The organism is Leptolyngbya sp. GGD (genome assembly GCF_026735145.1).
GTDB lineage: Bacteria > Cyanobacteriota > Cyanobacteriia > Leptolyngbyales > Leptolyngbyaceae > Leptolyngbya > Leptolyngbya boryana.
In genome coordinates, this window is record NZ_JAPQKE010000014.1 from 1 (window position 1) to 56,886 (window position 56,886).

Consider the following 56,886-nt stretch of genomic DNA (forward strand, 5'->3'; position numbering starts at 1 on the left):
GTCATTAGAAAGAAAGCTCTCTAACGTTTTGTTTAGAGAGCTTTTTGACTTAAGTCTTCAAAAAAATTCTTTTTTCTTCAATATGCATTCATTTGAGTGCGATCGAAAAATCGTTAAGTCGCACTCAAATTATTTTTTGGATAGCTAGTGTGTTGCGAAGTTGTTAGTCGATACTGGTTTCGAGATCGTCCTCTAGCTTCACGCGAATCGTATGGGAGAAATTATCGCCTCTTGGATCACCGAAGTAAAACTCTAGTGAATCACTTGAGAGCCGTTCTAAAGATTTCAACATTGCTCTTAGATGGGGGGTGCTAGCGCCTGTATCTTCGTAGAGCTTCCCAGATAGAGAATTAACTCGTTTCCAAGTTGTGTAGAGTTTGACGATCGCAGTTTCTAATTGTGCAGCTTGATTTACGAGTTCTGCGGCAGAATTCAAACAACCGAGTCGCATTGCTTCATCTAAAGCATTTTCAATGTCGATCGATTCGTCGTTTAATGCTTGAACTTGTGGGGCTGCTTCAAGATAGCGAGACAAAGATCTGGCTTCTCCAGTGGCTTGCTTTAAGGTGTCGAGATCTGGCTGTTCCGCGATCGCTTGGCGGATTGATGATTGATGGGCTTCGGGAAGCTTTTCTAAATGTTTTACTAAAGGTGCAACATACCGAGTCGGGATAGTTTGATCGACAACTTTTTCGCGAATCTCTTCAGGTAATAAGTCTGAACTCATCGCTGTCCAGTCATCTGAGAGTTGTCGGACTTCTCGACGAGTAATGCGATCTCCCCGTTTGACGGCATCGCCTACAAGCTGCTGAACTTCTGGTTCTGCTTGCGCTGTTTCTACAAAGGCTTGTTTGCTGAAGTGATTGATGTCTTCAGGTTCAATATGTCCGCCTTCTAAGAGAGTATCTGCACTATCTGCAAGCTCGATGAGCCTGTAGGCTTGAGTTTTACTAATTTCGCGATCGCTTAACCAGTTTAAAAAGCTGCGTCCAGGTTTTTGTTGTTCAGATGAGCTTCGCTGTACGTAGTGTTCGCGAACGGCTCTGAGAATTCGTCCACGCCAAATATCAGTTTGCAAATCGAAGCGATCGCAAACGAGCCAGGCTTGATCAATTTTTTGCTGAAATTCAAGTTCTTCAATGTGATCATTCGTTGGATCGGGAAGATCAAACTTGAATTCAGTGGGTTCTAATGCATCAAGCGTGAGAGGTCTGGGTGAGCGTGGCATTGGGACAATCTAAAAACAGCCGCATCATTATTGCACCTTTATCGGAAGATAGCATTCCAAATTGATCCGATCAGAAAGATTGTTAAACCGCTGAGTGCAAGCACGATCGATAAAAAGACGACAACTAATAGAGCAACAAATAGATAGTCTGCTTTTTCTTGCTGTCTGGATTGAGCTAAATGGGCTTCAATCAAAGCCAAATTTTTAGAATTCGCTTTCCAAGCAAGATCAACAAAATCGCCTGCCATCGGAATGATACCTAAAAGAGCATCTAAAATCAAATTCCACATCATTCGTGCAAGAGAAGCACGGGGAATGCCCAAACGCGCCGCTTCTACAACGATATAAACTGAGACGAGTGACATTGCGACATCTCCTCCGCCTGGAAGTAATCCAATCAAAGGATCGATGCCGACGCGATACTTCGTTCCAGGAATTGGTAGGGCATTATCTAGGAGATGCGTTAGCGATCGTAATCGTGCGATCGTGCTTTCGCGATGTTGAGTTTGCATAAATTATAAACAAATTACCTCTAAAATCTTAATCGCGAAAGATCTCGCTAAGATCAAGATTCTAATTGGGTAAAAGTTGTGAAAGTCGTTGTAATTGGCGGTGGGGCTGCAGGATTTTTTGGGGCGATTTGTGCAGCACAGGCAGGAGTAGAGGTGACCTTGCTCGAAGCTGGGCAGAATTGTTTGTCAAAAGTTCTCATCTCTGGAGGTGGTCGCTGTAATGTGACGCATTCCTGCTTTGAGCCAGCATTACTTGTGCAGCATTATCCAAGAGGAGGGAAGGCGCTGCGAGGTGCATTTTCGCAGTTTCAGCCGAAACATACGATCGAATGGTTTACAGATCGCAATGTGAAGCTCAAAACAGAAGCAGATGGGCGGATTTTCCCGATTACGGATGATGCTCGAACGATCGCAGATTGTTTGTTGAATCAAGCCGCAGATTTGGGAGTAAAAATCTATACGCAGTCTCCTGTTAAGGCAGTTGCTAAAGTAGAAGATCAGTTCCTCGTTACGCTACGGTCTGAGCAAGTGTTGACGGCTGATCGGGTGCTGATTGCCACTGGAAGTAATCCAAATGGATATCAGTTTGCGCGATCGCTTGGACATTCCGTGATTGATCCAGTTCCGTCACTGTTCACGTTTAATATTCGAGACGATCGCTTGACGGATCTCGCGGGTGTTTCAGTTGACCCGGTGCGGTTGCGATTACAGGTTGGAGAAGCAAAGTTTGAACAGACTGGAGCATTGCTGATCACGCATTGGGGAGTGAGTGGGCCTGCTGTGCTCAAACTATCGGCTTGGGCAGCGCGGGAACTGCATGATGCGCGCTATCAGGCAAGATTGTCGATCAATTGGTTACCCAAGCAGAATCCAGAGCAGCTACGCCAAGAGTTGACAGCCGTTAAAAATCAGATTCCCCAGAAAACGATCGCGGCAAATTGTCCGGTCATGTTGCCACGGCGATTGTGGGAAAGGCTGACTGAGGCAGTGGGTATTCAGAAAGAGCGACGATGGGCAGAACTCTCGAATAAGACTTTGAATCAATTGATTCAAGAACTGATGCAGGGTAGCTATCAAATTTCGGGCAAAGGGGTCTTTAAGGACGAATTTGTGACCTGCGGGGGAGTGAATTTGAAAGAGATTAACTTTAAAACAATGGAGAGTCGTTGCTGCCCAGGGCTTTATTTTGCGGGTGAAGTATTGGATATTGATGGGGTAACAGGTGGCTTTAATTTTCAGAGCGCTTGGACGACGGGTTGGATCGCGGGAAATGCGAGCGCAAAAGTTTCAGTTTCGGTGCATCGACCTCAATAAACTCTACATTTGGTTGGTGATGTCATGTTTAGACTGATTTCTGGATTGGTTGCTGGTGCAATTTTGCTGGCAATATCGGAACCAGCACGTGCTGATTTTGGAATTCGCTCTTCTGGTTTTGGAGTGACCATTGGGAGACCTTCCTCGGTTAGGCAACATCCCCGAGGAGTCCGTCGCAGCTACTATCCTTATGGGGGGAGTGGAATTGTAATTCGGAGTACGATCGACAATTCTTACTACAACTATGGACAACCTGAATATTATTCGCCAGGGTTCCCAACTCGGACGGTGATTGTGGCTCCGAGAGTTCGGACGGTGATTCTGAATCCGGTGTATCCAAATAATTACTATCGCCAGAATTGCGGTAGCGTCATTTATGGTAGCCCGATTGCGTCTCCGATCCCGGTTGATCCGTATACGGGAAGCGCTTGTCGTTAAGCGCGCCCTGTGCAGGAAAGTCCTTCAACGATCGCAGATGGAGTATGACACGAGCCATTCCATTCTGCATCGTTGCCGAGTTCAACCAGGTTCTTGAGTGCTGTATAGACGCTTCCGGCAACCATTGTGTCTTTGACGCGTCCAACAATTTGTCCATTTTCAATCCGATATCCTAAGTCTACGTTGACCGAGAATTCACCCGAAATTCCGGCTCCTCCACCCAGCATTTGATCGAGAATCAAGCCGTGATCGATTGAAGCAATCAGTTCGTCTAAAGATTTTTTTCCTGGTTCTACGAGCAAGTTAAATAAGCCGGGAGTTGGATAGCTCCCTAATCCTGAGCGAAAGCCATTTCCAGTAGTTCCACTGCCTAAGCTTTTTCCGGTTGTGAGGTCGGTATAAAACAGTTGCAATTCGCCGCGATCGATAAAAGTAATCGAGCGCGTCGGGGTTCCTTCGTCGTCAAATGGACAGCTAAATGGGCCTGCTTTCGGCTGTTGAGAGAGGGTGATGTGTTCTGACGTGACGAGGCTACCGATGCGATCGCTCCAAGGGGATGCGCCTTCGATCACTTGTTTTCCATTCAAGGCGGCTTGGACTGTGCCCCAAAGCATGTCGATCGCTTTTGAGGTAAAGAGAATCGGAACGCGCCCAGTTGGAGGGGTGGTGTTTTCTTTCGCCCACTCTAAGCGTTGTAAAATTTGTTGCGCGATCGCGATGGGATCGAGGTGATTGCGTTCGGTTTGTCCGTCTGAGACATTGAGAAAGTCGTCGCCTCTGATCCATTCCACTTCTAGAAAGCCGCTGAGGGTGGTGTCGGTGTAGCCGCAGTCTAAGCCGTTGGAGTTGATCAGGCGTGTGGTTTCTGCTTCACAGTCCCAGCCGCTGGAACAGAGTACGTCGGGATAGCGATCGCGAATTTGTGCGATCGCGAGGTTGCCCCATTCGACTAATTGTTCAATGGGAACGGATTGACCGACATCCGGGTAAGACAAGTGTGAGTCTGAGGCGAGTTCGACTTCTTCGGGGTCGTTGAGTTGGCTGATGGCGATCGCGCGATCGACGAGGGCTTGAGGTTCAACGGCTCCGTAAGCGACGGCTAAGCCGGGTCGCCCGTCTTTCCAGAGTCGCAGGGCGGTTCCTTCGGCTTGGGTGCTTTCGAGTTGTTTGAGGCGATTGGCTTCAAAAAAGACGGGACGAGAGAGAGATTGGGATTGGAAGACTTCGGCGCACTCGGCTCCGGAGCGTTTGGCGCAGTCTAGGAGTTGTTCGGGTAGGGAATCGATCGACATAGAAATCTAGGGACAAGGGAGGGGGATCTGAACCCTTGATCACTGTACGCTAAATTGATTTCCTGTTGGCGATCGCGTTGAAATTTGATCAGTCGGGGCGATCATCGGTGAATTGGTTAATTGCTTCTACGATGCCTTCTGAGTAGGGTTCTAAGATGGTGGCGGCAACATGCAGGTTTGCGAGGGCTTGGCTGAATTCTTCCGAGTTTGGGTCGGTGGATTCAAGTTGTTTGATGGCAACGATCGCGCTTTCAAGTTGAGGAAGATACTCGCCGATATGGCGTTTCAGGCTGATGAAGGATTTTTCTAAAGCAGTAGTCATCATGGCTTGAGTCTCTCTAGTTTGGCAATTTGTTGACGACAATTTGCGACGGTCTTTTCCCAGTGAATAATCAGTCCTTGATCTTGCTCGTCGAATGGATTTCTCTGTTCAATCTCTATTTTCTCTAAATGTTCTGCAAGTGCTCGACGTTGCCCTTCGAGTTGCTTGCGATAGTCTTTATTCTTGGTCATCTTACGGTATCGCTTTCTCGGTCAATTGATTGAGGAGGTGTGTCGGCAGAAACTTGGGCAAATAGAAATAGCCGAATAGAATTCGGGGCTATACCCTAACTCCCTGGCTTCAAATAATCCAACAATCGATCGCCCGAATCTGCCCGTACTAATCCCACTGCAATATCGGGCAGCATTCTCCGACTTGGAAATACTAAATACCGAGGCTCCCAACGCGGACGAAATTTCTCTTTAAACTGATGCAGTCCCTTAAAGTTATAAAACTGATTCAAATGCTCAAAAAAGTAATGCAATCCCTTCTCCACTCGCTGAGCATCCGAAGCCTCTCCCACTCCCGCTAAAGGCGACAAACTAAAATTAAAACTGTCATACCCTTCCTGCTGAAAATGCTTGAGCATCTCCGCAAATAGAAAATCCATCGTGCCTTTCTCAGCTCGATTCAAATGGCGCATCAAATCCACAGTGACTTCTTTGCGATTGTAGCCAGAGAGTAAGTTAGAAAACGCGATCGCTTCCCCATTCCCATCTTCAACTACCGCAATATGGCACTCTTTCAAATAGTCGGGATTAAACCAGCCGATCGAGAACTGCTTTTCTGACCCTTGCTTGGATTTTAACCATTCATCACTCACAGGTTTTAATCGCGTAATTAATGAATCCGCGATCGGCGGATGATAGACCTGAAGGCGATAACCCGATTTTGAGAGTTTATTGATTGCTGTTCTAAAGTCCTGATTTGCTTTGCCTTTGAGATTAAACGTATGCAAATCAATAATTGCCTCTTCCCCAATCTGCACCCAGCGATATCCTAAAGATTGATAAATGGGCAACGTCTCAGGTAGCACCTCGTAAAACGTGGGAAACCAATCATTCTGATTGCAAAATTCTCGGAAACTCACGATCGCTTCTTGCAAGTCTTCAGGATGCCCAATCGGATCTCCTAACGTAATGGCAGCCCGCCCCTTTGCCACGTAAGCAATCACACTCTTACCAGACGGACTGAAGTAATACGATTTATCAGGCAGCAACGATAACCGAGCGAGTGAAGTCTGACCATACTCATCAATGATTTGACGCGCTTTTTTACGATCGTGCAACGTTGCGGGATCGCCTCGAAGTAACACAGGACGCAACAACATTAATAACGCATACGTCATCGTGACGAGACCCACGGCATAGATCGAATTCGCAAAGAAATCGCCATAGCGTCTCCTCGGTTCCAATCCTGCATTATCTGCTGTAAAGAACATCGCTAGCGTCTGTAAAATCGATTCCCGAAAACTGAAGTTAATCGGCTGTCCATTGACATTGAAGTAACCATCGAGAATATAAAACCCGATCGTTCCATAAGCCAAAGTAAATAAAATCGCAATAATGAGCGCGCGAATTCCTTGCGCGATCGACGGAGGATCGGACTTCGCAGTATAAGCTTTGCGTAATACAAATAGCTGAATCAATAGAACCGTTGCCAGAATCCCTTCTTCAATATCAAAGCCCTTGATCAAATGGCTCAGAATCGACAAAATCAGCAAACCAACCGTGAGATACCACGCAACTTTTTTGCGTCGCAACAGATTTGCAGCTAGGGTCAACAAAACAAACCCCGCCAAAGCCGCAAACAAATGTCCTCCAGCCCGCACCGAAAACGGAAGAAAATGCTTTAACCAAGCGGTTCGCTCTGGATAGCTCGGCACGATCGCAGACCATAAATTCACCAATCCCATCACACCCGTCAAAATCCCGGCTGACCAAATGCCGATGCGCGTCTTACGATCGACATTGCTGGAGTAGGCTGTATAGCCTGAAGAAGTCTGCTGCATGAGATTAAAAGTGTTGATGTTTTTTTTGCGTATGGATGTGCTGAAACTGTCGTCCAACAAAACTGAGTGAATCGGTGAGATGCTTTCTCCAATAGTTCCAACCGACATCTTGTCCAACAATTCCATGTCCACCAGGAAATACACGAAACTCGTTATAGATTCCTAAGCGATCGAGAACTTTGTGAAAATCGCGAGTGGCATCTAGATACTTCTCATCCCCTTCACCTGCATCTAGATAAGCTCGAATTCTCCGACGCTCAGCTTGAGAAATCTGTGTAACGAACAGTTGAGGACTATTTTCAGCACCACTTTTGTCAATAAAGTATCCGGTATGGCTAAAGAAAATCGTAAATTTGTCTAAGTGTCTTAACCCAATATTAAACGCGCCCCAAGCTCCCGAAGAAAGTCCACCCATTGCCCAATAGTGCGAATCCTCGATCGTCCGAAACTGCACTTTCACTTCTTTCACTAAATCCTCGGCAATATAAGTTGCCACCTTCCCATTCGCGCCATCAAAATAATCCGAATCCCAAAATGGACTTGTTCCCCGCTGATCATTCCCATCCGGCATAATCATTAAAGCCGCAGGGAGCTTCTGCTTTTGGTACAAATTTTTGAGTGTTGCAGTGATCCCGGCTTTGATGTAGTAATCTCGTTCGTCTCCATGTCCGCCATGCAGCAGAAAAATCACAGGATACCGTCGTTTCGGGTGCTTCTCATAACCCGGAGGTAAAACAACTCCGTACTGTCGCTGTTCTGCCATGGCGTTACTATAAAAACTTTTGACCTGAAAATTTATCCCGGCAACTTCTTCAGGTGGAGGCGTATCTAACTGGGGCGCACCTGCGATAAATACATACCAATATCCGACTGCCGCCAGGATCAAAAGCGCGATCGCGCTGATCATCACAGCCGAGATTCGATTTTTTTTGCGTTTGGGCTTGAAGGTTAGCGGCATGGGTAAAAGCAAACACTCACTTTTTGAGCACTGTACTGCGAACGAAACAGGATGAGGCGTATTTGAAATTGCTTTGGCAGGATATAGATGATCCTCTTCCTTCCTCCTGATTTTAATCAGAGCGATTGCGTTATAACACACGGTAGGAGATTGGGGGAAACTCATGTGTGCTACAACTTATCGCGAACGAGCAGATGCCGGAATGGCGACGTTACAGACGTTCTACAATCCTGCAACCGGATTATGGAAGACCACAGGGTGGTGGAATGCTGCCAATGTTTTAGAAACAACAATCGATTACTGCACCTTTACAGATTCGCTAACTTACCGCACAAACATTTTTAATACATTTGAAAAAAACAAACGCAATCGTTTCTTAAATGAGTTCTATGATGATCAGGGCTGGTGGGCGCTGACTTGGATAAAAGCTTTTGACCTAACTGGGGAAGTCCGCTATCTAGAGGCAGCGCGCGTGATCTTTACAGACATGACGAAAGGATGGGATAACACCTGCGGTGGCGGAATTTGGTGGAATAAAGAACATAAATATAAGAATGCGATTTCCAACGAATTATTCCTATCGATCGCGGCTCGATTGTTCCTGAGAACGCGCGACCAAAGATATCTCGACTGGGCACAGCGCACTTGGACTTGGTTTAGTAAAACGGGCATGATCAACGCTCGCCACTTGATTAATGATGGGCTGAATGCTCAGTGTCAGAACAATGGTCAGCCGACTTGGACTTATAACCAAGGTGTAATCTTAGGCGGGTTGATTGATTTATATCAATGTACGAACAATCGAGCATTACTAAAAACTGCGGAAGTGATCGCGGATGCTGCGATTCAAAACCTTGCACCAAATGGCGTACTTAAAGAACCTTGTGAACCCAATTGTGGATTAGATGGACCTCAATTCAAAGGTATCTTCATTCGCAATCTTTCTGATCTGTATCGAACCATTCACAAGCTGACTTATCGCGATTTCATTCTGCGCAATGCCGATTCAATCTGGGCAGAAGCGCGCAATCCTAGGAATCAATTTGGCTTATGTTGGGCACAGAAATTTGATCAAGCCGATGCGGCTCGGCAAAGTGCAGCCATGGATGCTTTGAATGCGTCGATCGTCGCAAGTCGCACCCCGATTGTCTTGCAAGCCGAAACGGCTACCTTGCACGATTTGGCGCTAGAAGCAGTGTATGCAGGCTATGAAGCAGGAGGTTATGTCGCAGGCTGGAATCGAGATGGACAATGGGTGGATTTCAATTTCACCTTGCCGAGCGCTGGACGATTCGATTTGATTTTTCGCTATGCCGCAGCAGCAGGAAATGCCGCGCGATTCATCTTTGTCAATGGCAGAGCGATCGTAAATACTCAACTCTTTCCGGGAACTGGAGATTGGGCAGTTTGGAGTACAGTCACGCTTCCTAATGTCGCGCTGCAAACAGGAAACAATACAGTTTCTCTGATTTTTAATCAATCAAAAGGAAGTCGAAACTGGCTTAACCTCGATCAGCTTATAATCCTTTGATTGATACTGTTCTAGCGAGCTATGAAATCTCGAACTCGACGCTCTCATCAAGTCAAAATCCATGTTGAAAATGGGCGGTTTCAAATTGAGGGCATGAATACCTGGTTCTCCTATTGGCGTGATCCTTATCATTTGGTCTTAACGCTACCTTGGACTGGAGTTGCTGCCTTCATTTTCGTGATCTATCTGGGTATTAATGTTGGATTCGCTCTACTCTATATGCTCGGCGGAGATAGCGTTGCCAATGCGACACCGGGAGCATTTTGGGATTACTTCTTCTTCAGTGTGCAAACCTTTGCTTCCATTGGGTATGGAGCAATGTATCCCCAAACGTTTTACTCGAATACGTTAGTCACGATCGAAGCAATCAGCGGTCTGCTTGCGATCGCCATTCTCGCTGGACTTGCTTTTGCTCGCTTTTCTCGCTCTACGGCACGAGTTGTGTTTAGCAAGATTGCGGTGATTACACCGCATGAAGGTGTTCCAACTTTAAGCTTTCGCGCTGCTAATAAACGGCGCAATCTGATCTTAGAAGCCCAGATGCGGGCCTATCTTTTCCGAGATGAAGAGACCGCAGAGGGACAACATATCCGGCGAATTCATGACTTAGCGTTAGTACGAAGTCAAACGCCCGGATTTGCGCTGACTTGGCTTGTGCTGCATCCTATTGATCAATTCAGCCCGCTTTATGGCATAACGCCTGAAGAGATGATTGAAAGCAATTGTGTCATCCAAGTTAACTTAAGCGGCATTGATGAAACAGTGACTCAAGTGCTGCACGATCGACATAGCTACGTGCCCCAAGAGATTCTATGGAATCATCGGTTTGTTGATATTGTCCATAAAACACCGGATGGACATCGGGTTATCGATTACGCGCACTTTCATGATTCCGAACCGCTTTAATCTGTGGGTCGGATTGAGTCCTGCGGTGGCTCAATCGGGCGCACCACAACACGACCGTTTTCAATGGTTGTACAAAGTTTCTGTTGCTTGGGAGCGACGGAAGCACAACCATGCTCGGGTGATTCTTGATGCTGAATCACAGATTGTTGATCATTGAGAACCTTAACACAGCCAGTACAGGCTGGAACTGAAGCGGGAGACATAGATTTAAGTGACTCTACTTCGATTATGATGCATCTCTGTAGAAAATCAAGTTCGGGTACTACATCAAGTTCGGGCGCTTTGATCGACAATTTCACGTTGCACTTGCTCAAATGCTAAAGCTCCAAGTACTTTATGTGCGGTAGCAGTCGGATGGATTCCGTCCCAAAATAGAAAGCGATCGCAGGTTGTCGCAGTCTCTAAACAGGCATTCGTCACATTCGTAAAGCCATACTGGTTTGGATCGTTCAATGCAGTTTGATAGATATGAAATACATCGAGTTCGGAGATGGCTAAACCTGGTTGTTCGAGCTTTTCAAGCGTTACTTTGAGTGCTTGATTATATGCGATCGCAAAGTTGGTCAACTTCTGAGCGTTCTCTTGCTGGCGTGTTGCAGGCAGCTTTCCTAGATCTGGTAAATTCGCAACCAATAATCGTTTTGCACCTTGGTTTAAAAGTAATTGCAGCGATTCGTTGAGATTATCAATCGAAACAGTCGGCGTTTCTGTACTAAAGAGATAATCATTTGAACCTGCCCAAACGACAAACAAAGCTTGCGGGTTAAGTCTGGGCTGGTTTTTGAGAAAAGCTTGAACTTGAGCGAGTATGCCTGGAACCTGATTCATCCCCACTTCTCCGGTGGTTGCTCCGCCCCAAGCAAAATTGCCAACACGATCGGCACTTAAATTTAACTTGTCGGCTAGCTCTTCAACCCAAACCTTTCCGTTAGAATGCCGACCCTGATAGTACGGTGGGGCTGGCACTGCACCGTTCGTTGCCCGAAACACATTCCCGACATCTGAAAGACTATCGCCAAATACATAAAGTCGATCAATGGGCTGAACGGCGCGTTGGAATTGAGGCAGCATTACTGGAAGCGTAACCGCGATCGCGGATAAGAAAAAAGCAAGGATCAGCCACATTGCTTTCTTCGAGTTCAAAATAGTTCGTCTCATTTCCAGGATTTCCAAGCACTAGTGATAAACCTAGCAAATGAATCAAAAATCCACTTTAACGATAGAGAGAAATCGCTGCAAATTAATCTCTCTTTGGACTAATGTAATACCACCGTACTCTTACATACAGTGTAGAAGAACAATATGGGTCAGTAATCGGGGGTGCTACATTGCTACACCCCTTTTGTATGTCTTTTGTATATTGTGCCGTGTGAATTAAGTCGCAACCTGAACTCGATCGCTCACCTCATCGCGCTGAATCAAAGGCTTAATCTTAGCAAGATCGACATAGCGATCGGCAATATTGACCAAACTATCGCTCGTCATCGACTGCAAACTCACAACTTCAACCTGCACACCCCGATACGAAACACTATTCACAACGTAGGTTAGATCTCCATCTCCACTGAGCAAAACCATTGTGTTGCAGTACTGCGCCAACTCCAGCATATCGACTGCGATTTCAACATCTAAATTGGCATGTTTCGATCCATCTGGGTGTTGAATCAAGTCTTTTGTCACCACTCGATACCCGTGGCGACGCATCCACAACAGAAAGCCTTGCTGCTTCTCATTCCCCGGATCGACTCCCGTGTAAAAATAAGCGCGTAACAGCCTTCTCCCGCCTGCTAGATATTTCAATAACTTCGAGTAATCGATCTCTAATCCAAGCTGCATTGCAGCATAAAAAAGATTCGAGCCATCAATAAAAATTCCAACCCGATCGCTGCTGAGCGAATCCTTTGAACCAGACGGCGAGAATAAATCGCCTGAGTCGTAACCATCTTCCGGTTTGGGTGAAGATGCCCGACGGTTTGCACGTGGCACAAGTTGCATAAAAATTATGGTGAATTGTATAAACTAAGCTCGAATTCCAGCTTCCATATCACAATCAGTTTCGGTGAGGAGCGTGGGGTATTTTGGCTTCGACCTAGCCAGTGTGCGAATCAGGAGCAATACCCTACGCTGCGTCACCTGCTGGAAAATTCAAGACTATCTTTAGGTTTTACCGTGCTTTCCAAGATTGCAGGAGATTATGAAGGCACGAAACACGATTCGTTACATTTATTCTTCTTAGTTCAGAAATAAACCAAATGTGAAGAGTAAGCGAGTTTTGCAAAATTCTTTATAATGTTTTAAGATTCAAATGTCATGGATAAAAAAGGCTTCAATTCTATAAGAGAGCCTCCAAACCTAGTTGCTCGGAGGTAGATCAGATGGAACATGGATGCCCCTTTGGCAGAAATAACAAGACGGTTTCAGGCGAATCAGGCGACGGTATTATTCGCGATGCAGAACGGTACGATCGCGGTGGAGCAAAGCAGCAAGTGCGTGACTATCAGCGAAAGCGCGATCGCAGCACAATTAAACTTCGACCCTAAAAAATTAATTTATTGCAGAATGTAAAGCAGTTTTCTTAAACTTTCTAACAAACTGCGGCGGAATTTGCGACGAAACATGATGCTCTGAATACGAATACTATTAGGGTTCCAAATCGGTCTCCTAGCAAAACCCAAGCTTTCTGAACTCTAAGTGCCGCCGGCATCTGCCTGGGCAAGTCCTTTGATATGAACAGCTCACCTGATGCAAAATAATGTCTTATTTTGCCTTAGGGGAAATTATCTGCTGAACGCGATTCATGATCCAGTTAGTACGAGAACCGGACGGTGTGGAATCATCCCTTCCCCAAGCCCCGGAAAATCCCTCTGAACAGTTACCGCTACTTTTTCCTGAAGAATTCGACGAAACAGATGCCCCAATCCATTTGCATCGAGGTCGATTGATGCTGTTTATTGATGGTGCAAATTTATTCTATGCAGCATCACAAATGGGAGTTGAAATTGATTATGCAAAATTGTTGAACTATCTTCAGCAGCAAAGTACTTTAATCTATGCGTTTTTCTATACGGGGGTTGATCCGAGCAATCTCCGCCAACATGCATTTCTCACTTGGATGCGGCGAAATGGCTACCGTGTGGTGACGAAAGATGTTGTTCTGAATCCATCAGGGTCGAAGCGCGTCAGTAGTATGAATGTTGAGATTGCGGTCGATATGATGCGCTTTGCACAGGATTGCGATACGGAGATCTTGATCAGTGGTGATGGAGATTTAGCCTATGCGGTGAATGCTGTTTCGCATGTAGGGACAAAGGTTGAAGTGATTTCTTTGCGATCGATGACGCACGATCGCTTAGTAGCGGTTGCAGATAACTTTATTGATATCCTTAGCCTTCGTGATGCGATTCAGAAGTCTCCAAGATCTTAGCGAATTGCGATCGCAACAGTTGCAACTGATAATGTTTTGGGATTTCAGATGCAATGGGTTTGAGTTCAAACTGCAAGATAGGGGTTGCGGATTGTTCGTATTGGTCGATCGCGGCTAAATTTAACTGACTAAAATGCGTGAAATAGGTTTGGATGAGTTCTTGATAGGCTTCTAATAAGTGCTGCGGATTAGGTCTTTTCATCGGTTGATCATCGAATAAAAATGAGGCACTTTCTCGCATTACAGAGGCGATCTTCCGACCAAATAGCAAATCGAGAGTGGAAGAGTCGTCACCCGATTCCTGGATCTCAGCGAGTTCTTGCTTGATCGGTGGAAATGTGAGGACAAGTTGTTTTGGGCGAGGTTGTTCAAAGAATTCGCAAGCTTGATGTACCCATTTCACGAGTTCTTGCTGGTAGTCGATCGCGCTTCGCTTAAAGGCTCCAGTTTCCCAGCTTCTAAAAGTTTGAGTCTGCAAGGCGAGGCTTGCTTCGAGCTGGTATCGCGAGAGCAGTCGATCGAGAGTTAACCAATCGCGGAATTCTTGTAAGCTCGATTCAAAGCCTTTTTGAATCAATCCTTGTGCTTTTTGCTGAATTTGAAATCGTTGATTGAGCGTTTCTGTTTCAGTACGAATTTCCGATTCTAGATCGCTAATTTTCTGCTGGAGTTGTTGTTTGATTTGAACCGCGATCGCTTGAATTCGTGCCGTCTGAGTGGTGCGTGAATTTTGGAAATGAGCGGCGATCGTTTGTAATGCAGATTCAAAAATCGGCAATCCTGATGCTTGTGCGGCAGCACTTTCACCTTTCAACCGAGCGCGTAGCGCTGGGAGTGCATCGACTCGATAGAGATTACTTACTCCGGGCGGTAAGTGCGATCGAAAACTTTCTGCGACAAATCTGAGGCGTGTATAAACTTGCTTTTGATCATCCGGGTCAAGCAGATTTAGGAAATTGACGACGAAAATGACGGTTGTAATGCCGCGATCGAGTAACCAATCTCGAAGCTGTTCTCGCTCTCCCAAGGTCATTAGTTTCCGACCATCGAGCACTTGAATGATCACATCTGCGCTCAGAAGTTGATTTTTAACTAAAGCATCTTGAGCTTCGCGATCGTCGGTTCCAGGTAGATCAATGAATTCAATCCCAGTTTTGAGAAAAGGGTGGGGACAGAATACTTCAACAGATTTGACATCTTCACGCATCCGCCGATCGTTATCTAAAATGGCAAACTGCTTGAGAAGGTCAGTTCCGGTTTCGGTAATCGTGCGATCGTCGTTAAATTGAATCGTGGTTTGTAGCGTCTCACCGTATTGGACTCGAATTGCTGCGCCTGTGGTTGGAATCAGGTCAATTGGTAAAGCGCGTTCACCCAAGATTGCGTTCAATAAAGTAGATTTGCCGTAATTGAAGGGGGCGAAGACGGCAATTCGGAGACTGTCGGAGTCGCGTTGACAGATGAGTTCTAGGTCTTGTCGAATGGAATGGTTAGGGGGAAGTTCGAGTGTGCCGATCGCGGATTTGATAATTTCAATTTGTGATTCTATTGACATATCTATCACTCAATCGATTTCTCTGAGTTTTAGAGTTGATTCCCCTAAAGTTAGGGGCAGAGTTGATTCTGCGGAGAAAAGCGATTCTATATTCTGTGTTCGATTTCGACCACGCTCAATCCCTGAAGATTCTCAAACTAGAGCACTGAGCGAAGTCGAAACTTTCTCTATCCCAACAACGATCGATAAATTGATTCCACACGATCGCAGTGTTGGTCAATCTGCGATCGCACTTTCATTAATCGATCGACTTCCACATCTCGATCAATCTGCCGCGATTCTTTCTGTTGAACCAAATTATCCAGTTCGGATTTTCTCGATTGAATATCATCGTCAATCCGCTGAATAATTCCGTCCTCATACGCCTCGAAACATTCCTGCACCGAATGATAAATCGGCTGCCATTGCTCCTGAGCAACGCTCGGTAAATGATGCACTAATTCTTTTTTCACTGCTTTCGCAAACCGTTGGCGCGCATCATCTGCCTGAAATGCTCCGATCGCAAGACCCGCAAGCAAGACTCCAAATGGGCCTAAAATCGAGCCAAACAAAAACGCAACGCCAACCGTCGCCACTAAATTCAGCGTCACGGTTCCAAAATCAAATCCACTAATCGCTAGTGCGGCTCCTGCCAAATTTCCGCGCGACAACGAGAACAATCCCATCGCCCATTTTGCCCAACTGGGTGCGCTCTCTTCTTTCTCACTAGAGTGCAATCGAGCTTGAATCCCAGTCATCTTTTCACTAATTTGTGCTGTCACTTCGCTATAGCTTGCTCCGTGTTGTTCAGCGCGCTGAGACAATTCAGAGAATGCAGCTTTCAGTTCTTGATCTGCTGTTAATGCCCAAGCTGCACACTTATCATTCAGATACTGCTGAAAACCTTGCTGAGACTTGGCATTAAAGCGCTCTCGCTTCGACTCACTAAAGAAATCAAAAAACTGCAGCTCATTCGGCTGATATTTGAGAAAATCCTGTTCAAAGGTCGCTTCCATGCCCATGAGATACGTCCGAAACGAATCCGCGATCGCTCGTGCCTTTTTATCTTCTAACTGGCGAATCTCATCTCGAAAGCGATCGCGAATCTCTGAAAGCTTCTGAAACTCCGGTTCTACCGAATCAATGCGTTGCTTCAATTCTTGAAGATCTTGGTCTAATAACGGAATCCGCAAGTCGATCGATTCTTGCACTCGATGCTGAGCTTGCCGCGCCAAAGTTCTTGCTTTTCTCATCTCAGAAACAGCCCGTTCCTGCGTCAAGAACGTATTCAACGCTGCGAGAAATTCAGGGAATCCAGTGCCATCTAGATTGGCATCCGGATTTTTGATGCGTCGTCTCAATGCTTGAATTGCAGAGATTTCAAACAGCCGCTCATCATAGAGATCGTAACCATCAATGTTGCAATACTCGGCTAAGTTCGATCGAAAAACTCGTCTCAATTTCGATTCAGCCTGCGCCAACTCTTCAGCATCATCTGGATCAATCAAACTCTCTTTCACCTGATCCCAAGCATTGATCAAGAAGAAGACAGATAAGCCGCGATCTTTAATGTAGTTCTCTAAATATCGGCGTTCTCCAAGGGTGCAAGGCTGTGTTGATCGCATCACAAACAAAATCGCATGGCAGTTGTGAATGTAACCGAGCGAGAGTTCATTGCGCGCTTCAGTATCATTCAATCCGGGACTATCAACAATTTCAACGCCTTTCTCAAGTAACGCTAACGGATACTCAACGACTGCGTGACTAATATCTGGAAAAGCTTGCTGATTGTTTTGTTCTAATGTTTTTGCTTCTTCGGGAGCGATCGTATATTGCTCCTTAAACGTTCTGAAATCGGTTTGCAACGGCGACTTACCATCATTAAAATGAATCGTCACGCGCTTTTCAGTCCCGTATTTCAGCACGGTTAGCAAAGCTGTGCAAGGATTCACATCACTAGGCAATAAGTTCTCACCCAGTAACGCATTGAGAAACGTACTTTTCCCACGTTTCATATCCCCAAGGACTAACAGGCGAAATACACCTGCTTTCAGGATCTCCCCTGCATTTGTCAAATCTTCGATCTCGCGTTCTAGTCCTAGCTGACCAGATGCTCCTGCACTTTCAGTCTCAACCTGGCGCAAAGTGGTCGAGATCGCGCTCATCTCATTTGCCATCGCAACGCGATTCTGCGCCACTCGATCGAGATCGTCGAGAAAATTCGTTGTTTCAATTCGCATTAGAACTTTTGCCCTTCAATAAAAACTTTGTAGAGCGCAAACGCGATCGCAACCACAATGAAGATAGTTGCCAAAGCACTTGCAATCCGAATCGCCGCAATTACACCGATGACGATGCCAACAAAACTGGCAATCTTAATCGCATTGCGTTTCCAGCGCTGAAATCGCGTTTCTGGGGGCTGATGTTTAACGGTTTTATGAAATGGGGGCTGATTCACTTCTGCTTCAAGCTCACGCAGCCGCATCGCTAGTTCGCGTTCTTCAAGCTCTTTTTCACGCCGACGCAACTCTTCTTCTCTCGAATTGGCAGAACTCATGATCAGGATCGATTAACGTATGCCTCTTTAGCATTCCCACGATCGCAGATCTCTAAATCGACCTAAATTCTTACATTGACCGCCGAATCTCTGAGCGCAATTTCTCTAACTCCGGATCAACCGGCTGGCTCTGCGGCAATGCCCCCTGATTGATCTGACCTTTCATTGCGGCGAGTTCAGCATCGATTTCGTCACCTTGACCTAATGCCTCAAACCGCTTCTCCAAGCTATCTCCACTTAATTCTGCCATTGCTTCCGATCGCGCTTCGAGCTGTAAGACTTTATCTTCCATCCGCTCAAATGCATTCATAGCGCTACCCGTGCCGACCCGATTCAGCATTTCATTTAATTGCTCAGACGCTTTTGCCGATCGCGCGCGCGCAATGTACATATCTTTCTTCGTCTTCGCTTCTGAAATCTTGCTCTCAAGCTTCATCATGTTCTGCTTCAGCTGAGTGACGATCGCGCCTTGCTGGCTTAACTGCGCTTCCATTGCACTTGCCGTTTCTACGTAACTTTTTCGTCGTGCTAATGCTTCTCGTGCCAAATTCTCATCGCCTTTTTGCAGCGCTAACTGGGCGCGACGATACCATTCCTCTGAATTCGTGCGAGCTTGAGACGCTTGGCGTTCGGTGCGTTTTTGAGTCGCGATCGCTTGTGCGACAGCTTGGCGAAGCTGAATCAGGTCATTCTGCATGTCCAAAACGGTTTGCTCCAGAATTTTCTCTGGATCTTCCATTTTGCCAACCAGGTCATTTAAATTTGCACGAATCACGCGCCAAATTCGGTCAAACAATCCCATAGCAGCATCTCCGCAGAATGATGAAGGGGTAAACCCCTCTTTTCACTTCACTCAATCCTACCGCACGTTACCGAGCCGTGGCTCTTCTTAGGGTTTGACTTCTGCTGCAAGACCAAGATTTTTCAGTTCTTGAGCTTTACGTTGTGCTTCAGCCTGGTCGCCGAATGCTGCAAGCTGAATCTTGCCATCAGGACGGACAAACGCATCCGGGACAACTTGACGAGCTGCGGCTAAAGATTGATCACCTGTGAATGGAGCCTCAACTTTATATTGATAGGCGTTATTTTCAGGAGCAGTCGTTGCGGGCGATTTGCTGACGCTGACAGATGGCAATAGCACTGAGGAGCCTGCTGAGACTGCAGATTGAGCAGCAGCAGTGGGTGATGGTGATGTGCTTGGCGTTGGGGCAACTAAGGCAGCTGGTGCGCCGGGAGTTGGAGTCGGAGTAGGAGAAGCAGCGACTGTGGGAATTGGTGTCGGTTTAGTTCGCAAGGTAGACAGACTGTCGAGTCCTAATTCCGAGAATTCATCACGATCGAGTCTGGGTGAATTCTCGGTTAATCCGGTTGGAGACTCGCTCGAATTCGATTCACTGGTCGTTTCAGCAACTTCCTGAGTGCTCAGATTTTGCCAGAGTCCACTGACGATCGCAGGATTCATAATCACGTAACCTAACATCGCGCTTGATACTAACAGCGTCAGCATTGAGCCAATGCCGAAAGGCGTTGATAAGCTCTGTAGAAAGCCTCGTTCAACTTCGACTTTCGCTTCTTCTCGCTTCAAGCTTTTGAGCAAATGCTCAGAGGACTCTAAGTAGTCGTCGGGCGGAGTTGACGCTTCTGCGGCTATGTCATAGAGCGATTCGCCTGCGGTTTCTGCGGCATAGGGAATCATTGCACTGTCGGCACTCTCGCTTGCATCCCCTTCTTCAGTTGCAAGCTCATGCATCGCTGCAACTCCTAAATCAAATGAGATTGCTTTCGGTGGCTCGGTCAGCGTTGGTGTTTCTGTTGGGGGAGTACTGCCGAATGACATTAAATCCAGTGGTTTTTTCGCGGGCTGCTTTGGACGGAGCACGATCGGGGAAACGCTTAAACCAGCCCGTTGTCGTCGATAGCGGGTCAATTCATCTTCGAGACGTAGATCCAAACAGCCTAAAGCCTCTTGTAACTTCGCACTGGGGGCACTCTTTGAGGTTGCTCGATCAGGACGCATAAGGGATAGACTCCTCGATTGAAAGCCGTGAAATATCGTGAACACCAGGAACTGAAAATCTGAGATTTCAGTGTAGTTCAGAGTTTTCAATTCGACGCAAAAATCTTGCTTTGCAAGTCACAATAGATCTAAAGCCTGCGGTCAGTAGTATGTCGTTTCAAGAACTTCAATCGATTTTGGGTGCGATCGAGCCACACTATCATTCGCCAGAACGCCAGCAGCTTCGGCGAATTCTCGAACACTGGACAGATTTGATTGGTGCAGATCTCGCAGCCCAAGCTCAACCCATTGCGATTCAGCGCAACATCCTAGAAGTCGCGACTTCCAGCCCCGTCTGGACACAAACTCTAGTTTTCAAACGACCTAGCATCTTGAAGCAAATTCGCGATCGCTTCGCCATTGATTTGAGCGATATTCGTTTCTCGACGGTGCAATGGAGAACTCCCCAAAGTCAACCTGTCATCGAAGGCGACCTCTGGCAAAATCATCCCAGTCAACTGCCCGCAGCGTCTCAAGTCACAACTCAGTTGCCGCTATTTAATGACAGCCGTACCGCATTTGAACGTTGGTCGGCTTTGATTCAGCATCGATCGCAACACTTACCTCTTTGCCCGAACTGCAAGAGTCCAACTCCGCCCGGTGAACTTGAGCGTTGGACGGTCTGTAGCCTCTGCGCCGCGAGGAATGCCTAGCCTCATACTTTTTTTATTTTGTATACCGTCCAAATACTGAAGTGAAATTCCTCCTCTTTTTAGAAGTTTAAATTGACCTCGAGGGTGACACTTAGATCATCTGTTTTTTGAGAAATTAAAATAGATTTGAATCAAAAAATTGTCTTTAGATTCTCATAATTCTTGAGACATCTAAATCTGTATAAAAGGGTTTTTTCTGCATTCTCTATGATCCCCAAAGCGTTTTTCGTGAAACAAAATGGGTTTCTTTGAGATTTAAGAATTTTTTTCTGATAACTGCCGAGCGATCCCCAAAATATAAAGACAATATGAAAGGCGTTTCTCAAAACTAATCTCTGAAACTAAGTTGTATCAACGATTTTAGGGATTTTTCTAGATTAACTGCACTCTGAATTTAATTCACAATAAGAACCAGAAAGTGCGTCTTCTTAGCGATCGCATACTCGATCGCGGCTAGTCTCACCAAATTAAATTAATTGAGATTAGTTAACTTATTTCACTTAATGTTGCTTACTCGTTTCCATCAAGAATAAAACTGAAGATTTTGTTAAGAAATCTAAGGCGTTCTTTCACAATAGTAATCACTCGTCCGAAACAATGAAAAGTAACGATGCCTTCACCTCAACTTGTCGCCACTGCCGATTTTACTCACCCGAAGGACGGCGTGGCGGGCACTGTGACCAGCTTAATGTTGCAGTGCGAAGCGGATGGAAAGCCTGTCCGCTGGCGACTCCAATCTTTGAACCCGAATGGGAATTTTCAGGGATTCCTCTATGGCATCGCGAGTCCTCATTTGCCCTTTCTACCCATCCTGAAGGCATCACATTCACTCATACGGTAGAACCGACGACTTCTGAGGCTGAAGTGAAGATTTAGAAAGCCCTATCACAACGAATCGCATCCTGGACGGAGGGTGCGATTTTTTCACGTAAAAACCGCCGAAATGGGTTTCATCTCGGCGGTTTGCTTAAACTAGAGTCGTCCTAAACCGTTCTAGCCAGTCCTAAATCGGTTGCAAAATTGGGGAATAGGGGAGCAATTTCTCCATGCCCTCAAGTTACAGGATTTTACAAATCAAACAGGAGCGCTATAGAGCGTCATTCAGGGATTTTGAGCCGGAGCTGCTTGTGCGGTTTGTGCCGGTGGCTCAACATCACCCAGAACCACCATCCGTGAATCCGGCGGCATCACATTGGCTTGCTCTTGGGCAACTTTAGAAGCTTGATGAGGATCAAAATTACGATTAAAGGCAGCTTTTAGGCGACTGACTCGCGTATCTGCTGTTTTTACTTCGGTCTGTATTTCTTTCAGTTTTGCCTGTTGGGTGACCCCATAAGGAATAAGCTGCGTTAGGGCTGCGATCGCAGCAGTAGAAATTAAAGCATTAACACTAAGTTTAATCAGAGCTTCGGCAGCGAGCACCCGAGAACGTACTTGACGGCGGAGCGGTTGCTGAGCGCGTGAGCGGCGAGGTTTTCGGGATTCAGGCGGCTGTGGTAGAGGAAGTGCGTTCATGGATTCATATGACGGGACAGCATCGGAAACGACTCAAGCACGGATCAGAGTTCACTCAAAACGGTGTGACGTGTGAGCAATGTTGAAGCCTGATAGATGTTCTTCGCGTCATGAATTACGAAGAAGATCGAACCCTCAGTAGGTCAAAGAATTGATTTACTGGCGGTAGAGCTAACCCAAGATTACAAATCTGGAACCCAAAATCAAGGCGTACGAGTGAACTAAGCGTGGGTGACAACCCGGAAAATGGGGCAAAACTGCCAACCATTTTCGTGCACTTTATTGAGCAGTTTTCTAATCCAACCTGTCTGGGGGAATCCCTTTCAGGCTGGAAACTTGCCTAAATAGTCTACTCGCTGAATTAAGAAATGAAGCACTGAATTTACAGCTTTCTTTTCTCATATTTGCGAATTGGCATCGGGGCAAGTTTCCAGCGATGGGGTTAGACCTTACTTATAAAGCTCGGTTGATAACCGGAACGCCAAAACTCCCGGAATGAGAGCAATGACGAGTGCGACCAGAACTTGAGTATCGGATAAAGGCATGTTTGAAACTCCTTATCTCAGGGTTATAGTTCCTCAATGTGAACGAAAACGCACATTTCGGAAAGTGTTTGTAACAAGATGCAACAGAGAAAGCGCGTAGATTTGTACTCTTTGCGGCAATTTCGGAATCGTTAATCTCGCAGCTAGGGGATGAATTCGGCGGTTGTCCTGTGGAATTGCGGAAACTCTAGCGCGATCGTGCCTGGGATGCATTCAAGACATTCAAAACTTCTGCCTTGGTCATGCCTGGCTTCAGTTCGGGCATGTACAGCATCCGGATCACGGCTTTATCGATTTCTGAGAAGCGAGTGATATCTGTCCAAGGCTGATAGAACATGCTGTTGGCATAGCGGTAAGAATCGCGCATTAACCCAAGCGATTGAGTTAATTCTTCTCGGATGAGATGCGATCGCTCTTGCTGGGTGACACCTGTCGTGGTGATCAAGATATTGGCGGAATTGATGATGCCGCGGTGATTCCAACGGGTGACGAAGAAGCCGAAATTGACTGGAACATAGGCAGGCTCAAGCTGCCTGAACTGCGTTTCTGGCGCAAAATGCATCCTGATGTTGGGACTGCGATCAACGAGTTGCAGCCGAATTGCGCCATTTGCTAGGGTATTTAGCTCGCTGATTACGGTTTCTAGAGTTCTAAGATCGGCTTGGGTCGGTTTACCTAGTACTTGAATGCGGATATTGCCGCTCCATTTGCGAATTTTGGGAATCGATTCTTGGTTGTATTCTGACCCGATGGCGACTTCCATAAAGTAATCAATCTGCTCTCGATTGAATCCAGAAGTGGGACGAATCGTTTTTGCTTGAGAAATCTGCATCGGATTCGCAGTATTTGATGAGATCGAACCTCCGCCCATTGTAGAGTCGTCTTTTTGGAAAGAAGAGAGCGATCGCCCAATGCCTACTGCCAAAATGCCCAATGTCAAAGCGCCAGTCAAGATCAAGCTGTGACTGACCAGTTGCACCTTCGATTTCATCAAATTCTCCTTGCTTCGGCAGACTCTTATGTGCTTCTATGTGCTCCTTAGAGTTCCCTGCCTCTTTATCGATCTCATCTGTTCTAAGCTTCTAAGGATTAGGACGCAATCGGGACAGTCTGCTGAATCGGAATTTGAATGATAAATTCTGTGCCTTCTCCCAAAGTTGAGACGTAATCTAGTTTGCCACCGTGTTTCTGATTAATGATTTGATAGCTAATCGACATTCCCATGCCAGTGCCTCGACCCACAGGTTTCGTGGTGAAGAATGGGTCAAAGATCCGCGATCGCGCATGTTCAGGAATGCCACACCCATTGTCAGAAATGGTAATTTCAACCCATCTAGAATGGAGAACAGAAGTCCGAATTTTGATCTGAGGATTCGGTATAATTTTGTCTTCGAGTGCGTCGATTGCATTTGCAATCACGTTCATAAAGACCTGATTCAGTTGCCCGGCGTAACACTCAATCAAAGGCAGATCATCATAGTCTTTAATAATTTGAATGGGTTCGCACTTGTGCTTCTCTAATCGATGCTGCAAAATCAGCAAAGTACTCTCAATCCCAGCGTGAATATTGACTTTCTTGAATTCAGCTTCATCCATGCGAGAGAAGGTTTTTAACGATAGGACAATCTGTCGAATTCGCTCTGTTCCAACTCGCATAGAGGACATGATTTTGTTGAGATCCTGCTGAACAAAATCCAAGTCAATGTCTCGGCTATTCTCAAATCCAGACGTGATTTCAGGGCATTTCTCCCGGCATATCTCTACAAGTTCAACGAGATCTTTGACATAACCTTCTGCATACTTTACATTGCCATGAATGAAGTTGATAGGATTATTAATCTCGTGTGCAATCCCCGCAACAAGTTGTCCTAAACTGGACATCTTTTCGCTTTGAACCAGTTGTAATTGAGTTTGCTGTAATTCTTGAATCGTTGCTTCTAAATCGAGTGCTTGTTGTCGCAAATGTGCTTCAGATTCTCTCAGATCCATTTCGATGATGCTCCGCTCTGTGATCTCAGTTTCTAATTTCTGATTGGTGACAGTCACTTCTCTGCTGCGATCGAGCAAAGCAGCATAAGAGTCTTGCAGCCGATCTGCCATATGGTCGAATTCGTTGGCTAGATGCTCAATTTCATCGCCTGTTCTAAAATTCAATCGATAGTTGAGATTGCCTTTTGCGAGTTCGGATGCACCAAATTGCAGTTGTTTGATCGAACGAATGACAGGCATCAAAATCAGCCAATATTGTGCTCCTAATACGAGAAGAATCAGTGCTAGGGCTGCATAAGTGACAACTTGATCGATTCGTTTTAATCGACCTAATTCTTTGCGACGTTCCGTATCTTCTTGCAGAAATTTTTTGAGAATCTTATCTAAGTCAGCGCTAATTGCGTTCTCAGACTCGCGAATTGTTCTGAAATCTGTCCGAACACGTTCTATCTTTGCATCAGGCTCTTGCAGTGTTTTAGCACTGAGATTCTTTAATAATTTGAATTGAGTTCTGATTTGATCAACTTCAGGGCTTGAGCCGAAAGCTCTCTCAAATTCGCCGATCTCTTTGAAAAATTTCTGCTGTTCTCGCTTTAAATCTGAGTCTTGGCTATCAAGTAAAACGACATCTTTGAGTTGACTGATTTGCCCTTTGAGATTTGCGCGCATTTGATGAACTTCTTCTAATCCATCGCTCAATTTCTGCCGCTTCTCAAAGATATCTTCTTGTGCTTGGCGCACCCAATATTGTCCACCGACCAACACCACAGCCATCACGGTTGTAATTACGATCGAGGAGCTTGAGAACTTACGAGAAATCTTCATGACTCTAGGCTCCCATCATTTCAGAGCGAGCTAGAGGTTTAGCATCGAAAAAATGCTGAGTGTAAGAGTGCTTCATGGGGGCAACGAAACAAAATATTCTGAAAGAGTTCCCTGTCGAAAAGCAACTCAAACACTCAGGAAATTTTTGATGGATAACGATCTAGAACCCTAACAACGCTTTAGATCCGCGGTAATAGGTTGCCCAGCGCTTTGCATCAGGACGAGTTTGCCACTGCGATCGCGTCACCCAAACCGACACCACAGGTGATGCCATACCGCCGTTGCGCCCGACGACGACTACCGAAACCTCATTAGCAAGTAAATCTTGATCGAATCCTCTTTGAATCGCTGCTCGCGCCACATTTTCTGCGCGCCGCACGATCGCTTCATAGGGTTCATTGGAGGCACGATCAAGCGTGACATCAATCCGTGCGGTATAAGCCTGTGCGGGAGTTGGAGCTAGCACCATATCAATTCCCCAAGCTGTGACACCGCACCCAAACGTGAAAAAGCCTACAAGCAAAGAATTACGAAGTTTCATAGGACAAAGAGTGACAAAACGAACAAAGCAATCGAAATCAAGAGAGTTGGGATTCATGTTAGTTCTTTGTTGCAGAAAAGCAATTTTTTTCTATGATGTGGTAGCGCAAGCGGTTCATATATAGTCTTCAATTACAGATGAGGTGTTGGAATGAGCAATTTTTGGGCGATCGCCGTTGGGATAAATCACTACCAGTTCCTTCAACCTCTTCATTTTGCCCAGTCGGATGCTCAATTTCTCTGTGAAAGCTTAGTTGGTGATGCAGGGTTTTCACCGGAACAATGTCTGTTGATTACGGATACATCTCCAGATTTTGCTGACCACTCCACTCATCCCACGCATGAGAATTTGCAGTACTGGACAACGAGTCTAAAAGATAAGCTTCAGCCAGAAGATTCGCTTTGGTGCTTTTTCAGCGGATACGGAATTTGTGTCGATGGAGAAGATTATTTATTACCCATTGATGGCGATGTTTCCCGAATTAAAGAAACAGGGTTCTCAGTGCGATCGCTGTTTCAAACTTTGAAAACTTTGCCCACTCAAAAAATTCTCGTTTTACTCGATATCAATCGAGCCGCTTCCGGTTCTCATGAGAAAGTTGGGACTCAAACGGTTGCATTGGCACGCGAGGCAGGGATTCCGACGTTCTTATCCTGTCGTCCTGAACAGTTTTCTCACGAAGCGCCTGCGTTAAATCATGGTCTGTTTACTCAGACATTGCTCGAAGGATTGCGATCGCATCAATGCTCAACCTTAGCGACGTTAGAAGACTTTTTGAAACTGAGATTGCCTGAGCTTTGTGATCACAACGATCGCCCGCGTCAAGATCCAATTTTGGTTGTGTCTGATCCAGAGCAGCTTTATCAAGTGATCATGCCAGTCAACTGGTCTGAAACCGAATCTTGGGTTCCTGCAACGACTAATCCATTTTCTGTAGAGGGTGATTTATATCTCAATGCCTTAGAAAGTGAGGCGAGTTCCAACTATGGCTTCCAGCCGACTGTGATGGGAGCGACTGCAACTGAAATTCCAGACAGTTTTGCGCTGAACCCTAGTGAATACGAATACGAGCCGATCCAAGCAGATTTGACTCTGCCTGAATCAGAACAGACTGAAGAACTTTCACCTGCGGCTTCTCCAGTGCCCGAAGAGTCGGATGCCCCCGATCAAATGTTTTGGGAACGGTTGCTGTTTGGGGGAAGTGCGCTCTTATTAGTGTTGCTGCTTGGCGTGCTGTTCCGCAACTGGTCGGCGTTTATGGGCGGGCAGCAAACGGCGAATACTCAACCTTCTCCTGCGCCTCAAGCTGTGGCATCACCGAGTCCTGATTCTGGAAAGATCTTGAATGAAGCCCGATCGTTAATCAAACCCACGCTAGCATCAGATGCAAGTCGCGCGATTGATCGGGCGCGCGCAATCCCACCGAATGATCCCCTCTATGCTGAAGCGCAACAAGACATCGATCGATGGAGTCGCAATATTCTAGAAATTGCGCGCAAACGAGCAGAGCAGAAAGAGTTTCAACAAGCGATTTCAGCCGCTCAACTCGTTCCAAAAGATCGACCTCAAGTTTACGCCGAGGCACAGAAAGCGATCCAGCAGTGGCGCAAAGCTCGTTAGACTAAGAATCAGGAAAATTCGCGAAACGATTACATCGAGGAACCCCAATGATTAGCCCGGATCAGGTTGAGGCAATGATCAAAGCAGGATTGCCGGATGCCCAAGTGCAGGCAAACAGTCCTGATGGGGAGCATTTCGAGGTGACAGTCGTCTCCTCAGCCTTTGCTGGGAAGCGTCGCGTTCAACAGCATCAGCTTGTGTATGGTGCGGTTCAACAGGCACTCTCCACCGAAGCCATTCATGCTCTCTCACTGAATACGTTCACGCCCGAAGAATGGGCAACCAAAAACTAACTCTCTTACCCCTTGAACTTACTTATGACTACCTCAAACCGCATCAAATCGATCGTCGATAGCGACAAAATTGTCGTTTTCATGAAAGGCAGCAAACTCATGCCAATGTGCGGCTTTTCCAATAACGTTGTGCAAATTCTCAATACGCTGGGTGTCCCCTACACGACTGTAGACGTGCTAGAAGACCCTGAAGTCCGTCAAGGCGTGAAAGAGTTCTCGAACTGGCCAACGATTCCCCAAGTGTATGTAAATGGGGAATTTATTGGCGGTTCGGACATCATGATTGAGATGTACCAGAGTGGCGAATTACAGCAGCTTGTAGAAGTTGCACTTGCCTCGTAATGAGGTGGGGAGTGGGGAGATGGGGGAAGATTGATTCTTACTCCCTACTCCCTACTTTCACCTCTGCGACTGACCAACCAAATCAAAAAGGGGCGCGCACGCACCCCTTTTCCCATTTCTATCGGTAGTCTGGTTCTGGCATCACCATGTCGAAATTCGACGGATCATAGATGTAGCGAGTAATCTCCTCTTCCAGACGATTGATCTGGTACGGCTCTAGCACGCTAGCATGTCGGAGCGCGGACAAATACCCGTCGAGATAGAGACGCAGGTCATCGTAACGATAGCCCCGGTTCCAGAGTTCGACGAGAGCGTCGGAGAGGCGTTGATAATAGCGAATCGTCAAAGAATCTTGAAGCATATGCGATGACGCGAAAACAACAGATGCCGTTTGGCATTCCACTCACTGAGCTATGACTTTAGCTTAACATTACACTCGCTATTCTCTCAGTTTGTATCGAAATTCTATAGAAAGACATACTCCGATACGGAACGTTGTGTAGGCGGAGTACATATGGGTAGCACCCGTTACAAATCAAAACTAAGAAGCTTTGATACCCTTAACTCAAGCATTTTGAGGTCAAGTTGCCCCCGTGGGAGCCATTAATATACAAATCGTTGAAGGAAATCCGCACCTTCGATCGCTGCTAGGATGGCATCTTCAGCAGGCGGGCTACCAAGTCCACCAATCGGCTGATTTGCACCAAGCGCGTGAGATGTTTCTGGTGCGGCAGCCCAATCTCATGATCCTTGATTCTGAGATGCCCAGTGGCGATGGGTTGGAGTTTTGTCGCTGGTTGAGTCAGCAGCAGACGGCGCTGATTCTGATGCTGTCTGCCCGGACAACTGAATCTGATATTGTCGCAGGGTTGCGATCAGGGGCAGATGATTATCTGACGAAGCCGTTCGGGATGCAGGAGTTTTTGGCGCGAGTGGAGGCGTTGTTGCGACGACAGCGGACGGCGGCTCCTCCGGTCAATCTCGATTTTGGGGATCTGAAAATTGACTTGGTGCATCGACGGGTGCGATTTAAGGGTGAGTTGATTGAGTTGACCCCACAGGAGTTTAGTTTGCTCTATGTGCTGGCTCAGGCAGGCGGAACCGCTTTGAGTCGGGCAGATCTGCTGCAACGAGCTTGGCCTGATGAGATTGATAATCCTCGAACTGTGGATACTCACGTCCTGTCTTTGCGTAAGAAGGTGGAGATTGATCCGAGACAGCCGAATTTGATTCAGACGGTGCGGAATGTGGGGTATCGGTTGAATTTGGAGATTTTGAACGCGCCTCCGGTGCATCAGAATAATGGGCAATTGCCTCGTAAACCAGCAACGGCTTCAATGTCGAGAATGGCAGCGGTTCAACGTCCTCGGATTTAGGGAAAAATTTCGACGAATTCCTGATTTGTTGGATAACCGATGTGATGCAATGCGATCGCATGTGTCCCAAAATCTGTGAGGTCGATACACTTAGGAGAATCTATGACGGTTCTGGGTCATGATGCTGCGTTTTTTATTGCTTGCGACGTTGGGGTTTGCGACGGTTAGTGTTTGCAGCCATCCGCCAAATTTGACGATTGAACAACGTGCGATCGCAAGTGATCTCTTCGCGATCGACCATCAGTTTGACAGTGCAACCGATTTTGCTGAAGGAACAGCGCTGGTGCAATTGGGGCGCGAATTTCGCTATATCGATCGTTTGGGACGAGTAATGGTTACGCCGAAACAAGAGTTTGAAGCGTATTCGCCCTTTTCGGAAGGCTTGGCGGTGGTGAAATTGGGGGATCAGTATGGGTTTCTGAATCGTCAGGGAGAAGTAGCAATTCCGCCGAAATTTGAACGGGTGACGCGATTTCGAGAAGGATTTGCAGTCGTGCAGATGGGACGGCTTTACGGATTTATCAAACCGACTGGAGAAGTTGCGATCGCGCCTCAATATCAATTGACCTCGGGCTTTTCTAACGGATTGGCAGCAGTGAAGCGGGGCGAGAAATATGGCTATATTGATGCGTCGGGTCGAACTGCGATCTCACTAAGATTCGATGACGCTTGGCAGTTTTCTCATGGGCTTGCTGCTGCCAAAATCGGTCAGAAATGGGGCTATATCAATCAAACTGGGCAATTTGTTGTGCAACCTCAGTTTGATGGCGCGTTTAATTTTTCGGATTCGATGGGTCGGGTACGACTCGGAAATCAATGGGGATTTGTCGATACGAGTGGGAAAATTGCGATCGCGCCTCAATATCAATTTGCGTCTGATTTCTCAAATGGGTTAGCACTCGTTGAGCAGAATGATCGCTGGGGATATATTCAGAAATCTGGCAAGTTTGCGATCGCGCCTCAATATCAATTTGCTGGAAGTTTTTCAGATGGATTAGCGCCCGTGAAAATTAAAGAGAAGTGGGGCTATATCGACACAACGGGCAAAATTGCGATCGCGCCTCAATTTGATGAAGCAGGAGATTTTAAAGAAGGCTTAGCGCGAGTGCAATTAAATGAAAAATGGGGATACATTCGTAAGCCTTGAGGGAGAGAAGGGATCTATCATCAGATCAATAGGTCTAGCTTAAAACACAAGTACAGTGAGCATAAATGCGAACTGGGGATGAACTTGTGAATGTCTATATTCTCGATCTCTTAGTGATTGGAGTTTTGTTATTAATCGTAACTTTGGGATCAGGTTGGATCGCGCGGTTGCCTCTATCTTATGCGCTGATTTATTTAATCGTTGGCATTGTGCTGAGTCCCTACGGATTTAATCTGATTCAGGTTCGCCCAGAGGCAGAGTTTTTAGAGCGAGTTGCAGAACTGGTTGTTTTAATTTCGCTGTTTAGTTGCGGGTTGAAAATGAATCGACCCATGCGTTTCTTTGCATGGCGATCGACGACTCGGCTGATTGGTTTATTGATGCCGATTACCATTTTTTCAGTTGCCGCGATCGCGCACTTTATTCTGAAATTAGATTGGGGATTATCGATTCTTTTAGGGGCAATTTTAGCGCCGACTGATCCCGTTTTAGCGTCTGAAGTTCAGCTTTATGACTCTCGCGATCGGGATGAATTGCGGTTTGGGATTACTTCAGAAGGTGGGTTAAATGATGCATTAGCTTTTCCATTTGTTTATTTTGGGATTCATTGGATAGAAAAAGGCAATTGGCAAAACTGGTTTCGGGAATGGGTTTTAGTCGATGTGATTTGGGCGATTGCAGCAGGATTAGCCGTCGGCTTTGTGATTGCGAAGGGAATCAAACTCGTTGATAAACGCTTAGAACCGTTTCGGACTCCAGATGATTTGATGGAAGATTTCGTTGCACTCAGCACAATCTTTATTGCTTATGCTGTAACCGAAGTGGTGAATGGGTATGGATTTCTTGCCGTCTTTGTCGCTGGAATGGCAATGCGGAGAAGACGGAATTCTGAATATACAAGAAATCAACTTCACTTTATTGAGCGCTTAGAGAAGTTAGCAGAAATTGGCACGATTTTATTGCTGGGATCGATGCTGCGATTTCAGCCGATGTTTGCCTTTGCAGGAGATGCATTTGTGATTGCATTGAGCTTGATTTTCGTGATTCGACCGATTGGGGCTTGGATCAGTACGATCGGTTTAAATGTCAATCCGGCAACGCGCTGGCTCTACGGTTGGTTCGGCATTCGCGGAGTGGGATCGATTTACTATCTCGCTTATGCATTTGGCAATGGCTTGAAAGGGGAAGATGGCGAGCAAATTGCTTGGATTACCTTTTGGACGATCGTCATTTCTGTTTTATTACATGGGATCACGTCAACGCCTTTAATGCAATGGTATGAACGTAATATTGAACACAATCGAGAAATCGAGCCGAAAGCAGCCCAGCATGAGGAACAGGGCACATAACGCAATTCAACTTAATCGATCGCTCAACTCCTCAAATGGCTACAGCAAGAGACCTACTTGCGCTAAGATACGTGAGCCAATTTCATTAATGCCTGCCATGCAAGCCCGTCGCATTGCCCGTGAACTCGCACTTTTAAGCTTGAGTCAGATCTCTTCTGATCCAAAGAAAATTAACAGTCAGAGAATTCAAGAACTTGTTGTCGAATCCGTTCGTACCCTTGCAGAAGAAGCGCGCGACAACTTAGAAACGGCGGCAGCAGAATTACAACGAGGCGATAGCCAATTGCTCAATAGCCAAACTCGGGCTGGCAATATCGATAGCGCTCGGGCAATGGTGCAAGAAGCGATCACCCTGGCTCAAACAGCGATCAACCGACTCGGAGGTGCTATCGAACTGCCTGAATTTATTCAACTGGCAAATCAGACTGAGGTTCGAGCCTACACGATGGAAATTATTACCCGCTTCCACGCTGAGCGAGAAACAGTCGATAAGTTGCTGAATGACATTTTAGTGGATTGGAATTTGGATCGCTTAGCCACACTCGATCGAGACTTATTACGGATCGCCACCACTGAAATGATGTTTTTGGGAGTGCCAAATCGAGTGGCAATTAATGAAGCCGTCGAACTTGCCAAACGTTACAGCAACGAGGATGGACATAAGTTTATTAATGGAATTCTGCGGAAAGTAACTGACGCGATTCATGGCAGTGAGACACACGTGAGTGGCTGATTTCCGCTAAATTTAGATCTAGCAATCTGGGAATTTGGACATGGCTTTTAATTGGTTCAATCGATTCAACAAAAAAGAAGAAGAACAGCAGCAACCCGAATCTGCTCCCGTTGAACCAACTCCAACTGCGGAGCCTTCTGAATCAGAAGCCCAAAGTGACACTTCAGAAGAAGATGCCCGGATTGCCAATGCAAGAGCGATCGTCGAAAATTTCCGCCGCAAGCAACAAGAAAAAGCCCAAGCTGAGGCGGCGACGGCTGAAAAATCTGAGCCTGTCGAAGTTTCCGATTCGATCGAGCAAGCTGAAACCGAAGTTATCGAACAACTTGCTGAAGACACGATCGCATCAGCCGAATCGGAAACAATTGAGCAATTCGATGAAGCACCCGTTGCAGAAGCCGTTCAACCGGAAGTAGAACCTGTTTCAGAAGAGACAGAAGTTGAAGCTGTTCAACCGGAAGTAGAACCTGTTTCAGAAGAGATAGAAGTTGAAGCTGTTCAACCGGAAGTAGATGTCGTAGAAGAGACGGAAGTTGAAGCCGTTCAACCGGAAGCAGAACCCCAACCCGCAGCAGTCCCATTCTGGGCACAAGCCGCAGAAGCTGATCGACAAGCTCGGTTAGAACGACTAAGAGCCAATGCGATCGAGGAAGTTGAACCCGAACCACAGCCTGTTGCGACTCAAACCGCGCCCGAAATTCCGCCTGAGTTTGTAATCGATGAAGGCTTCCTCTGGTCGGCAGAAGTGCTTTCTGCGATGGGACGGCGCGCAGAAGATGTCTCGATCGAAGAAATTACCTGGCTGAAGCGGCTCCGGCAAGGGTTGGATAAGACGCGGCGGAGTTTGGTTAATCAACTCAAAGCGATCGTTGGTCAAGGCCCCCTGAATGAAGATGCAGTTTTTGAAATTGAATCGCTGCTTCTGCAAGCCGATGCAGGCGTTGAGGCTACTGACAAAATTATTTCAGCCCTGCAAGCGAAATTGAGGCAGGATGCATTACCGCCCGATCAAGCGATCGCGTATCTCAAACAAATTCTTAGAGACTTGTTAGATCAACCCTTGCAGGGATCGCACTCTGCTTTCTTTGCCCCCGAGAAAGATACGTTCAATATCTGGTTAATGACTGGGGTCAATGGCGCAGGGAAGACGACCACGATCGGAAAACTCGCTCACATTGCCAGCAAATCGGGCTACAAGTGCTTAATTGGCGCAGCGGATACGTTCCGAGCGGCAGCAGTCGAACAGGTAAAAGTCTGGGGACAGAGAAGTAATGTAGAGGTGATCTCGAATCCTGGACAGAATACTGATCCGGCAGCGGTTGTGTTTGATGCCATCAGTGCAGCGCAGGCGCGGGGAACAGAACTGCTATTGATTGATACAGCCGGACGACTTCAGAACAAGAAGAATCTGATGGATGAGTTGAGTAAGGTACGTCGAATTATTGACAAGAAGGCAGCAGGCGCGAAAGTGGAATCACTACTCGTCTTAGATGCGACTCTGGGACAGAATGGGCTGAGACAAGCAGAAGTTTTCGCGCAGGCAGCCCAGTTAAGTGGAGTCGTGTTGACGAAACTGGATGGAACAGCGAAGGGCGGGATTGCCTTAGCTGTGGTGGAACAGTTGGGATTGCCCATTCGATTTATTGGGGCGGGAGAAGGGATTGAGGATTTACGACCTTTTTCAAGCTATGAGTTTGTCGAGGCTTTGATCAGCGGGTAATTCTGCGGCTCGCGGAGTAGGGAGGGGGGAGAACCCAAACTTAGATTGTTTCCTATCTATCCCCCTATCCAATTTTCTTGGATGCGGCTCAATCCGCTTTAAATTGCTAACTTTGCTGAATTTCTGGAAGTTATCGACTGTAAACATGTCGTAAAACAGGGAACTGTGTATAATCAGTGCCAACAACCCCGATCGCGGTTTTGTTCGATCAGATGAGCTTTTCTCCTAATCGCGCAAAACGCAGATCGATTCAAGCGGTCAGCACCTCGCAAAACTCTGTAAAGGGGGGCAGCGAAATGTAGCACTGTCCGCTAAGATTGGTTTTCACAATCAACGATCGTGTTGGTTCCCTTCGTTCACTTTAATCGCCCGAATGACTGCTGTGCCCCTTCCTCGTCCTTCATCTCAACCGCCTGAGCGCAATAACTCAGGGTCTGCTGACGTAACACCAGTGTTTGCCCTTAAGGAACTGGTGGCACGCCTGAATCGGGAGCAGCACAAAATTCAAGACTTACTGAGTTCGCTTGGATTTGCCCTCCGTAGCTTCAGCAATTTGAATCAATTTCTGGAACTTATTCCGCTGATGGCAAGTCGAGTTACTGATGCTGACGGCGGTGCGCTCGTTTTGTTCCGCCCGAATGGACAAGTGAAATTAGAACGACTCCACTGTCAGGATGCAAGATGGGGTCAAGAGCTACGCAAAGGCTTAGAGACAGCAACTCGCCAGACGACGGCTTCTTTGACCGGATTGCCCCCTGGAGAAGCCTTAGCGCGATCGTCCCAAGTCGTCGCGATGTTAGATCATCAGTTGACGCGACACTTAGGCGGCGAAATTCAGATTTTTGGAACCGGGATTCTGGTGAGAAATCAGGAGCGGGGGCGGCTTTATGTCTTTAGCCGTGAACCGGATTACGCCTGGACAGAGACGAGACAAAAACTTGTGCGACTCGTCGCGGATCAAACGGCAGTTGCGATCGAGAACGATGAACTGACGGTCGAATTGAAGAAGAAAGAAAGACTCGATCGAGAATTAGAGATCGGAGCCGATATCCAATTGCGATTGTTGCCGCGTCAATGTCCTGCGATCGAGGGGATTGAACTCGCCGCGCTTTGTAAAACGGCAAATCGAGTCGGTGGCGATTATTACGACTTTATTCCAGCTAGCTACGGTGAGGCTCGTAAGACCAATCCTGATAACTCTCAGGAAAAGTGGAGCGTCACGATCGGGGATGTGATGGGCAAAGGCGTTCCAGCGGGTCTGATTATGACCATGACGCGCGGAATGCTGAGAGCAGAAGTCTTGAACGGGCATTCTCCCGCTCGAATTTTGCAGCATTTGAATCAGGTCATGTATGCCGATTTGGAGAACTCGAATCGGTTCGTCACGCTGTTTTATTCGGAATATGATCCGAAAACTCGACTGCTGTCTTATAGCAATGCAGCCCACAATCCACCATTACTCTGGCAAGCTGACAGCGATCGCATCGTGCGACTCGACACGATGGGAATGCTAATTGGCTTGGATATTGAAACACAGTTTCAGGATGCTCAGATTCAGTTGAATCCGGGAGATACGATTATTTACTACACAGACGGGTTTACGGATGCAGCGAATCAGTATGGTCATCGGTTTGATGAGGAGAATCTGACGAGCGCGTTCCGGTGGGCTTGTCAGCATTTTGATGATCCGCAGCAGATTTTGAAGTATTTGTTTGACTGTGTGCAGCAGTTTATCGGGATGGGGAATCAGAATACCGACGATATGACGCTCGTTGTGATGCGGGTCAAGCCAAATTGATCAATCAGTCGTAGCTTTTCTGAATAGAATGCGTCGAGTTTGGGCGATTTCAAGAACTTTGACGCATTCGCTCGATCTCGCGCAGAACTCGATCGCGGCTTGCATTCAGATGAGTCACAACCATTTGAGTAGCTTGTTCTGGAGAACGAGACGCGATCGCGGCATAGATCTCGCGATGCTCTTTGCGGATTTCGAGCACCTTGGGATTCTTTTGTAGGGTTTGAATTCTCAGCAATGCCATTTGATCAAACACTTGATCTAACAGCGAGACGAGCCAAAGATTTTTGGAACTGCGGGCAATGGAGCGATGGAATTGATAGTCTAAATCGAGCAGTTGAGCATGGGTGGAGTTTTCGCGATCGCTTTGCTCAGCAGTCAGCACTAATTGATGCAGGTTGTCTAATTCTTCAGAAGTCGCATTTTCACATGCGCCTGCAACGGAAAGTTGCTCTAAAGCAATCCGGCAGGTATAAAGTTGAACCGCATCCTGCATCGATAGGGTCGCAACTCGCAGCGTGCCAGCGATATCACTAGTGACGAGGTTCTCTTGCTGAAGTTGGCGAATGGCTTCTCGAATCGGAGTGCGACTGACTTGGAGTTGTTTGGCAAGTTGCGTTTCGACGAGCCGGGTTCCAGAGGGTAGCTCTCCCGATAAAATGGCAGCGCGCAACGCTTGGTAGGCTTGCGCCTGCAAAGATTGTCTGCGTGCGAGTGGAGCCATCCGATCGAGTTCTCCGGAGACTGAAGATTGAGCTATCTCGTCGTTGCCTGGATACAAACTGCCGTCCTCGCCTTTCTCTAACTGCTATCCCTGAGACTGCTTTCTCTTCGATTTCTAGAAAGTCCGCAATTCTCGTTTTTCCATAGATGAGAATTATTGCAGAAACTTGAACCCTTTGACTAAAAAAATAGCTGTTTTTGCATCCTGTTTTTGCGATCTTTGCATGTATACCGAATACATTTTATATTCTTGTTTCTACTTGTTTTTAGTGTCTAGAAATCGCCACTATTTTAGGTTTAAATGCTGATTGAATTTTTTGAGTAAGTAATGGGGTCTTTGTGTTGTGATCGAGTATCCGATATAGATCAGAAAAGATGAGATTAAGACAACCGGGAGCGAGAGCGGAAGAAAGACAAGATGCCGGATATCTCGATCGCGCATTTTCCGAATCCGGTCGATAAAGATCTCCAGTTTTCCTTTGATGCCAGACATTGTAGGCTCAGCATTTGTCGCCGTTGGAATTAGTTTTTTCTGCCAATAATAGTCGTGCCCAATTAATAGAAATCGCCAAAAGAAATGATCTAACCCATTCGGGGGAGAGTGAAGTACTTGCGCTAATGGCTGTTGCCAAATTGTTACACCAGATTGAACTAATTCATGGGCATGAACGGCACAATTTCCGCGATAAAGGGGCAAATCTGTGGGGATAGGATGGCTCAGTAAAAACGAGCGCCGAAATGCCACATTGTTGAGAAAATAGCTTTTTCCAGGCGTTAATTCTGTACGTCCTGAATACTGTGGAAAAATATATCCTAATGCCATTGCAGTACCATAGATTCCCACTCCATTCGTCGTAGTTTCACCTGCAACAACTTGAATCTCTGGCTGTGAGAAGGGACCCAATATTTTTCTCATCCAGTCTGGTGCATAGATGCAATCGGAGTCGTAATAGACGATGATTTCTCCGGTGGCGAGTTCTGCACCGAGCATTTTGGCCTGATAGTATTCGGTTCCGGGTGGGGCAGGACACACTTTGATCCAGGGATATTGCTGACACAACTGAGCCAAAAGCGTTTCGGGGATATCGCCACTGTCGATGAGCAGCACTTCATTCGCGGCTGTTGGAGGCGGATCTTGAGCTTCCAAACTGGCAAGCGATCGCAATAATCCGGCTAAATCAGCCGTCTCAAGATTTTCGGTTTCTAGCACGATCGAGAAATTGAATGCTGCGGACACGTTCTCACCTTCACCCTGTCAATTGTGAAACAATGCGGTAGTCTAGGTTAGCTTTGGAATTCTACCTATGACTTCTCCCTTAATTCAGAAAATCTACACCGATGGCGCATGTTCCGGCAATCCCGGTGCAGGAGGTTGGGGAGTAGTTGTCTACTTCGAGAATGGTACAGTGCAGGAGTTAGGTGGAGGATCGCCAGAGACGACCAATAATCGGATGGAGATGCAAGCTGCGATCGCGGCATTGAAATTTTTTAAGGATTCTGGACAGTCGAAGGTGATTGCTCTGTATACCGATAGTGAGTATGTGAAAAATGGAATTACGAAGTGGCTACCTGGTTGGAAGAAGAAAGGGTGGAAGACTTCGGCGGGCAAGCCTGTACTGAATCAGGATCTCTGGGAACAGTTGGATGAACTCGATTCCCCTAAAGTGGAATGGCGTTATGTGCGGGGGCATTCCGGTGATCCAGGGAATGAACGCTGTGATGTGATTGCGAGAGCGTTTTCTCAAGGTAAGATGCCTCAGTTGAAAATGCCTGATTTGCAGGTTTCTTTGACCCTTATCCCTAATGCTGCTGAGGTTGTGATGTCTGAGACTCCTAGTTCAATCGATGCGATCGAGGTTGTTCCGCGTGAAGTGCGAGTCGAACAGTTACGGAATTTGGTTGATATGTTACATATGGCAGATGAGATTGCCAGTAAGGGGTATTTGATTTCAAGTTCTGAACTGGCGGATTTGATGGATATTAATGCGAATGCTGTGACGAGCCGGGGGGATCATTGGGTGTGGCGAAATTGGGTCGTGTCACGAGTCAGACGCGAGGGAAATCAGATTTTGTGGCAGTTAGAACGAGTGGATTAAGATGAATTTGGTTGTTGAATTTTGGATTGAATTTTATGACGACTCCGAAAGAAACGATTTCTAGTCTCCTGACTCAACTTCCAGATGATTGTACGTTGGAGGATATCCAGTACCATCTCTATGTTTTAACGAAAGTTCAGCAAGGATTGGAAGCTGCAAAAACTCAAGGGACTGTTTCTCAAGAGCTTGCTGAGCAGCACTTAAATAAATGGCTTATCAAGTAGTTTGGTCACCGAAAGCGATCGCAGATGTAGATGCGATCGCAGAATACATTGCAAGAGATTCTCCGGTATAGGCCAGTTCAGTTGTCGATCAGATTCTCAAGACAACTCGCAGTTTAGAACAATTTCCGCTATCAGGGCGAACTGTCCCAGAGTTCGGGGATGAACTGCTACGAGAAAAAATTGTCTATAGTTATCGCATTCTTTATCAAGTGGCTGAAGATGAAGTGACGATCGTGACAGTGATTCATGGAAAGCGAACGCTATAGCTCAAGTGATTAGCATCAATTTACTGAAGTTTGGTTGATTCAAAAGTTAAAGCGATGATTCTCGACAAGGATCATCGCTTTAGTTTTTTTACAGGGTGGCAAGTAAAGCCCACCTCATTCATGGGTGGGATGTAACGCTTTGCACTTTTAAGTGCTGTTCTTGTGGAGTATCGTGACCCGTGGTTTCCTAGCTCCAAAATGTGTTCTAAGTGTGGGCACGTTTTAGAATCGCTGGATTTGAAAACTAGAGAGTGGCGCTGTCCCGAATGCAATACGCTGCATGACCGGGATGAAAGCGCCGCTAAAAATATCAAAATGGGCGAGAAACCGTCCATAGGCTTAGGAGATATCAGACAGGCTCAGCCTGCAATCTCTGCTTGAAGCCTGAATCCCACGTGCTTCTAGCCGTGGGAGTGGTTCAATGGATGTTTGCGCCTTCTGGTAGAGGTCTACCTTTTGGCTCAGGCAATGAAGGTCGCCGCTCATAAGGCAGTGGAATATACTGCACCGAAGGACGACCTCCTTGAGGTTGCGGATACAGTTCCATCAGGTCATAAATCTCTCGACCCAGACCTACACTGATCGGTAAGCCCATTTCTGAAGCTTCCTCTACCGTAATCGGATAATCATGAGTCACTTTCCCAGTGGTCAAGGCATCAATCACAGATTCAATCCGGTCTGGCGCAATCTTCTGCTGGGGCACAGAATCTTTGAGTAAGGTTCTGACAAAGCGCTGAACTTGAGCGATCGCTTTTCTCGACAAGTCCGCCATGATCAAGGTCTGATCATCAATTTCAGAAATCGGCTTCTCTTCGACAACTTTGAGAATGCTAGCAGCCGGGAAATTGCCTAACTGCGGATCGACTGGTCCTAAGACAGCATTCGCATCCATGACGATCTCATCGGCTGCTAATGCCAACATGGTTCCACCACTCATTGCATAGTGAGGCACATGCACTGTAACTTTGGCAGGATGGCGAATCAACGCTCTTGCAATCTGTTCTGTTGCTAAAACTAATCCACCTGGCGTGTGCAAAATCAAATCAATCGGGACATCTGGCGGAGTTAACCGAATTGCTCTGAGAATTTGTTCGGAATCTTCGATCGTAATGTAGCGTGATAACGGAATTCCCAATAAGCTAATCGATTCTTGGCGATGCACCAGCAAGATCACTCGACTGTTGTGTTTCTGCTCAATCTGCTTCAGGGTGCGATATCGCTTTGTCTCAATCTGTTTGCGCTGCCAGAGCGGTTGCAAGGAGGAAAAAATAAAGAATATCCAAATCAGATCAAAGAAACTGAAAGTCATAGAAGTTAAGCCTAAGTGCAATGATTTAAGTGCAATACAGCCCTATTCTTTCAGTTCTACCTTTTGTAAATCTCTGCCTGGAGAGCGAAACTAGACTAATCCTCGGACTAAGCCTACAAAGATTCCCTCGATCGCAACATCTTCCGCACGTTTCTCAATGACTGGATAGCTCGGATTCGCAGGTTGCAGAATGATCTGATCTCCACTCCAAAAGAGATGCTTCAACGTCGTTTGCGTTTCAAACCGAGCTGCAACAATCTCACCGTTTTGAATCGACTTCGGCTCAGATGTCTTTCGCAGAATCACAACATCGCCATCCGCGATCGCGGCTCCAATCATGCTATCTCCCTTCACCCGTAGGGCAAAATACTCTTGCATCTGCGTGCGTCTTTTTCCCACAAAATGCGGCAAGGTGGAAATATCAACAAACTCGTCAATTTCTGAATCTGGAAAGGTTTCGACTAACCCCCCGGCTGCAATCACCCCGAGAATCGGAATCGTCCGCGATCGCGGCTTACAAATCACGAGCGACTTTACCGATCCTTCTTTCCAAGCAACATAGCCCGCTGCTCTCAAATCCGTTAAATGAAATCGAATCGTATCTTTTGATTTGTAGCCCAAAGCGGCTGCCATCTCACCATAAGATGGCACAGCATGATAGCGATCGATGTAATCTTCAAGCCAATCTAACAGCTTTTGTTTTGGGGGAGATAGCTCAAGCATGACGATTCGGGCAGCATTTTGTTTCAAGTTTAGATTCTTCTAACATTCCCGGTATCCTGCTTGAGTTCCAGGTATAGCCCTAAAATAGAAGACGCACCGCTATGTCTTGTGACTTATGAACGCGCCTGTGGATTTTCTGGATGCTTATGATGTGATTGTCGTTGGAGCCGGACATGCTGGCTGTGAAGCGGCATTGGCAGCGGCGCGCTTAGGTTGTCGTACATTGCTGCTGACGCTCAATCTGGACAAAATCGCGTGGCAACCTTGTAATCCAGCCGTGGGAGGCCCAGCAAAATCTCAGCTTGTTCACGAAGCCGATGCTTTGGGGGGCGAGATTGGGAAAATGGCGGATCGGACTTATTTGCAGAAGCGGATTTTGAATTCGTCGCGTGGCCCAGCAGTGTGGGCATTGCGGGCGCAGACAGATAAGCGCGAATATGCCCAGGTGATGAAGACGATCGTCGAAAATCAAGAGAATTTGACCATTCGCGAAGGCATGGCGACTGATTTGGTGCTGAATGCGAATGATGAAGTGATTGGAGTCGAAACGTACTTTGGTGTAGCTTTTGAGTGCAAGGCAGTTGTCCTGACGACAGGAACGTTTCTGGGTGGGAAAATCTGGGTCGGCAATAAGTCGATGGATGCAGGTCGCGCTGGAGAATTTGCCGCGATCGGCTTAACTGAAACGCTGAATCGATTTGGATTTGAAACCGGACGACTGAAGACGGGGACTCCGGCACGTGTCGATCGTCGATCGGTGAATTTTGACTTGCTCGAACCGCAACCGAGCGATCCGGATGTGCGTTGGTTTAGCTTTGATCCAGAAGTATGGGTCGAGCGTGAAACGATGGATTGTCATTTAACGCGCACGACTGCTGAGACGCATCGGATCATTCGGGAGAATTTGCATCTCTCGCCGGTGTATGGCGGTTGGGTCGATGCGAAAGGACCGCGTTACTGTCCGAGTATCGAAGACAAGATTGTGCGTTTTGCAGATAAAGAAAGCCATCAGATCTTCATCGAACCTGAAGGGCGAGACATTCCAGAATTGTATATTCAAGGCTTTTCGACCGGATTGCCTGAAAAAATTCAACTACAAATGTTGCGATCGCTGCCGGGTCTAGAAAACTGTGCAATGCTGCGTCCTGCTTATGCAGTTGAATATGACTATCTCCCTGCGACACAGTGCTATCCGACGCTGATGACTAAAAAAATCAACGGATTGTTCTGCGCAGGGCAAATCAATGGCACAACAGGCTATGAAGAAGCAGCAGCCCAAGGTTTAGTTGCCGGAATTAACGCGGCTCGATTGTGTCAGGGGCAAGAAATGGTCATTTTCCCGCGTGAGCAGAGCTACATTGGTACATTGATCGATGATCTGTGTACGAAAGATTTGCGTGAGCCGTATCGGATGTTGACTTCTCGATCGGAGTATCGCTTAATTCTGCGCTCAGACAATGCTGATCAGCGCTTAACGCCTTTAGGACGTGAGATCGGATTGATTGACGATCGACGTTGGGCATTGTTCACGCAAAAGCAAGAAAACATTGCTGCCGAGAAGGAACGACTGCACGAAACCCGAGTTAAGGAACTCGATGAAGTTGGTAAAGCGATCGCCCAAGGCACGCAGCAAGCCATCAAAGGATCAATTACCTTAGCTGAACTGCTCCGTCGGTCTGGATTTCACTATGCGGATTTAGAGCAGTACGGCTTAGGCAATCTTGAGCTAAATCGTTTTGAGAAAGAAGGAGCCGAGATTGATATCAAATACTCCGGCTACATTCAGCGCCAACAGCATCAGATCGATCAAGTGAGTAAGCAAGAGAATCGCAAGTTGCCGGAAACCTTGAACTATCATGAGATCGATACGCTTTCAAAAGAGGCAAGAGAAAAGCTCTCGAAAGTGCGTCCTTTAACGATCGGACAAGCGAGCAGAATTGGCGGAGTCAATCCTGCTGATATCAACGCTTTACTGATCTATCTTGAGATTCAAGCTCGACGACTCGCGGAGGCAGTGTAGCGACTGAGGTGAGATTGAGATTGTGCTGCTGTACTTGTTCGGGCAGCATAAAAATAAAAGCGGTCATTGCACTCATGACGAGCATCTCACCTCCGTCCTCTAGCAGTCCAATCATCTTATTGAACTGATCCGGGGTGACGATATGGATAGTATCTGTCACAATTCCGAATACGACCAGCGCCAAGAGACTTTTGATTAAGACTTTCGAGCTTTTTCTAAACACCTGATCTCCCATCCGATACGCAAACCCTATGCCTGCTAGCAAGCATAGCCCGATCGCGCCGGATACTAGGATCTCTCCATAATCTTCACTCCGTAGACCAAACAGGGTGGTAAATCCTAGCTGATTCCCGACATATAGCCCTAGATTTTCATGAATGCTGAGTGAATCATCGAGTAATAGATACAAAAATAGCAACATCCAGCTTAGATAGGTTAGTACCCGCTTTCTCAATGCGATAAAGCCGAGTATCAGCACACACCAAAATTCCTTTGTATATTGGAAAAATTCTGGCATTCCGCGATCGCGCTCAACAGAATAGAAATGCACATCAGAAGTCGGACTCCATTGCCGCGAACTATAAATAAAGACCAAAAAGTGTAGCAAGATGAACCCAAGATCGGTCAGGACTAGAAGATAGAACAATTTGTTCGCCCAACTTGGCGTTCTCAATCTTGTCATGCCTGTCTTCCTCACAGTTTAATATTTCTGACGCAATACACCCGGATTAAATGCTGAATACACTCATGTCATGTAGGAAGACAGTTGCTAGTCTTCAGCTACGGTGCCTTGTGTTCAGAGATGCAAACCCATCCGATGCAGAGATTGTACAAGAAGTTAAAAAAAGGTTAATAAAAGATTAAGAAAACCTCTCCTAAGACATAGGAAATCACTCTTGCTGTGAAAGTGTCCTGACTTAAGACATACGAAGCAAGAGTGATTCTAGACTCGTAAATGATTAATGAACAATGACAGGTGTTCCAACCTCTGCCCAGTAAAATAGCCATCTCGCGTGATCGACTGCAACATTCACACAGCCATGACTGACAGGGGTTCCAAAGTTGTGATGCCAGTAAGCGCCATGAATCGCATAACCGCGATAATAGTACATCGTATACGGGACATCTGGAGTGTCATAATCCTCTCCCTGCATGCGTGCAAACCGATGCTGAGATTGAATTTTAAACACGCCTTTCACAGTTGGAGTACTTGGTTTCCCGGTCGAAACAATCACGGCATAAACTTGTTTTTTTCCTTCCCAGGCATATACACGTTGCCGTGCAAGATCGACTTCAATCCAGCGCTGATTGCTTTTTTTGTAAGTTGAAATTGCTTGCGCGATCGTATCTGTCTGAGCATAGACAGGCATCGAGACGGGGAGAGGCGCAACAACTAAAGTCCCGATGAGTAGCGCGATCGATAAAAAAGAATGAATTTGTGTTTTCATCATTGCCAACCCAGAAATCGATGGGATGACAAGCGTAGATAGAGCAAAGTAGCGAAGTCTGAAGATGCAACCTGAAATGAGAGCAGTCTATCTAAAAGCTTGTAAATTTAACTACAAAATCATGACCTCAATTCCAGAAAGCTAGATGAACTCACTGAATCAACCCTTTCAGTAAGAGCACTCACCTTTTGCAGATTTTTACAAAAAAGATACACAAATTTACGGAGTATACGTAGAGAGACTCTCTATAGACTGTCGGTGCGGATCTCCTTGATTCTTTCTCAGTCAGATAAAGACGAAAGCCCCAGTTTATGAAAATCTCCTACTCAAGTCCATGCCCTCCGATATCAATCCTCTGGATTCGATGTTTCGCATTCGGTTTCATCCTTGCTGGATTTGGGGGGATGAGCTTCGCGGCAAAAGCTACCTCAGATAGCAAAGCTACTCTCGACCTCAAAGCAAAAGTCATTGTCAAATCGGACAATCTCAAATCGGACGATCGCCAAGCTGAAAAGCCCGATTTAGAACATCCTAGGGATGCGTCTTGGCTTAAATCTACTCCTAAGGCTGAAGCAAGTGAAATTGAGTTTTCTAAGCGCGAAACGCCAATTTCTAAGCCTGAAAAACCGATCTCTAAACCCGCAATGCCGATCTCTAAGCCCGAAACGACGCGCTTAGCAGGTGTCACTAAAGAAAATTTTCTCAAAACTCAATCTCAGGCTAGCGCTCGCCAATTACTTGCAGAGTCTTCAACTTCAGAAAGCTCGATCGCTCAAGCCAGCGAAAATACAGAGAGCTTACGTCAGCGCTTAACGATTGAACCCTTGACCGAACTGCGGATTCCTGCCTATTCTCCCGGTTCAACCGTTGGTGTTCCCAGTGCTTTTGGCGCAAACTTTGGGGATGCATTCATTGGACTCGCATTTTCCAACCGCAGACCGAGAATCAACGAATCGGATGGTGCGCTGAGCGCTGGATTTGGATTAGGCGACTCTGAGCGTGCCCTCGGTTTAGAAGTCAATGCCAACATTGGCAGTTTGCGACGCTTCGGACGAAATGGCGATATCGGGCTAAAACTCCATCGTGCGCTCCCTGGAAAAGCCGCGATCGCAATCGGTTTAGATGAAGGCATCGTTTGGGGTGAAGCGAATCGGGATACCGTCTCGACCTTTTATGGTGTTGCAAGTAAAATCTTCGATTTGCGTCCTACCGATCAAGTCAACTCTTTACCTTTGACATTAACCTTGGGTGTCGGCGGTGGACGATTCCGCAGCTTTGAGAACATTGAAAATCGCCGAGGAGGAGTGGGAGTCTTTGCAAGTGCTGGACTGCGGGTTGTGCCACAGGCATCCGCGATCGCAAGTTGGACAGGACAAGATCTCAATTTGGGTGTTTCCTATGTGCCCCTGAAGACAACTCCGCTGTTCTTGACCTTTGTTGTCGGCAATGTTTTGGGGCGCAACGATAACAATACCTTGTTCTCCTTCGGGATTGGTTACGGTTTCAACTACGCAGGCTATCGGTACTAAATTTTAGTGAATTCTTATGCATCAAACCTTAGTTTCTTGGAAGCGCACGCTGGCACTGGGAGCAGTTTTTACTTTCGCGATCGTATCACCCAGTCTTGCTCACACTCCCCCTGGATCGAATGGGCTGACACCTGGGTCTGGGATTGTGCCTCCGAACCTTTCACCTCAATCTACTCGCGAGATCATTCGCATCTTGCAGGCGCTCAGATCGGGTAATCCAACTCAACAAACGATCGCGAATATTCTGGTTTCAACAGGTCGCTTGTATCGGTATAACGAAACGATCGGAGAACTCAGAACCGTGATTTCTCAGTCCGCAGTTCCGCCGAATGAGCCAGGAGTTGAGCAAGATGCTCCGGGATTTGTGCGCTTCAACCTAGAGGGTGAAAGCAGTATACCGAGCCAGATTGCAACTCGGTTTACTCGCTATGTGGATACCTTGGGCAATCAGAATGGTCGCTTTAGAATCTTTGGCAACGATCGTCAAGGTGTGGCGCGCGATCTTCGAGTTGAGATTCTATCAAAGTCAGAGGGTCAGATTGAGTTGCGATTTACATCGACTTCTCCTGCTCTGAAAGATGCTACAGGTAAGCAGATCACTGAAACGATTCTTGCTCCAAATTCCAAAGTAGCAGCGGTACTAGCAGGTGTGCTTGCTGCACTGGATATTGCGAATGCGTCTCCATTGACGTTGCAAGCTGCGAAAAGTATGGTAATGTCACTTGGGAATACGAGTTTAACGTCGGCTGAGATTTTGCAACTGTCTCAGGGGTTGGCGGAAATGCTGATCGCAAGTGAAGCCGTATTTGGAGGCTGCGGCGAGTCGAGTGCTTTAGCTTGTACAGGATTCAATATGAATGCGCTGAGAACAGCAATTCAGTCTTACAACAAAGTGGTGAATGAAACGAGTGGCACTGCGCTTTTGGCTCTATCGCAGAATCCTGAGTTTCAAACCCTTGGCGATATCCTGCGTCGAGTTCGAGCGACCTTGGCGACTGGTGGTTAAACCTGAGCGATCGTGAATTCAATGCTCTCGGATCTTTGCTTGGCAACTGCCATTCGCAAATCCTAGCAGTTTGCCTCTACCTCTTTAATCCTGCTCATGTATTTCCTGCGCTATCGGTTGAAACTCATTCAGATACTCAGCGATGTGAAGGCTGAGTTTGCTGGAGTCGCGATCGCATTAATCAGCCTCCATCTGCTGATGTATTGGCGATTTACGGGCAATTTGAACTATGTTTCGATCGAACTGATCGGCTGGTCTGCGGTGTTCTATCGGCTTTGGCAACGCCGCGATCTCATTGTTTTGAGACGGGAAAGGGGGGCGCAGCTGTTCGGGTGGTTCTTAATCGCACTTTTACTTGTGCGCGGATGGAATCTGACCAGCGCGAGTGGTAGTATTCTTGGCTTGAATTCGCTGCTGATTGGGATTGCAATGGCTGCGATCGCAGTAGGATTTCAGCAATTCAAGCACTATCAACGCGAGTTTTGGATGGTTGCAATGATCGCGTTGCCGTTAGAGCAAGCGTTGACTCTGGTTGATCGCCTCATCAACTCTAGCCTGCTCACGGCAAAGTATTCTTTTACGCTGATGTGGTATTGCGGATTTCTAGTCGAGCGCCAGGGAACCTTACTCTCGTTGCCAACGGGAACGGTGAATGTCTATCCAGGGTGTTCAGGCTTAGAAGCAATTCTGGTTTCGTTGAAAGTGGCATTCTTTTTTTTAATGGTTTATCCCGCTCGTCACAGAGAAAAGTTTTGGGTTCTGGCGATCGCGATTCTTTCTGCATTCATTGTGAATGGGTTCCGAATCATGCTGTTAGCACATTTAGTTGCAAGTCACAATACAGCAGGATTTGATTACTGGCATGGCAGTCAAGGTGCGCAGTTCTTTTCGATGATTTCGATGTTCATCTTTAGTGGTTACTGTCAGTCTCTAATCGAGCAGCCAAAGCCAGAAATTTCTCACTCAGAGAAGTCTCTAGAGCATTCATCTCGCTAATCTTCTATGATTTTCTCTCTTGTGCCATTCAGGCTAACTCTCTTCAGCATTGTTCTAGTTGCTGGCAGAATTGTGATTGATCCGAATCTTGGTCAAGATTCAGTGTTTGAGTTTCCCAATCAAGTACAACTCGATCAAGCTCAATTTGTTGCAGGACAGGCGATTGAAACGAAAAGCTTGCTTAGAGATTGGGGAGACATCAAAGGCTATGAATATACTTATCAACAAGACAATCAGGCATTCAAAGTAAAAATTCACTACCTGCCAGAATCAGATGGAGATATTGCGAGCTATCGATCTGCCTATGGGATTGATTCTCAAAAAGCTGTTGTGAAATCTCAGCAGCAGCAAGGACAGACTGGTTTTTACGATCGATTTGAGCATGAACAGACTGCTTATCTCAGTTCTTGTATCAATCCTCGCGGTTCGAGTACTGTGACGCACGCGCAATTTTTCGCGAATCGCAACACTTACGATCTGAAACTCGATCGAGCTATCCCAGTAATTTTAGGCACAGAAGATTTGCGTGATTCCCGATGTTTGTGGGTTACAATTTCAGCACCCATTGCGAATCAGTCGGTGGATGCCGTTCATCAGCAATTAGTCGCAGTTTGGCAAGAGATTTATGCTTGGTGGTCGCCAAGATTTCCAAAACGTTAGCAAAGTAGAGTCATTATGCAGTTTGAGTCGTCTTCTGCCGGAAAGGCGATCGCAGGTTTGCGAATCGTAGGCTATGGAATTTTAGTCTTATGTGTGTTCGATCTCGTCGATTTGTTATATCCGTTTCAAGTGTTTAACTCGGATTGGGAGTTCAATACGGTTGGAAATTTGGTCGAGCGAGTTGGCTTTCCGCTAATTGGGTTCGGATTGATCTTTTTGGGTGAGGAAACGAGTCGCCACAAGGTCGAGCGGTTTGCGCTGAAGCCCTTGTCGTGGGCGCTTTTAATTTATGCGATCGCTTACTTGCTTCTAGTTCCGCTCACAGTTAGCTCAGGCTGGCGAATTTACAATCAAAACAACGCCAAGCTGGTGAATCAACTTGCACAACAGCGCGATCGCACCAAAGCGGCTCAAGAACAATTAGGCAAGTTGTCAGATGAACAAGTCAAAGCGTTAGTCCAGCGATCGGCGATTGGCTCCGTAGAGAACTTGAATGTTCCTCAGTTTCGCAAGCAGCAGCTAGAAGGCGTGGAAGCGCAAGCTCAGCAGGTAGAAGCCCAACTCAAAGCAACCGTCGCCCAACAGACGCAGAATCTGGTCAAGAAGGGCACGAAATGGGCATTGGGTGCTGCTGTTGCGGGGGTTGCGTTTTTGTATCTCTGGTCTTTATCGAGTTGGGCGCGTGAGAAGAAAATCAAAGCTCGACCGCTGGCAATGTCGCGGTAGTCGCTCTCTTGCTGTCATGATCTTTGATCTGAGTATCGAGAATTGCAAACAGTTGATGTAATTGCCGCTGTGGATCGCATAGTTTAATTGTCCGCGTCACGCCAGCTTTTGCTCAGCGATCGCGGGCTTCAGGCTGCATGATCAATGGTTCTATCGAGCAGCCCAAACTGTCCCAGGCTTACGAATGATCAAGTGAGAATTCGGTTACTAGTCTGCCAGGAAAGCAAAGTGCAACCTTGTACTATGTTTAGGGCATGACAGCTTGAGTCTTGGCTAATGATGATTTAAGCTCTGCTTCAAAATCTGAGCCAATTGTTGCACATATGGCTCCGCCAGCATTGCCCCATGATCCCCAGGCATTTCATGAACCTCTAACCCTCCTAAAGCAATACTTTTCCAAAGTATTTCCGGTGTTTCTCGCGAACGCAAAACCCCACTCTCGCGCTCTTGAGCCTGGAAGAGTAAGACTTTACCCGGATAAGGTTTTGGCAAATACGGCTCGAAAAAATGAGATTCTCCAAGTGGATATGCTTGATACGCTTTATAAGCTCCTTCAGGAGAAGGCTGAACCCGAGGAAACAATGCTGCGCGAGTTCTGCGGATGATTTCACTCAGTTCAAGCTCCGAAAGCCTAGTGATCGTCTGCTTGAACGAATTCCATCTCAAGCGCTTGCTGAGAAAAGTGTCAAAAACAATCAGCGAACCGACTGACTGCCCAGACGCGATTAGCTGTTGCGCCATCTCCAGCGCAATTCTGCCGCCCAAAGAAAAGCCCATCAAAAAGTAAGGTCCTTGAGGCTGTAGCGATCGCATTTCTTGGATGTAATGACCTGCTAAGGCTTCGATCTGACGGGGTAAATCTGGAACATGCTCGATCGACTCTTGAGCAATCCCGTAGCGCAGTCCGTAGACAGGCTGATCAGATCCTAAATGCTGACACAGACTGCGATATTCCAACACATGGATACCAAACAAAATGGGCTTAGAACCCTTGGTTTGCAGCGGAGCAAGGGAATACCACGCAGAAGGGCTACATGCTTTGATCTTCTGTGCAAGTTGCTGAATTGTGGGGGCTTCAAAAATACTGGCAAGGCTCAAATCTCGGTCAAACAGTTCTTCGAGTTCTTCGAGTACATCGATTGCCAGCATTGAGGTTCCACCCAAGTCGAAGAAATTGTCGTGAATCTGAATCTGCTCGACGGATAGCGCCTGTTTCCAAATTTGGGCAATGTCCTGTTCGATCTGATCAATCGAAGAGTGACCTGCTCGATCTGCATCAATCTGATACAGAAAGTCCTGATTTTGATCCCAATTTGGCTGTTGAGAAAGTAACTGTTCAGCAAGACTAGACATGGTTCCCCTCATCCAACAATTTTATATGTAACGCTATTTCTGCGAAGGATGCACCTCTGAAAATCAAAATAATATAGCCTTCTTTGAGCTAAGCTATCTGTCTGAAATTGCAACTTATACGAATGCTGTTTCCTTGCGATTGATCGCTCGCTCATAAATTCTCAAGCTCTCTTGTGCCATCAGATCTTGATCAAATTGCAGCGATCGCGTGCGACTTGCGATCGACAATTTTCCCCGTAACTGAGGCTCTCTTAACAACCGATTAGCAGCTTCTGCTAATGCCTCTGCATCATTCATCGGAACCGTTAATCCTTCAATTCCACCTCGGCTCACCCAAGTGACTCCACTCTTTGGAATTGCAGTATTAATCACCGGACACCCACTTGCCATTGCTTCTACTTGCACTAACCCAAATGCCTCACTACGCGCATTCGACGGAAACCATAAAGCAGTCGATGCCCGATACGCTCCAACCAGTTCATCTTGAGTAAGCTGCTGCTTAAACACAACGCGATCGCCCACACCAATGTCCATTGCCTGACGCTGCAAGGCGTCTGCTAACTCGCCTTTCCCAACAATCATTAAGGTGCCAGGAACGTCGCGTAAAGCGGCAATTGCGACATGCAAGGCTTTGTAATAAACTAAGCGCCCCACACATAGCCAAATTGGACCTGAATGCATTGCCCTTAGTCGTCTCTCGTAAGCGATCGCGGCTGGAGTCGGCTGGCGATAAATGGATAAATCAATCCCAAAGGGAAGAACTTCAACGCGATCGCGATAGGGACGTAGAAAATCTGATCCTGCTAGATAATTTGGGCTACCAATCAAAACTCGCGCCGCCCGATGGTAAATATGCTTGAGCATCGGATTGACAACATGCTTGAGTACGCGCTGTTTCACAATATCGCTATGGTGCGTCACAACCAGCGGAATCGTTGAATTTGCTAATGCCCAATGCATTCCCATTGCGGGATTCGGCGTATGTAGATGAGCAATATCATAGGCAGCCCTGCGTCTATCAAAATATTGAGAGAAGGTTGTAAAAACATCAACGCGTGCAACATTCAACAGTCGTCCTAGTCGAATCACGCGCACATTACCGTCGAGTTCTTCAATCGTGTGAGTTTGCTGAGCTTCTCGACCTTCGCGATCGCAAGTGTTCACGCACAAAACATCAACCTTCGCCCCTAGTGCAGCTTGCGAAGTGGCGATAGCACGCACATGCGTTTCAATCCCACCGGGTTGAGGTGGATAGTACTTTGATAGATGACAAATTCGCAGCGGGGTATGCGGATTCCGTACAGATCTACTAACACTGGGGGCTTCAATGTGATTTGAGATTTGAATGTACGACATGATTACAATACAGGTGTGACAAGATCAATAAGAAATCTGAGCAAATTGACAGGTAGAATTCTCCCAGAACAATCATTCGACTAACTCTTAAGGGGCAACCGCAATGATCAGGATGAGTCGCCAAGGCTGGGTTGATAGAAATAGTTGCAAACTTACTAAATCGAATCAATTTTAGTACTTGAATTTTACAGAGTTTCTTTTACTAGAGAGCTACGTAGATGTGCGGGGATTCGTTTAGCTTGTAGAAGAAAAGAGAACGTTTCTAGATAATTTCTTGGTGTAATGATCAATTTGAATTTATTGTGGATGTACCATCAAATCATCGACTATGTTGCAATCGCGAAAAACTGGGTTGTATCTGTTGAGCAAAACCGAAACACCAGCGAACTTCAGGATTTGAAAGCAATCCTGAAGTTCATGAGCAGATATTATTGTGGCGAACGACTAGACTAATTACCTAGCAAGAGTCGTAGCAATCCAAAAGCTCCTGTGACTGGGCTAACAACTGCTCCTAACAGATCAGAAATTTTTGCTGTACTGCTACGATTCACAATGATTACATCGTTTTGATGAATTGCTGGATTTGAATTCTCATCTAATCCGATCGCAACATCAAACTTAAATTCTCGCCGATTCACTGATCCATCCGGCATCAAACGCACTAATTCAATCTTCGTCTTTTTACCTCGCCCCGGTGCAACACCGCCCGCTGCGAGAATTGCCTGCATCAACGTCGAATTCGGACGTACAGCAACACCCCCGGGTCGAACAACCTCACCAACCACATTCACCTGAATTTGCTCAGGCGAAAAATTGCTCATTGCAATGTTTGTTGCCTCAGTTGGATCAATCTTCTCTGCGATGGGCACATACACTGTATCGCCATCTTGGAGCGGGATATCTTGTGTTAGCTCACCTTCTCTCAGATACTTCCACAAATTCACCTTGATTGTTTCCGGCGTACCATCTGCTGTGGGACGGCGCACTTCAATCTCTTTGACATTTGCCAGTTGAGCAATCCCACCCGCAGTTTGAATCGCTTTAGAAACGGTCGGCCACTGGCTCCCACTCTCAGCCGAGTTTCGCTGGCTCAAACTTGCCTGGTTCACTTCACTCCCAATCGTGTTGACGATGTAAGATCCCGGACGATTCACTGCACCAATAATGCCGACTTTCAAAGGGCGGGGCGCAACCAAACTCACTGTAACGACAGGATCCTTGATAAATTTTTGATACCGCTCTTTTAAGCGCTCTGAAGCTTGATTCAGCGTCAATCCCTGAACTGATACACTGCCTACCCACGGTAGATTCAACATACCGTCTAGTAGAATTGTGTAGCGTGGTTCCAGCGTGAGTTCAGGAACATCAAACAGATCGAGCCGCACTAAATCTCCTGCGCCTAACTTGTAGCTACTTCCGATCGCTGACGTAATCTCAGATTTGGGGGTTACGCCTGCTTGCAGGAGCGGCAGCGTTCTAGAGGGTGGCATTGGAGTCTGAGCCAACACAACGATCGGCTGAATCATTGCCATTGACAAGCCTAGACACAAGCGAGTTAAAGCCCTATTCATATTGAAGTTAATGGCAAATGTGACAATTAGAAGAAGGTACAGGCAAACGTTAAGGTAAACGATTCTAGGGAATTTCCACCCTGTAATATCCCTAGATTATCAGTACTGCTCAAAACGTGAGATTCAGTACCATTACGGACTCTGGAATCAAAATGGCGTGAAATACTGGGCGCAACCTGATGGTGTTCTGCACTGCCAGCAGAAAATACGCAAGTAGCATCACGGAATACCCACTTGAGTTCATGAGTACTAATCCTTTATCCAAGCTGTATCAATCTGAGCGAGAGCACGCAACTCCGCTGCACCTTTTTAGCCTAAAAAACACGGAGAGCCGTTCCGAAGTTGATCTCAAGAAAATCTGGGATATTGTCCAGCGAAGAAAGCTCTTTGTCGCAGTCGTTGCTCTGATTCTATTGGGTGCAACTATGGCATGGTCAGTCTCGCGCAAGCCTGTCTATATGAGTACATTCCGGCTATTGATTGAGGCAGATAAAGGCAAAATGCTGGGACAGCAAGCCAGTATGGGGCTGAGTGAACTTACTTCTAGTACGAATTTTACGACTCTAACTCAAGTACTCAAAAGTTCTCAGGTGTTACAGCCTGCTTTCAAAGAACTGCAAAAAGAATATCCGAATCTTAAGTTTGATCAGTTTCTCACATCACTCTCTGTGACTCGCCTCAAAGATACCGAAATTCTTGAAGTCAGCTATCTCGATCACGATCCGAATCAAGGGCTATCCGTGGTTGAGAAGCTGTCGCAGAACTATTTGGATTATGGGGAGCAATTAAGAAGTCGCAATCTTCAGCAAGGAATTAAGTTTGTCGAAAAACAGCTTCCTGGACTTTACACCCGAGTCAATCAGATTCAAAGTCAACTCCAAGGGTTTCGAGAATCAAACCAGATTGTGAATCCAGAAGATCGCGCAAAATACTTGATTACTCTCAGTAGTGAGATTGAAACGAATCAAAAGCAAACTCAAGCAAAGCTGGCTGAGTCCAAAGCACTTTACGCAACGTTGCGAAAGCAGGTCGGCAATACTCCTGAAGTTGCGATCGCGGCTTCTGCACTCAGTGAATCGAAAGCGTTTCAAGAACTACGATCGCAACTCCAGCAAGTTGAAACTCAGCTGTCAATGAACGCAGAGCGCCTCACTCCAGATGCTCCTCCGGTGCAAGCATTGATCAAGAAGCGCCAGGGAATTCTCGCTCAAATGGAACGAGAAGCAAGGCAAACTTTGAGTACAACTGGCGTGAAACAAGCTCAAGGCAACCTGAGTGGAACGTTAATTGAACTCAACCGCCAGCTGATTACAGTGAGCAATGAGATCAATGCGCTAGAGGCGAGAGATCGCTCCCTCGTAGCAACGGCTCGGCAGTTGCAAGTGAATTTAAAGGCAATTCCGTCTCTGATTCGTCAAGATGTCGATCTACAGCGAGAACTCAAGGTTGCGAATGATAGCTTGGATCGCTTCCTTGCCAGTCGTGAAACATTGCAAATCGAAGCGGCACAAAATACACAGCCCTGGCAGATTATTTCTGCTCCTTCCCAACGTCCAGCACCGATTTTCCCAAGCATTCCTCAAAGTGCGGCATTAGGCGCTCTCGGCAGCCTGTTTCTCAGTGTTTTAGCAGCACTCCTCGTCGATAAACTCGATGATGTTCTCTATTCTGCGGAAGACCTCAAACAGGATACAAAGATTCCATTGCTAAGTGTCATTCCGTTCTACAAGAACCTGCATGAACCAAGCTTGCCCGCAATGTCTTCGTTACGGAATCTACCGAGTGGAGCTTTGGCTGAAAATGCGGGTAAACCTGCTCAAACGTTCTCGATCGACTTAAGCGAAGATGCTGCTATCTTCCGCGAGGCATTTCGGAGCTTGAATCTCAGCCTTTCAATGACGAATCTGCAAAATCCATTGCATTCGATCGTCGTTGCTTCAGCGCTAGCAAGTGATGGTAAATCAACCGTTGCAATGAATATGGCACTTGCGGCTGCAACGATGGGTCAGCGGGTTTTGCTCGTGGATGCGGATCTGTATCGATCGAAAGTGCATGTCTATGCAAGAGTTCCGAATGAACAAGGCTTAAGCCAGTATCTTACCTCAGATACTCCGTTAGATACGTTGATCCAACAGTCTGCAATGGAGCAGAATCTATTTGTTTTAACGGCGGGCAAGGCTCAGATGGATGCAAGTCGTCTCTTGTCGTCGAGCAAGATGAAGACGCTCATGGAAGACCTCAAAGAGGAATTTGATTTGATTATCTACGATGCACCTCCGGTGCTAGGCTTCTCAGATAGCTTGATCTTATCCGGTCAAGTGGATGGAAGTGTTCTGGTTGTTGGGCTTGGCAAT

At 46.6% G+C, this 56,886-nt stretch carries 57 protein-coding genes and 1 pseudogene (1 of these 58 only partly in view); 28 read left to right on the forward strand and 30 right to left on the reverse strand.

Translation table 11 applies throughout. From position 1 onward, the window contains the following. Positions 1 to 163: 163 nt before the first annotated feature. Together OU814_RS30325 and OU814_RS30330 are read right to left on the reverse strand one after the other, a co-directional pair. On the reverse strand, positions 164 to 1,228 hold the full coding sequence (locus OU814_RS30325; RefSeq protein WP_268243181.1) for a hypothetical protein: 1,065 nt from the start codon (positions 1,226 to 1,228) through the stop codon (positions 164 to 166). Positions 1,229 to 1,266: 38 nt separating this feature from the next. Then, entirely contained in the window at positions 1,267 to 1,740 is a 474-nt protein-coding gene (locus OU814_RS30330) for a DUF4112 domain-containing protein (protein WP_017289159.1), read from the reverse strand. Between the two features lie 78 nt (positions 1,741 to 1,818). Between OU814_RS30330 and OU814_RS30335 the strand changes: the two genes are divergently transcribed. Further along, on the forward strand, positions 1,819 to 3,054 hold the full coding sequence (locus OU814_RS30335) for an NAD(P)/FAD-dependent oxidoreductase (RefSeq protein WP_268243182.1): 1,236 nt from the start codon (positions 1,819 to 1,821) through the stop codon (positions 3,052 to 3,054). Positions 3,055 to 3,078: 24 nt separating this feature from the next. Then, positions 3,079 to 3,492, forward strand: coding sequence for a hypothetical protein (locus tag OU814_RS30340; protein ID WP_017289161.1), 414 nt, complete (start codon positions 3,079 to 3,081; stop codon positions 3,490 to 3,492). Here the strand turns inward: OU814_RS30340 and OU814_RS30345 are convergent. From OU814_RS30345 to OU814_RS30365, 5 genes are all read right to left on the reverse strand, one after another. Next, on the reverse strand, positions 3,489 to 4,784 hold the full coding sequence (locus tag OU814_RS30345) for a TldD/PmbA family protein (RefSeq protein WP_268243183.1): 1,296 nt from the start codon (positions 4,782 to 4,784) through the stop codon (positions 3,489 to 3,491). The two genes, OU814_RS30340 and OU814_RS30345, sit on opposite strands and share 4 nt — an antisense overlap. 88 nt (positions 4,785 to 4,872) lie before the next feature. After that, entirely contained in the window at positions 4,873 to 5,109 is a 237-nt protein-coding gene (locus OU814_RS30350) for a hypothetical protein (protein WP_197693250.1), read from the reverse strand. After that, entirely contained in the window at positions 5,106 to 5,297 is a 192-nt protein-coding gene (locus tag OU814_RS30355) for a hypothetical protein (protein ID WP_268243184.1), read from the reverse strand. Before OU814_RS30355 ends, OU814_RS30350 begins: the two co-directional genes overlap by 4 nt. Positions 5,298 to 5,392: 95 nt before the next feature. Next, a complete protein-coding gene (locus tag OU814_RS30360; protein WP_017289165.1) occupies positions 5,393 to 7,117 on the reverse strand; it encodes a phosphatidylglycerol lysyltransferase domain-containing protein in 1,725 nt (574 codons plus the stop codon). A 4-nt stretch (positions 7,118 to 7,121) separates the two neighbouring features. Next, a complete protein-coding gene (locus OU814_RS30365; RefSeq protein ID WP_268243185.1) occupies positions 7,122 to 8,075 on the reverse strand; it encodes an alpha/beta hydrolase in 954 nt (317 codons plus the stop codon). Between the two features lie 163 nt (positions 8,076 to 8,238). On the opposite strand from OU814_RS30365, the gene OU814_RS30370 reads away from it, so the two are divergent. Further along, positions 8,239 to 9,606: a glycoside hydrolase family 76 protein gene (locus OU814_RS30370; protein WP_268243186.1), complete on the forward strand. Its 1,368-nt coding sequence runs from the start codon at positions 8,239 to 8,241 to the stop codon at positions 9,604 to 9,606. A 21-nt stretch (positions 9,607 to 9,627) separates the two neighbouring features. Then, positions 9,628 to 10,512: an ion channel gene (locus OU814_RS30375; protein WP_017289168.1), complete on the forward strand. Its 885-nt coding sequence runs from the start codon at positions 9,628 to 9,630 to the stop codon at positions 10,510 to 10,512. Here OU814_RS30375 and OU814_RS30380 read toward each other — a convergent pair. The 3 genes from OU814_RS30380 to OU814_RS30390 form a co-directional block, all read right to left on the reverse strand. Then, positions 10,509 to 10,715 (reverse strand): hypothetical protein, encoded by a 207-nt coding sequence (locus tag OU814_RS30380; protein WP_017289169.1) that lies wholly within the window; start codon positions 10,713 to 10,715, stop codon positions 10,509 to 10,511. The two genes, OU814_RS30375 and OU814_RS30380, sit on opposite strands and share 4 nt — an antisense overlap. Before the next feature lie 64 nt (positions 10,716 to 10,779). Beyond that, positions 10,780 to 11,670 carry an SGNH/GDSL hydrolase family protein gene (locus tag OU814_RS30385; RefSeq protein ID WP_268243187.1) on the reverse strand — a complete coding sequence of 297 codons (891 nt, stop codon included), beginning with the start codon at positions 11,668 to 11,670 and terminating at the stop codon, positions 10,780 to 10,782. 216 nt (positions 11,671 to 11,886) lie between these two features. Continuing rightward, positions 11,887 to 12,507 (reverse strand): LabA-like NYN domain-containing protein, encoded by a 621-nt coding sequence (locus OU814_RS30390; RefSeq protein ID WP_017289171.1) that lies wholly within the window; start codon positions 12,505 to 12,507, stop codon positions 11,887 to 11,889. A 380-nt stretch (positions 12,508 to 12,887) separates the two neighbouring features. On the opposite strand from OU814_RS30390, the gene OU814_RS30395 reads away from it, so the two are divergent. Further along, the gene (locus OU814_RS30395) at positions 12,888 to 13,052 is read left to right on the forward strand and encodes a hypothetical protein (protein WP_017289172.1); all 165 of its coding nucleotides are present in this window, start codon (positions 12,888 to 12,890) and stop codon (positions 13,050 to 13,052) included. Between the two features lie 257 nt (positions 13,053 to 13,309). Next, the gene (locus tag OU814_RS30400) at positions 13,310 to 13,936 is read left to right on the forward strand and encodes a LabA-like NYN domain-containing protein (protein WP_268243188.1); all 627 of its coding nucleotides are present in this window, start codon (positions 13,310 to 13,312) and stop codon (positions 13,934 to 13,936) included. Here OU814_RS30400 and OU814_RS30405 read toward each other — a convergent pair. From OU814_RS30405 to OU814_RS30425, 5 genes are all read right to left on the reverse strand, one after another. After that, entirely contained in the window at positions 13,896 to 15,491 is a 1,596-nt protein-coding gene (locus tag OU814_RS30405) for a dynamin family protein (RefSeq protein WP_268243189.1), read from the reverse strand. The genes OU814_RS30400 and OU814_RS30405 overlap by 41 nt on opposite strands. Positions 15,492 to 15,658: 167 nt before the next feature. Continuing rightward, the gene (locus OU814_RS30410) at positions 15,659 to 17,710 is read right to left on the reverse strand and encodes a dynamin family protein (RefSeq protein ID WP_268243190.1); all 2,052 of its coding nucleotides are present in this window, start codon (positions 17,708 to 17,710) and stop codon (positions 15,659 to 15,661) included. Continuing rightward, complete coding sequence (locus OU814_RS30415; RefSeq protein WP_017289176.1) at positions 17,710 to 18,027, reverse strand: hypothetical protein; 318 nt, start codon at positions 18,025 to 18,027, stop codon at positions 17,710 to 17,712. Before OU814_RS30415 ends, OU814_RS30410 begins: the two co-directional genes overlap by 1 nt. A gap of 70 nt (positions 18,028 to 18,097) precedes the next feature. Further along, positions 18,098 to 18,829, reverse strand: a complete 732-nt coding sequence (locus tag OU814_RS30420) for a PspA/IM30 family protein (protein WP_017289177.1) — start codon at positions 18,827 to 18,829, stop codon at positions 18,098 to 18,100. 87 nt (positions 18,830 to 18,916) lie between these two features. After that, the gene (locus tag OU814_RS30425; RefSeq protein ID WP_268243191.1) at positions 18,917 to 20,044 is read right to left on the reverse strand and encodes a hypothetical protein; all 1,128 of its coding nucleotides are present in this window, start codon (positions 20,042 to 20,044) and stop codon (positions 18,917 to 18,919) included. A gap of 149 nt (positions 20,045 to 20,193) precedes the next feature. Here OU814_RS30425 and OU814_RS30430 point away from each other — a divergent pair, with 149 nt between their 5' ends. Both OU814_RS30430 and OU814_RS30435 read left to right on the forward strand, forming a co-directional pair. Next, positions 20,194 to 20,736, forward strand: coding sequence for a DciA family protein (locus tag OU814_RS30430; protein ID WP_268243192.1), 543 nt, complete (start codon positions 20,194 to 20,196; stop codon positions 20,734 to 20,736). A gap of 597 nt (positions 20,737 to 21,333) precedes the next feature. Beyond that, a complete protein-coding gene (locus OU814_RS30435; RefSeq protein WP_086371001.1) occupies positions 21,334 to 21,612 on the forward strand; it encodes a hypothetical protein in 279 nt (92 codons plus the stop codon). Between the two features lie 225 nt (positions 21,613 to 21,837). Here OU814_RS30435 and OU814_RS30440 read toward each other — a convergent pair whose 3' ends face one another. The 5 genes from OU814_RS30440 to OU814_RS30460 all read right to left on the reverse strand — a co-directional run bounded on the left by OU814_RS30440 (position 21,838) and on the right by OU814_RS30460 (position 26,151). After that, complete coding sequence (locus OU814_RS30440; protein ID WP_017289180.1) at positions 21,838 to 22,251, reverse strand: hypothetical protein; 414 nt, start codon at positions 22,249 to 22,251, stop codon at positions 21,838 to 21,840. 449 nt (positions 22,252 to 22,700) lie between these two features. Then, on the reverse strand, positions 22,701 to 22,796 hold the full coding sequence (gene psaM, locus OU814_RS30445; RefSeq protein WP_071596177.1) for a photosystem I reaction center subunit XII: 96 nt from the start codon (positions 22,794 to 22,796) through the stop codon (positions 22,701 to 22,703). 187 nt (positions 22,797 to 22,983) lie between these two features. Beyond that, positions 22,984 to 23,787: a DUF2927 domain-containing protein gene (locus OU814_RS30450; RefSeq protein WP_268243193.1), complete on the reverse strand. Its 804-nt coding sequence runs from the start codon at positions 23,785 to 23,787 to the stop codon at positions 22,984 to 22,986. A 98-nt stretch (positions 23,788 to 23,885) separates the two neighbouring features. After that, complete coding sequence (locus OU814_RS30455) at positions 23,886 to 25,610, reverse strand: sensor histidine kinase (RefSeq protein ID WP_017289182.1); 1,725 nt, start codon at positions 25,608 to 25,610, stop codon at positions 23,886 to 23,888. A 160-nt stretch (positions 25,611 to 25,770) separates the two neighbouring features. After that, positions 25,771 to 26,151 carry a hypothetical protein gene (locus tag OU814_RS30460; protein ID WP_036046185.1) on the reverse strand — a complete coding sequence of 127 codons (381 nt, stop codon included), beginning with the start codon at positions 26,149 to 26,151 and terminating at the stop codon, positions 25,771 to 25,773. A gap of 150 nt (positions 26,152 to 26,301) precedes the next feature. Here OU814_RS30460 and OU814_RS30465 point away from each other — a divergent pair, with 150 nt between their 5' ends. The 3 genes from OU814_RS30465 to grxD are packed head-to-tail and all read left to right on the forward strand — an operon-like array spanning position 26,302 to position 28,406. Beyond that, positions 26,302 to 27,771, forward strand: coding sequence for a caspase family protein (locus OU814_RS30465; protein ID WP_017289184.1), 1,470 nt, complete (start codon positions 26,302 to 26,304; stop codon positions 27,769 to 27,771). 47 nt (positions 27,772 to 27,818) lie between these two features. Beyond that, positions 27,819 to 28,064, forward strand: a complete 246-nt coding sequence (locus OU814_RS30470; protein WP_017289185.1) for a BolA family protein — start codon at positions 27,819 to 27,821, stop codon at positions 28,062 to 28,064. A 24-nt stretch (positions 28,065 to 28,088) separates the two neighbouring features. Continuing rightward, positions 28,089 to 28,406 carry a Grx4 family monothiol glutaredoxin gene (gene grxD, locus OU814_RS30475; RefSeq protein WP_017289186.1) on the forward strand — a complete coding sequence of 106 codons (318 nt, stop codon included), beginning with the start codon at positions 28,089 to 28,091 and terminating at the stop codon, positions 28,404 to 28,406. A gap of 118 nt (positions 28,407 to 28,524) precedes the next feature. Here grxD and OU814_RS30480 read toward each other — a convergent pair whose 3' ends face one another. Next, the gene (locus OU814_RS30480; protein WP_017289187.1) at positions 28,525 to 28,767 is read right to left on the reverse strand and encodes a DUF6761 family protein; all 243 of its coding nucleotides are present in this window, start codon (positions 28,765 to 28,767) and stop codon (positions 28,525 to 28,527) included. 232 nt (positions 28,768 to 28,999) lie between these two features. Between OU814_RS30480 and OU814_RS30485 the strand changes: the two genes are divergently transcribed. From OU814_RS30485 to OU814_RS30510, 6 genes are all read left to right on the forward strand, one after another. Then, a complete protein-coding gene (locus OU814_RS30485; protein WP_017289188.1) occupies positions 29,000 to 29,782 on the forward strand; it encodes a response regulator transcription factor in 783 nt (260 codons plus the stop codon). A 118-nt stretch (positions 29,783 to 29,900) separates the two neighbouring features. After that, positions 29,901 to 30,929, forward strand: coding sequence for a WG repeat-containing protein (locus OU814_RS30490; RefSeq protein WP_017289189.1), 1,029 nt, complete (start codon positions 29,901 to 29,903; stop codon positions 30,927 to 30,929). A gap of 65 nt (positions 30,930 to 30,994) precedes the next feature. Continuing rightward, positions 30,995 to 32,278 (forward strand): cation:proton antiporter, encoded by a 1,284-nt coding sequence (locus tag OU814_RS30495; protein ID WP_190652659.1) that lies wholly within the window; start codon positions 30,995 to 30,997, stop codon positions 32,276 to 32,278. Between the two features lie 97 nt (positions 32,279 to 32,375). Beyond that, positions 32,376 to 33,011 carry a transcription antitermination factor NusB gene (gene nusB / locus OU814_RS30500; RefSeq protein ID WP_036046192.1) on the forward strand — a complete coding sequence of 212 codons (636 nt, stop codon included), beginning with the start codon at positions 32,376 to 32,378 and terminating at the stop codon, positions 33,009 to 33,011. A gap of 40 nt (positions 33,012 to 33,051) precedes the next feature. After that, on the forward strand, positions 33,052 to 34,731 hold the full coding sequence (gene ftsY, locus OU814_RS30505; protein WP_268243194.1) for a signal recognition particle-docking protein FtsY: 1,680 nt from the start codon (positions 33,052 to 33,054) through the stop codon (positions 34,729 to 34,731). 373 nt (positions 34,732 to 35,104) lie between these two features. Beyond that, on the forward strand, positions 35,105 to 36,529 hold the full coding sequence (locus OU814_RS30510; protein ID WP_017289194.1) for a PP2C family protein-serine/threonine phosphatase: 1,425 nt from the start codon (positions 35,105 to 35,107) through the stop codon (positions 36,527 to 36,529). Between the two features lie 49 nt (positions 36,530 to 36,578). Here the strand turns inward: OU814_RS30510 and OU814_RS30515 are convergent, their stop codons facing one another. After that, positions 36,579 to 37,250, reverse strand: coding sequence for a GntR family transcriptional regulator (locus OU814_RS30515; RefSeq protein ID WP_268243195.1), 672 nt, complete (start codon positions 37,248 to 37,250; stop codon positions 36,579 to 36,581). A gap of 285 nt (positions 37,251 to 37,535) precedes the next feature. After that, on the reverse strand, positions 37,536 to 38,486 hold the full coding sequence (locus OU814_RS30520) for a glycosyltransferase (RefSeq protein ID WP_268243196.1): 951 nt from the start codon (positions 38,484 to 38,486) through the stop codon (positions 37,536 to 37,538). Positions 38,487 to 38,553: 67 nt separating this feature from the next. Between OU814_RS30520 and rnhA the strand changes: the two genes are divergently transcribed. From rnhA to OU814_RS31430, 4 genes and pseudogenes are all read left to right on the forward strand, one after another. Further along, positions 38,554 to 39,345, forward strand: coding sequence for a ribonuclease HI (gene rnhA / locus OU814_RS30525; protein ID WP_017289197.1), 792 nt, complete (start codon positions 38,554 to 38,556; stop codon positions 39,343 to 39,345). Between the two features lie 35 nt (positions 39,346 to 39,380). After that, positions 39,381 to 39,569, forward strand: coding sequence for a hypothetical protein (locus OU814_RS30530; protein ID WP_268243197.1), 189 nt, complete (start codon positions 39,381 to 39,383; stop codon positions 39,567 to 39,569). An 86-nt stretch (positions 39,570 to 39,655) separates the two neighbouring features. Then, positions 39,656 to 39,835, forward strand: a pseudogene (locus OU814_RS31425) (type II toxin-antitoxin system RelE/ParE family toxin); the annotation flags it as partial. Positions 39,836 to 39,997: 162 nt separating this feature from the next. Then, a complete protein-coding gene (locus OU814_RS31430) occupies positions 39,998 to 40,216 on the forward strand; it encodes a zinc ribbon domain-containing protein (RefSeq protein ID WP_268243198.1) in 219 nt (72 codons plus the stop codon). Between the two features lie 37 nt (positions 40,217 to 40,253). Here OU814_RS31430 and OU814_RS30540 read toward each other — a convergent pair whose 3' ends face one another. Together OU814_RS30540 and lexA are read right to left on the reverse strand one after the other, a co-directional pair. Then, positions 40,254 to 41,144: an SDH family Clp fold serine proteinase gene (locus OU814_RS30540; protein WP_190652665.1), complete on the reverse strand. Its 891-nt coding sequence runs from the start codon at positions 41,142 to 41,144 to the stop codon at positions 40,254 to 40,256. Between the two features lie 90 nt (positions 41,145 to 41,234). After that, positions 41,235 to 41,867, reverse strand: a complete 633-nt coding sequence (gene lexA / locus OU814_RS30545) for a transcriptional repressor LexA (protein WP_017289202.1) — start codon at positions 41,865 to 41,867, stop codon at positions 41,235 to 41,237. A 115-nt stretch (positions 41,868 to 41,982) separates the two neighbouring features. On the opposite strand from lexA, the gene mnmG reads away from it, so the two are divergent. After that, positions 41,983 to 43,887 carry a tRNA uridine-5-carboxymethylaminomethyl(34) synthesis enzyme MnmG gene (gene mnmG, locus OU814_RS30550; protein ID WP_268243199.1) on the forward strand — a complete coding sequence of 635 codons (1,905 nt, stop codon included), beginning with the start codon at positions 41,983 to 41,985 and terminating at the stop codon, positions 43,885 to 43,887. Here mnmG and OU814_RS30555 read toward each other — a convergent pair. Both OU814_RS30555 and OU814_RS30560 read right to left on the reverse strand, forming a co-directional pair. Beyond that, positions 43,829 to 44,569 (reverse strand): hypothetical protein, encoded by a 741-nt coding sequence (locus tag OU814_RS30555; protein WP_268243200.1) that lies wholly within the window; start codon positions 44,567 to 44,569, stop codon positions 43,829 to 43,831. The genes mnmG and OU814_RS30555 overlap by 59 nt on opposite strands. A gap of 277 nt (positions 44,570 to 44,846) precedes the next feature. Then, positions 44,847 to 45,335, reverse strand: coding sequence for a L,D-transpeptidase (locus OU814_RS30560; protein ID WP_026148766.1), 489 nt, complete (start codon positions 45,333 to 45,335; stop codon positions 44,847 to 44,849). A gap of 404 nt (positions 45,336 to 45,739) precedes the next feature. Here OU814_RS30560 and OU814_RS30565 point away from each other — a divergent pair, with 404 nt between their 5' ends. From OU814_RS30565 to hpsJ-A, 5 genes are all read left to right on the forward strand, one after another. Then, positions 45,740 to 46,864, forward strand: coding sequence for a hypothetical protein (locus OU814_RS30565; RefSeq protein WP_268243201.1), 1,125 nt, complete (start codon positions 45,740 to 45,742; stop codon positions 46,862 to 46,864). A gap of 16 nt (positions 46,865 to 46,880) precedes the next feature. Next, positions 46,881 to 47,870: a hypothetical protein gene (locus OU814_RS30570; RefSeq protein ID WP_268243202.1), complete on the forward strand. Its 990-nt coding sequence runs from the start codon at positions 46,881 to 46,883 to the stop codon at positions 47,868 to 47,870. A 96-nt stretch (positions 47,871 to 47,966) separates the two neighbouring features. Then, positions 47,967 to 48,866 (forward strand): cyanoexosortase A, encoded by a 900-nt coding sequence (gene crtA, locus OU814_RS30575; RefSeq protein WP_268243203.1) that lies wholly within the window; start codon positions 47,967 to 47,969, stop codon positions 48,864 to 48,866. A gap of 6 nt (positions 48,867 to 48,872) precedes the next feature. Next, positions 48,873 to 49,526: a cyanoexosortase A system-associated protein gene (locus OU814_RS30580; protein WP_268243204.1), complete on the forward strand. Its 654-nt coding sequence runs from the start codon at positions 48,873 to 48,875 to the stop codon at positions 49,524 to 49,526. 15 nt (positions 49,527 to 49,541) lie between these two features. Continuing rightward, positions 49,542 to 50,252, forward strand: coding sequence for an HpsJ-like protein, cyanoexosortase A-associated (gene hpsJ-A / locus OU814_RS30585; protein WP_268243205.1), 711 nt, complete (start codon positions 49,542 to 49,544; stop codon positions 50,250 to 50,252). Between the two features lie 273 nt (positions 50,253 to 50,525). Here the strand turns inward: hpsJ-A and OU814_RS30590 are convergent, their stop codons facing one another. From OU814_RS30590 to OU814_RS30600, 3 genes are all read right to left on the reverse strand, one after another. Continuing rightward, complete coding sequence (locus OU814_RS30590; RefSeq protein WP_268243206.1) at positions 50,526 to 51,605, reverse strand: thioesterase domain-containing protein; 1,080 nt, start codon at positions 51,603 to 51,605, stop codon at positions 50,526 to 50,528. 114 nt (positions 51,606 to 51,719) lie between these two features. Further along, positions 51,720 to 52,961 (reverse strand): glycosyltransferase, encoded by a 1,242-nt coding sequence (locus OU814_RS30595; protein ID WP_190652674.1) that lies wholly within the window; start codon positions 52,959 to 52,961, stop codon positions 51,720 to 51,722. A 449-nt stretch (positions 52,962 to 53,410) separates the two neighbouring features. Next, positions 53,411 to 54,493 (reverse strand): polysaccharide biosynthesis/export family protein, encoded by a 1,083-nt coding sequence (locus OU814_RS30600; RefSeq protein ID WP_268243207.1) that lies wholly within the window; start codon positions 54,491 to 54,493, stop codon positions 53,411 to 53,413. A 281-nt stretch (positions 54,494 to 54,774) separates the two neighbouring features. On the opposite strand from OU814_RS30600, the gene OU814_RS30605 reads away from it, so the two are divergent. Next, positions 54,775 to 56,886 carry the 5' portion of a GumC family protein gene (locus OU814_RS30605; protein WP_268243208.1) on the forward strand. Its footprint extends 165 nt past the window's final position, so 2,112 of the gene's 2,277 nt are visible here — the first part of the coding sequence; its start codon is at positions 54,775 to 54,777; its stop codon lies off the right edge, out of view.

Coding starts and splice junctions, on each gene's coding strand:
- OU814_RS30440 (WP_017289180.1), bottom strand. CDS start 22,251: ATGAACGCACTTCCTCTACCACAGCCGCCTGAATCCCGAAAACCTCGC.
- OU814_RS30400 (WP_268243188.1), top strand. CDS start 13,310: ATGATCCAGTTAGTACGAGAACCGGACGGTGTGGAATCATCCCTTCCC.
- psaM (WP_071596177.1), bottom strand. CDS start 22,796: ATGCCTTTATCCGATACTCAAGTTCTGGTCGCACTCGTCATTGCTCTC.
- OU814_RS30570 (WP_268243202.1), top strand. CDS start 46,881: ATGCATCAAACCTTAGTTTCTTGGAAGCGCACGCTGGCACTGGGAGCA.
- OU814_RS30340 (WP_017289161.1), top strand. CDS start 3,079: ATGTTTAGACTGATTTCTGGATTGGTTGCTGGTGCAATTTTGCTGGCA.
- OU814_RS30515 (WP_268243195.1), bottom strand. CDS start 37,250: ATGGCTCCACTCGCACGCAGACAATCTTTGCAGGCGCAAGCCTACCAA.
- OU814_RS30600 (WP_268243207.1), bottom strand. CDS start 54,493: ATGGCAATGATTCAGCCGATCGTTGTGTTGGCTCAGACTCCAATGCCA.
- OU814_RS30415 (WP_017289176.1), bottom strand. CDS start 18,027: ATGAGTTCTGCCAATTCGAGAGAAGAAGAGTTGCGTCGGCGTGAAAAA.
- OU814_RS30590 (WP_268243206.1), bottom strand. CDS start 51,605: ATGTCTAGTCTTGCTGAACAGTTACTTTCTCAACAGCCAAATTGGGAT.
- OU814_RS30555 (WP_268243200.1), bottom strand. CDS start 44,569: ATGACAAGATTGAGAACGCCAAGTTGGGCGAACAAATTGTTCTATCTT.
- OU814_RS30480 (WP_017289187.1), bottom strand. CDS start 28,767: ATGCTTCAAGATTCTTTGACGATTCGCTATTATCAACGCCTCTCCGAC.
- OU814_RS30380 (WP_017289169.1), bottom strand. CDS start 10,715: ATGTCTCCCGCTTCAGTTCCAGCCTGTACTGGCTGTGTTAAGGTTCTC.
- OU814_RS30580 (WP_268243204.1), top strand. CDS start 48,873: ATGATTTTCTCTCTTGTGCCATTCAGGCTAACTCTCTTCAGCATTGTT.
- OU814_RS30430 (WP_268243192.1), top strand. CDS start 20,194: ATGTCGTTTCAAGAACTTCAATCGATTTTGGGTGCGATCGAGCCACAC.
- OU814_RS30330 (WP_017289159.1), bottom strand. CDS start 1,740: ATGCAAACTCAACATCGCGAAAGCACGATCGCACGATTACGATCGCTA.
- OU814_RS30495 (WP_190652659.1), top strand. CDS start 30,995: ATGCGAACTGGGGATGAACTTGTGAATGTCTATATTCTCGATCTCTTA.
- OU814_RS30540 (WP_190652665.1), bottom strand. CDS start 41,144: ATGACTTTCAGTTTCTTTGATCTGATTTGGATATTCTTTATTTTTTCC.
- OU814_RS30350 (WP_197693250.1), bottom strand. CDS start 5,109: ATGATGACTACTGCTTTAGAAAAATCCTTCATCAGCCTGAAACGCCAT.
- lexA (WP_017289202.1), bottom strand. CDS start 41,867: ATGCTTGAGCTATCTCCCCCAAAACAAAAGCTGTTAGATTGGCTTGAA.
- OU814_RS30460 (WP_036046185.1), bottom strand. CDS start 26,151: ATGAAACTTCGTAATTCTTTGCTTGTAGGCTTTTTCACGTTTGGGTGC.
- OU814_RS30360 (WP_017289165.1), bottom strand. CDS start 7,117: ATGCAGCAGACTTCTTCAGGCTATACAGCCTACTCCAGCAATGTCGAT.
- OU814_RS30395 (WP_017289172.1), top strand. CDS start 12,888: ATGGAACATGGATGCCCCTTTGGCAGAAATAACAAGACGGTTTCAGGC.
- OU814_RS30565 (WP_268243201.1), top strand. CDS start 45,740: ATGAGCTTCGCGGCAAAAGCTACCTCAGATAGCAAAGCTACTCTCGAC.
- OU814_RS30470 (WP_017289185.1), top strand. CDS start 27,819: ATGATTAGCCCGGATCAGGTTGAGGCAATGATCAAAGCAGGATTGCCG.
- rnhA (WP_017289197.1), top strand. CDS start 38,554: ATGACTTCTCCCTTAATTCAGAAAATCTACACCGATGGCGCATGTTCC.
- OU814_RS30370 (WP_268243186.1), top strand. CDS start 8,239: ATGTGTGCTACAACTTATCGCGAACGAGCAGATGCCGGAATGGCGACG.
- OU814_RS30410 (WP_268243190.1), bottom strand. CDS start 17,710: ATGCGAATTGAAACAACGAATTTTCTCGACGATCTCGATCGAGTGGCG.
- OU814_RS30560 (WP_026148766.1), bottom strand. CDS start 45,335: ATGAAAACACAAATTCATTCTTTTTTATCGATCGCGCTACTCATCGGG.
- OU814_RS30530 (WP_268243197.1), top strand. CDS start 39,381: ATGACGACTCCGAAAGAAACGATTTCTAGTCTCCTGACTCAACTTCCA.
- OU814_RS30425 (WP_268243191.1), bottom strand. CDS start 20,044: ATGCGTCCTGATCGAGCAACCTCAAAGAGTGCCCCCAGTGCGAAGTTA.
- crtA (WP_268243203.1), top strand. CDS start 47,967: ATGTATTTCCTGCGCTATCGGTTGAAACTCATTCAGATACTCAGCGAT.
- OU814_RS30595 (WP_190652674.1), bottom strand. CDS start 52,961: ATGTCGTACATTCAAATCTCAAATCACATTGAAGCCCCCAGTGTTAGT.
- OU814_RS30510 (WP_017289194.1), top strand. CDS start 35,105: ATGACTGCTGTGCCCCTTCCTCGTCCTTCATCTCAACCGCCTGAGCGC.
- OU814_RS30345 (WP_268243183.1), bottom strand. CDS start 4,784: ATGTCGATCGATTCCCTACCCGAACAACTCCTAGACTGCGCCAAACGC.
- nusB (WP_036046192.1), top strand. CDS start 32,376: ATGCAAGCCCGTCGCATTGCCCGTGAACTCGCACTTTTAAGCTTGAGT.
- OU814_RS30435 (WP_086371001.1), top strand. CDS start 21,334: ATGAAAAGTAACGATGCCTTCACCTCAACTTGTCGCCACTGCCGATTT.
- OU814_RS30375 (WP_017289168.1), top strand. CDS start 9,628: ATGAAATCTCGAACTCGACGCTCTCATCAAGTCAAAATCCATGTTGAA.
- OU814_RS30355 (WP_268243184.1), bottom strand. CDS start 5,297: ATGACCAAGAATAAAGACTATCGCAAGCAACTCGAAGGGCAACGTCGA.
- OU814_RS30490 (WP_017289189.1), top strand. CDS start 29,901: ATGATGCTGCGTTTTTTATTGCTTGCGACGTTGGGGTTTGCGACGGTT.
- OU814_RS30450 (WP_268243193.1), bottom strand. CDS start 23,787: ATGAAATCGAAGGTGCAACTGGTCAGTCACAGCTTGATCTTGACTGGC.
- hpsJ-A (WP_268243205.1), top strand. CDS start 49,542: ATGCAGTTTGAGTCGTCTTCTGCCGGAAAGGCGATCGCAGGTTTGCGA.
- OU814_RS30365 (WP_268243185.1), bottom strand. CDS start 8,075: ATGCCGCTAACCTTCAAGCCCAAACGCAAAAAAAATCGAATCTCGGCT.
- OU814_RS30325 (WP_268243181.1), bottom strand. CDS start 1,228: ATGCCACGCTCACCCAGACCTCTCACGCTTGATGCATTAGAACCCACT.
- grxD (WP_017289186.1), top strand. CDS start 28,089: ATGACTACCTCAAACCGCATCAAATCGATCGTCGATAGCGACAAAATT.
- ftsY (WP_268243194.1), top strand. CDS start 33,052: ATGGCTTTTAATTGGTTCAATCGATTCAACAAAAAAGAAGAAGAACAG.
- mnmG (WP_268243199.1), top strand. CDS start 41,983: ATGAACGCGCCTGTGGATTTTCTGGATGCTTATGATGTGATTGTCGTT.
- OU814_RS30385 (WP_268243187.1), bottom strand. CDS start 11,670: ATGAGACGAACTATTTTGAACTCGAAGAAAGCAATGTGGCTGATCCTT.
- OU814_RS30405 (WP_268243189.1), bottom strand. CDS start 15,491: ATGTCAATAGAATCACAAATTGAAATTATCAAATCCGCGATCGGCACA.
- OU814_RS30465 (WP_017289184.1), top strand. CDS start 26,302: ATGAGCAATTTTTGGGCGATCGCCGTTGGGATAAATCACTACCAGTTC.
- OU814_RS30390 (WP_017289171.1), bottom strand. CDS start 12,507: ATGCAACTTGTGCCACGTGCAAACCGTCGGGCATCTTCACCCAAACCG.
- OU814_RS30455 (WP_017289182.1), bottom strand. CDS start 25,610: ATGAAGATTTCTCGTAAGTTCTCAAGCTCCTCGATCGTAATTACAACC.
- OU814_RS30420 (WP_017289177.1), bottom strand. CDS start 18,829: ATGGGATTGTTTGACCGAATTTGGCGCGTGATTCGTGCAAATTTAAAT.